Raw genomic sequence first — 56,868 nt, forward strand, 5'->3', positions numbered from 1 at the left:
AGCAAATACAAGGAAACCGCCCGCGGTGGCCTCGCCGTGAACATCATCGAATGCTGATACCTCCCCTCTCCCATTGGGAGAGGGGCCGGGAGTGAAGGCCAGCCCAGTCTCGCTCCCGGCATCCCTCATCCGGCCCAAGGGCCACCTTCTCCCTGGGGGAGAAGGGAACAACCAGATCGGAGCTTATACATGACCACTGAAATCCTCGCCAAAACCCCGCTGCACGCCCTGCACCTCGAACTCGGTGCGCGCATGGTGCCTTTCGCCGGCTACGACATGCCGGTGCAGTACCCGCTCGGCGTGCTCAAGGAGCACCTGCACACCCGCGAGCAGGCCGGCCTGTTCGACGTCTCGCACATGGGCCAGATCATCCTGCGTGGCGAGCATGCTGCCCGGGCCCTGGAAAGTCTGGTGCCGGTCGATATCGTCGACCTGCCAGCGGGTATGCAGCGCTATGCACTGTTCACCAACGCCGAAGGCGGCATCCTCGACGACCTGATGGTGGCCAACGCCGGTGACCATCTGTTCGTGGTGGTCAACGCTGCCTGCAAAGAGCAGGATCTGGTGCACCTCAAGCAACACCTGGAAGGGCAGTGCGAGGTGGAGTCGCTGTTCGAATCCCGCGCGCTGCTGGCCCTGCAAGGGCCGAAGGCCGCCGAGGTACTGGGCCGCCTGGCACCAGAAGTGAAGGCCATGACCTTCATGCAGTTCACCACCTTGGAGTTGCTGGGCGCGCCGTGCTACGTCAGCCGCTCCGGCTACACCGGCGAAGACGGCTATGAGATATCCGTGCCAGTCGAGCAGGCCGAAACCCTCGCCCGCGCGCTGTTGGCCGAGCCGGAAGTGCAGGCCATCGGCCTTGGCGCCCGTGACTCACTGCGCCTGGAAGCCGGCCTGTGCCTCTATGGCCATGACATGAGCACCGCCACCACGCCGATCGAAGCCAGCCTGGGCTGGGCCATCTCCAAGGCGCGCCGCATCGACGGCCTGCGTGCCGGTGGCTTCCCCGGTGCAGAGCGCATCTTTGCGCAGCAGCAGGAGGGCGTCGCCAGCAAGCGCGTTGGCCTGCTGCCCAGCGGACGCGCACCGGTGCGCGAGGGTACCCAGATCGTCAACGCCGAGCAGCAGGTGATCGGCGAAGTCACCAGCGGCGGCTTCGGTCCCAGTCTGGGCGGTCCGCTGGCGATGGGTTACCTGGACAGCCGCTACACCGCGTTGGAGACCGAAATCTTCGCCCTGGTGCGCGGCAAGCCGGTGCCTATGCGCGTGGTCAAGACGCCCTTCGTGCCGCAGCGTTACTACCGCGGCTGATATTCCACCCACGACCCGGTAGGAGCGAGCTTGCTCGCGAAAAGGACTTCGTGCTTGCGATCGCGAGCAAGAACTAGGCGTCCCCCTCGCTCCTACACCCCCAGACAATCCTCTTTCTAGCGGGGCGAGATCATGAGTTCGACACAGACAGGCAAGATCGAAGTGGGCGTCAAACTGCGCGGTGCCGAGAAGGTGGCGCGCATTCCGGTGAAGATCATTCCCACCGAGGATGTACCGCGCAAACCCGACTGGATCCGCGTGGAAATCGCGGCCTCGCCCGAGGTGTCGCGCATCAAGCAACTGCTGCGCAAGCACAAGCTGCACAGCGTCTGCGAAGAAGCCTCCTGCCCGAACCTGGGCGAGTGCTTCTCCGGCGGCACCGCGACCTTCATGATCATGGGCGACATCTGCACCCGTCGCTGCCCCTTTTGCGACGTCGGCCACGGCCGGCCGAAGCCGCTGGATGCGGACGAGCCAAAGAACCTCGCGGTGGCCATCGCCGACCTGCGCCTGAAGTACGTGGTGATCACCTCGGTGGACCGCGACGACCTGCGCGACGGCGGTGCCCAGCACTTCGTCGACTGCCTGCGGGAAATCCGCAAGTTGTCTCCGGGCATCCAGCTGGAGACCCTGGTGCCGGACTATCGCGGGCGCATGGACGTGGCCCTGGCGATCACCGAGCAGGAGCCGCCGGATGTGTTCAACCACAACCTGGAAACCGTGCCGCGCCTGTACAAGGCGGTGCGTCCGGGCTCGGACTTCGAGTGGTCGCTGGACCTCTTGCAGAACTTCAAGCAGCGCGTGCCGCACGTGCCGACCAAGTCCGGGCTGATGCTCGGCCTGGGCGAGACCGACGAGGAGGTGATCGAGGTCATGCAGCGCATGCGCGAGCACGAGATCGACATGCTCACCCTCGGCCAGTACCTGCAGCCGTCGCGCAACCACCTGCCGGTGCAGCGCTTCGTGCATCCGGACACCTTCGCCTGGCTCGCCGAGCAGGGCGCTGAGATGGGCTTCAAGAACGTCGCCGCAGGCCCCTTGGTACGTTCCTCGTACCATGCCGACCAGCAGGCACATGGCGGGAAGATCAGCTGATCTTGCCATCAAAAAGGCGACCGTCGGGTCGCCTTTTGGGTTTTGGATGCTTGCTCAGAGAGTGGGCCTTGCAAACTGAGCAGATGCCGCACCCGTAGGCGCGAGATTGCTCGCGAATGCACCTCGTTAGCCAGCACGGGGTTACCCTGCCCATAGTCCAAAGCCCATCGAGCGCCTGCTCTGCAGTAGATCGAACCGTCAGGCTCCACGGGCCAAATGAAAAGCCCTCCGCGCAGGCCGGCTGCGGGAGGGCGTCTTGCTGTATGACTGGAGCCTATGGATTAGCGGCGTGGCTGCCAAGCAAGGTTGAGCCGGTTTTCTTGGCCCGCTTGGCCAGACGCTTTTCATGGGCGGTTTTCATAGGCTTCTTCTTCGCCTGCTTTTTTGCATCGAGACCTTTGCTCATGATCTTGACCTCCGAGGGTGGGTAGATGGATCAGCGCATCCCTGCTTTGGTGCGCTCAATGGCCATTACCACCTCCTGGGCTGCACGAGCCTGTCGCTGGGGGAAACCGATGAGGAAAGCATAGACTGGAAGCGGCAGCGCGTGGGGCCATGACGGCTTTCCCGATCAAATCCTCGACTGCTTAACACTTCCGACGCAAAGCCGCGTCGGGTGATGACAGCTCCTGGCGGCGGTCGCATCATTCGCTGCTGTTGCTGGCCTTTCCCTCGTGACCGCGCGCAGCCCCGGCAACCGACCCTTCCATCAGCAGAGAATCGCATGCCACCGACGCACACCGAGGATTTCCTGGTCTACGCGGCGCAATCCGTGCCGGGCCGGGTCCGTGAGCACAACGAGGACGCTGTGCTCTGCGCGCCTGGGCTCGGCCTGTGGGCCGTAGCCGATGGCATGGGCGGCCACCAGCGCGGCGAGGTCGCCAGCGCCCTGGCAATCGAAACCTTGCAGCAGGCGACAGCGCAGGGCAGCGAGCTGGAAGTGGCGGTGCAGGCGGCCCATCAGGCAATCCTTGATAGCGCAGCAGCGGGTCAGGATGGTCGCCGAGGGATGGGGTCCACCCTGGTGGCGGTGAAGTTCACAGGGGCGATGTTCGAACTCGCCTGGGTCGGCGACAGCCGCGCCTATCGGGTCGGCGCCGACAGCATCAGTCCGCTGACGCGTGACCACAGCTGGGTGCAAGCCATGGTCGATGCCGGGCAGATGACCCGCGAAGAGGCACGCAGCCACCCCCGGCGGAATGTCATCACCCAGTGCCTCGGCCAGGAACAACAAGCCCTGGAGGTAGGGCTGCTGCGTTCGACGCTGGCGCCGGGCGAATTGCTCCTCTTGTGCAGCGACGGGCTGACGGGCGAACTGGACGACGGGGTGATCCAGCAGCTCTGCGCCAGCGCCGCAACCCTGGACGAACTGGTTGCGCAATTGGTCGAGCAGGCTTGCCAGGCCGGCGGCAGGGACAACATCTCCTGCATCGTGCTGGGCTTGGCCTTGCCGCGGGTGACAGCCGTCGCCAGCCCGCCGCGCAGTTTTCTCAGCAAGCTCCTAAAACCCCTCAGACACTGAATTCCCTGGTTCCCTATGAACGATGATCTGCTTGATATACCCGGCTACACCGTGCACGGCCTGTTGGGCAAGGGCGGCATGGCCGAGGTCTACCTGGCGACGCAGGAGTCCTTGAATCGCAAGGTGGCGATCAAGGTCCTGCAGGAAATGAATGACGAGGCGTTCAGCAAGCGCTTCGTCAAGGAAGGACGCCTCGTCGCCTCGCTGCATCACCCCTCGATCGTCACCATCCACGATATCGGCCGTCTGGACGATGGACGCTACTACCTGGCCATGGAGTACCTCTCCGGGGGCGACCTGGGCCAGTACAAGGGCCAGCGGCTGGAGCCGCAGCGTGCCCTGACCATCGTCGGGCAGATCGCCAGTGCGCTGGTCGTGGTGCACGACAAGGGGCTGGTACACCGGGACATCAAACCGGCCAACATCCTCTTTTGTGACGACGGCACGGCCGTGCTCACCGATTTCGGCATCGCCAAAGAGCTGGAACTGGACAGCGAGCTGACCCAGTTCAACGTCGCCGTCGGCAGCCCGGCCTACAGCAGCCCGGAGCAGACGCAGTGCCAGCCGTTGGATGCGCGCAGCGACATCTACAGCCTGGGCGTCATCCTTCTGGAACTGCTCGGTGGGACGAACCCCTTCCGTGGCGAAAGCTACACCCAGACGCTGATGAACCATGTGCAACTGGAGCCGCCAGCCCTGCCGGAGCACCTCAGCCAATACCAGCACCTGCTGGACCGCATGCTGGCCAAGGACCCGGACGAGCGCTTCGCCGATTGCCGAGTACTGCTAGCGAGCCTGCCTGAGCTGAGCGACACGGAACTGGACCATACGCGCATCATCCCGGCGCTGCCGTTGCAGCGGCCCGCCGGACGGCGCGTCTACAAGGGCGTGCTGTGGGGCCTGCTCGGCGTGCTGCTGGTGACGCTCTCCGCTGGAGGAGGCTATTACGTTGTCCTGCAGATGAAGATCGCCGACTTCCTCGAGCTCGGCGAGCTGCGCCTGGCCGAAGGCCGGCTGGTGGAGCCGGCCCAGGACAACGCCGACTACTTCTTCCGTCAGGCGCTGAAGCTCGACGAAGACAACGCCGAGGCCGAGTCCGGCCTGCAGCGCGTGCTCGCCGCGCGCATCACCAATAGCCTGGCACTGGCCGCGCAGCGCTTCACCGAAGGTCACCTGCTGCAGCCCGAACAGGACAGCGCGGTTTTCCATTACTACCAGGTGCTGGAATGGGCACCGGGCAACGAGCAAGCGTTGGCCGGCCTGCAGCAGGTGGTGCAGCGCTTCATCGACCTCAGTGAAGGCGCCTACCGCCAGCGCGAATTCACCCTGGCCCTGGAGTACATCAAAGGCGGCCTGGTCGTGCAGCCCGACAACGAGACCCTGCTGAAGCTCCAGGCCACCCACGAGCAGCGGGTGCGCAAGGCACAGGCGGCCCGTCGTGCCGTGGCGAAGCGTGCAACCGCTGCCCCCGCGCGCCAAGAGGCAAAGCAGGAGAACCCGATCAAGCGGATGTGGAACAACCTTTTTGGAAACTGAAGTCTGATCGCCAATGGGGCAGGCGGCCGCTGGCCAGGCCTGGCACAACCTTTCCAAGGATACCTACATGCTCAGGATTCATTTTGCCGACAACCGCCACGCGCCCATCTGGCTGGCGGACGAGCGCTTCACCATTGGCCAGGACAGCCGCAACAGCCTGGTGTTGACGGAAGCAGACGTGAGTCCCTTCCATGCGGAAATCCGCCAGGATCATGGCCAGTACTACCTGAGCGATTGTGGTTCTCCGGGCGGCACCTACGTCAACGGCGAGCGTGTCGGGGCGCGCTTCCAGTTGCGCTCGGACGACCGGGTGCGCATCGGCGGCATGGAACTGCTGCTGGTCGACCCGGCGAAGGTCAGGCCCAAGGCCGCGGCGGTTGCGCGCTGGTTCCTGCAGGTGATCAAGGGGGAGCATGAAGGGCAGAAGTACCACGTCACCGGTTCGATGACCTTCGGCCGTTCGGTGAAGTGCGAACTGGTCTTCAGCGACCTGGAATTGTCGCGGCGCCATTGCGAGTTCTTCCTCAAGGACGATGTGCTCGAGGTCAAAGACCTGGCCTCCGCCAATGGCGTCTTCGTCAACCAGCAGAAGGTCAGCACCGCCGTGCTGCAGCCCGGTGACCAGGTGCGCATGGGGTCAGTGACGCTGCTGGTGATCGGTCCCAGGGTGGCGGCACCCCAGGCGGTGGATGAAGACGCCACCGTCTTCATGCGCGCAGTTGACTTGCCTGCGTCGAAACCGCTCGTGTCCACGCCTGCTAATAAGGCTTCGATGGCCAACCCACTGCGGGCTGCCGCAACGCAGAGTCACGCGACGCCGGTAGCCGAGGCGAGGCCATCACCCAACAGGCTGTTGCTGGGTGTGTTGGCTCTGGTGGTTGCCGTAGCCGGCGCGGTGGCGGCGAAAACCATGCTCTGATGCCCTGAAGCAGGACCCGGCACGATACTTGGGTAGCCCTGGCCAGGTGTCAGGCTGAAACCTTGAACACTTCCGCCAGGTGCTGCTCGTAGCGGGTGACGTCCGCTGCGATGGCTGGGCGCTTCATCACGTCCACGCTGAGGAAGGTCGGCAGGGCGGTCATGCCGAGAAACTGGTTGGCCTTGTGGAAGGGGAAGTACACCGCATCCACGCCTTTCCCCTCGAAGAAGTCAGTCGGATCGTCGAAGGCTTGCTGCGGCGCGTTCCAGGTGGCCGAAATCATGTATTGCTTACCGTGCAACAGGCCGCCGCTGCCGTACTTCTGCGATGCATCCGAGCGGGTGCGGCCGTCGTTGGCGTAGAGGCTGCCGTGGCCAGCGGTGAAGACTTCGTCCAGGTATTGCTTCACCGTCCAGGGGGCACCCATCCACCAGCCCGGCATCTGGTAGATCACCGCATCGGCCCAGCGGATCTTCTGGACTTCTTCGGCGATGTCATAGCCAGCGTCGACCTGGGTTTCCTTCACGTCGAAACCTGCCCGGTCGAGGAAGGCAAGAGCCGCTTCGTGCAGGGTGGCGTTATAGCGACCATCGGAGTGGGCGAATTGTTTGCCGCCGTTGATCAGCAGAACCTTTTTCATGGCGAATGCCTCAGCAATTTGGGATGGCGGCAGACTACCGGGCGAGTCGTCACGGAAACACCGGCGGTGGTGCAAATGATATTTGCCTGAAAGTCATGAATGGTTGCCGAGCCTTGCGATAACGTGGTCAATCTCAAAGCCACCATCAGGACTCCGCATCATGAGTACGCCATATGGATTCATCCTCCATGCCCACACCAAGCCGGAAAAAGCCGATGAGTTCGAGGCACTGTTCCGCGCCTATGTCGAGCCAAGCCGGACCGAAGAGGGTTGCATCGAGTACCACATGCTGCGTGATGTGCAGGACCCGACGCTGTTCATTTTCTATGAGGTCTGGCAGTCCCGGGCACATCTGGAAGTCCACTCCGCGCTGCCACATATGCGCCGTTTCCATGAAAACCGCATGGACTACCTGCGGCAGGATTTCGAGATTCACGAGGTCGAGATGCTGAGCCGGTCATCCGCCACGGCTTGAGGCCATTCAGTAGCGTGGACCGTGCGCACCAGACGAGGGCTACGAGTCTGGCGCGCCGTTGATGCGAGCAGCGCACCCTGCGTGGGGTTGCGCTATGGCGTTGATCTCAGCAGCCTGAGGTACTCCGGGCTGTCGGAGACGGTGTTGTGACCCTTGCCACGAATCACCGCCATCGTGGCCACGCCTGGGCTGAACTGGCGGAAGAGCTTTTCCGTGCTCCATCGCGGGATCACCTCGTCGTGTTCCGCCACGATCACTCGCGTGGGAACGTTGATCCCCGGCGCGTAGCGCCATGACTCGAACTTGTCCCGCAGCAACCACCGTACAGGGAAGATGGCGAACTGTTCCCGCGCCAACTCCTCGATGCTGTTATAAGGCGTTACCAGCACCAGCCGCGATACCGGGCGTTGGCTGGCCAGGCGAATCGCGACGCCGCTGCCCAGGCTGCGGCCCACCAGCAGCACCTCGGGATGAAGGGTCTGGACCCGGTCGAACAGTGCGAGGGCGTCCTGCTGGATCGCCTCCTCTGAGGGCGAGCCGGAGCTGCCGCCGAATCCCCGGTAGTGCATCAGGTAGAGGGCGTGGTCAGGAAAGGCCTCGGCGAACGAGGACAGGTTCCAGGACACGTCCTCGGCGTTGCCTCCGAAGTAGATCAGCGCTTTGCGCCCTTCATGCAGTCGGGTCGATACCACGATCTCCACGTCTTCTAACGGCATCTTGAGAACGGTGTCAGGACCTCCTGCGGCGCGGGGCTGCGGGAAGTAGATCAGCGCGCGTTGAAACACGAAGAGTGCCACGCACAGCCCCAGGTAGACGACCGAGATCAATAGCGCAATGGAGGCCAGGGTGCGAGTCATGTCAGTTCAGCGGTTGCTTCATGGGGGGATCTCCGCAGGCGGGGCGTGGCAGTTGATATGCCGACCGTCTACATGGGGGATGGCGGCGGCAATCAGCTCCTCGGACGTGGCCGCATCCAACACCTTAGACCCAGGATTTCCTAAGCTGAAAGTGCAAGCTTGCCTAATTCCGACCTGAGGTGACCCGCATGGAAAGGAAAAAAGGACTCGAGACCTACCGGCGTTTCAAAAGCCGGTTCCCCGATTATTTCAAGGCCGTGGAAGCGTTGGGCGCCACCGTCCACCGCGCCGGGCCGCTGGATGAGCGAACCATCCAGCTCACGCAGCTTGCGGCTGCGGCGGCCATCCGTTCCGAGGGCGCCGTGCACAGCCATGCCCGCCGTGCACTCGAAGCCGGGGCGAGTCTGGAGGATATCCATCACGCTTTGCTCGTCCTCACCAGCACCATCGGTTTTCCGACCGTGATCGCAGCGATGAGCTGGGTCGAGGATGTGGTGGGGCAGAAACAGGAGTAGGCCGGTTGGGTGAAACATCCAACCGGCCTACCGTCAAGGAAGGTGTGGCCTAGATACCAGCCGACAGCCCGAGGTCTATCGCCATGTCCGCCCCGGTAATTGCCCGGGCTCCCGGCTGGCAGAGGAAGAACACCAACTCGGCCACTTCCTCAGGCTGCACGAAGCGGGCGGCGGCGCCTTGCGGAAACTTGGCCAGCAACTCGTTGTAGTAAGCCTTCGGGTCGCCATTGCCATACTGCTCGGCCTGGAACCGCAGCATGGGCGTGGCAATGTCGCCCGGGGAAACCGCATTGCAGCGCACACCCGCGGGCGCGAGGTCCAGCGCCAGCGTCTTGCTCAGTAGGGTCAGGCCACCCTTGCTGGCGCAATAGGCGGCGGCATTACGGTTGCCTTGGCGACCTGCATCGCTGGAGATGTTGACGATGGCACCCTGGGTGACCTTCAGGTGCGGGACGGCAGCGGAGCACATGAAAAAGGCGGCCTTGAGGTTGACCGCCATCACCAGGTCGAAATCCTCCTCGCTGAATTCTTCCACCGGGCCCTCGCGCCAGACGCCAGCGGCGTTGACCAGGGCATCCAGGCGGCCGGTTTCGGCGAGTACGCGGGCCACGACATCGGAGCAGGCCTGGGCGCTGCGAATATCCGCGTGGACATTACTGGCCAGCGGTAGTTCATGGCCGAGTTGCGCCAGACCCTCGGCGTTCTGGTCGGTCACTGTCACCCGCCATTTACCCTGGTGGAAACGTCGAGCCAGCGCGCTGCCCACACCACCGGCCGCGCCGGTAATCAGTACCACGGGTTGAGTCATGGAGCACTCCTCGGAGCATTGAGAAAAAAACAGCCAGGCCGGACAAGGCTTGGCGCAGATCAGAGCGGTGTCACCCACGCCAGGGATGCGTGTGGGCGAAGTGCATTTTGAACGCCATGTTCGATTTATTGTGCATCCTGCGTCTGAGGATCTGTCTTGTCAATTGATGGTTTCGTCGATGGCAGGCATGACGACGGTCGGAGAATTACCGCCCTTCAATCCAGCGGGACGATCGGAGTGGATTCGGCCCCCTCAGGCTCCTGCTGCTGCAGTGTCCACATTTGCGCGTAGCTACCGCCTACCTCCAGCAGTTCCCGGTGGGTACCGCTTTCGATGATGCGCCCGGCGTCGAGCACGATGATCTTGTCGGCGTCCATCACGGTGGAGAGCCGGTGTGCAATCACCAGGGTGGTGCGGCCGACCTGGATGCGATCGAGCGCGTCCTGGATGGCCTTCTCCGACTTGGAGTCCAGTGCGGAAGTGGCCTCGTCGAAGATGAGGATGGCGGGGTTCTTCAACAGGGCGCGGGCGATGGCCACGCGCTGCTTTTCGCCGCCGGACAGCTTGAGCCCGCGTTCGCCCACCTGGGTCGCATAGCCATCCGGCAGGCGCTGGATGAACTCGTGGATGTGTGCGGCGCGGGCTGCGGCCTCCACCTCTTCGCGGCTGGCCACGGGACGACCGTAGCTGATGTTGTAGTAGATGCTGTCGTTGAACAGCACGGTGTCTTGCGGAACGATGCCAATGGCGCCGCGCAACGAGGCCTGGGTTAGCTCGCGCAGGTCCCGGCCGTCGATGCGAATGTGCCCGGCATTCACGTCATAGAAGCGATACAGCAAGCGGGCAAGGGTGGACTTGCCGGACCCCGAGTGGCCGACCACGGCCACGGTACCGCCGGGAGGGATCTCGAAGTCGACGCCGTGAAGGATTTCCCTGCGCGGGTCGTAGCCGAAGTGAACGTTCTCGAAACAGACCCGCGGGCGCGTCGGTACCAGCGGTTTGGCATTCGGGGCATCCTGTACGTCCTGACGTTCATCCAGCAGGCCGAACAGCCGCTCCATGTTGGTCAGTGCCTGCTTCACCTCGCGGTACATCATGCCGAGCATGAACAGCGGCGCGGAGAGTTGCAGCAGATAGGCGTTGACCAGAACCAGGTCGCCAATGGTCAGTTCGCCGCTGACCACGCCAGCAGCGGCGCGCCACATCATGGCGGTCACGCCGATCGACACCACCGTGGCCTGACCGAGGTTGAGCAGGGCCAGGGACTTGGTGGCGTTGACCTTGGCGTTCTCCAGGTGACGCAGGTTTTCGTCGTAGCGCGCGGCCTCGTGGGCCTCGTTGTTGAAGTACTTGACCGTTTCGTAGTTCAGCAGCGAATCCACGGCGCGCTCGTTGGCACGGGTGTCTGCTTCCACGGCAGCGCGGTAGTAACGCGTCCGCCATTCGGTGACGGCGAAGGTCCAGGTGCCATAGGCCAGCAGGGTGCCGAGGGTGATGAAGGCGAAGCCCCAGTCGTAGGCCCAGACCAGCACGGTGGTGACCAGCAGAACTTCCAGCAGGGTCGGGACTATGGTGTAGAGCGTCCAGTCCAGCAGGTCGGAAATGGCGCCACCGCCTCGCTCCACGTCGCGGGCCACGCCGCCTGTGCGCCGGCCGAGGTGGAACTTCAGGCTCAGGCCATGCAGGTGGCGGAACACTTCCAGGGTGATTTGCCGCGAGGCCCGTGCCATGACGCGGGCAAAGACCACCTGGCGCAGCTCGGTGAAGAGGGTGACACCGATCCGTGATGCGCCATAGGCCAGTAGCAGGCCCACCGGCAGCAACAGCAGGCTGGGTTCGACATTCAGCCCATCGACGATCTGCTTGAGGGCCACCGGCACATACAGGTTGGCCAGCTTGGCACAGAGGATGAGGCCGAGGGCCAGCAGGATGCGCCCGATGTAAGGTCGCAAGTAGGGCAGCAACGTGGCGATCACCGCGCTATCGCTGCGCGAACCTGCCCTGCGAGCCACCGGAGCTGCGCCGTCGGCATCTTGTGTGTCATCCGGCTGCGTCACCGGTTTGTCGCTCTGGGCTGTCATTGCGCCAACCTGCCTTTTTCCTGAGGGATTGAGCGACCTTTACCCCGTCGCGCGGGCGGACATGAAGTGTCCGGCAGGACTCGCATATCCGTTAGCGATGGAATCGAATGGCCAGTGCGACCACTGCACACATGGTCACAATCGCGAGCCAGGCATTTGGCCACAACAGCGGCAGACCGAACAGGATCAGGCTGTCGTTGCCGCCGGGCACCAGTACCGCGCCTACCCCCATCAGCAGGCCGCCGCACAGGCAGCGCAGCACCAGGCCGAGGCTGGGACGCTGATGCTGCCAGCGCCCGGCGCTCCACCCGCCATACAAGGCCCCGGCGAACAGCGCCGGGAGCAGCAGACCGCGAAGCCCAAGCACCATGAAATGGCCCGTCGCCAGTTCCGCCAGGATGTCGGTATAGGCCCAGGCGCCTACGCAGACGAACAACAGCAGGAAAGTCATGCCGATGACCAGGGTGGCGAGGTGCGCAGACCAGGCGCGCTGGTCCTGACTCCCCCGGTTGCTGAGCTGGCGCCATAGCAGCCAGGCGATACGAGCCGCCATCACCGCGGCGATCAGCGCTGCGGGAGCATCCAGCAGCCAGGTCGGCAGCTCCACCGGCATGTCCGGTGCGGCTCCCATCCAGCGGGCAATGATCGCAAAGCCCAGCAGGAAGCCGATTGGAGTAGCCAGCCAGGCCCATTGCCCGGAGCCGATCCGCGCCACGACACCAAACGCGCAGCCACCATTGACGAAGGCTCCAAGGCCCAGTAGCGCCCCGCCCACTGCCGCGTGCCAATGCAAAGGACGGCCCATGGGCACCTGCGGCAAGAGGTCGAATGCGCGCAGCAGCACAAACCCGCCCACCACCCACAGCGAGGTTTCCAGCAGGGCGCTCGCTCGGCTCCAGCTGCGCTTCTGGACCAGTTCTTCCATCGCAGCCACCATGCAGGTGCTACCGCGCTGGATGGCGAAGCCCATCAGTAAGGCCAAAGCGAAGCTGGCTGCGAGGATCACGTTGTTGCGCCTCCAAGGTTGGTGAACCCCTTCGAAAGCTTAGCGGTCGTTCGCGTCTCGTCTTCCCTCTCCCGAAACGAGAAAGGGGCTCGATACCAGCCGCGGGATGGGGCGGCGCTCCGCTGAGCGTAGCCATACCCACCGAATAGCCAGCGCAACTACTGGCTGCGCCACAACGGATCATCGCCCATCACCGCAATGGCCCAGTCGATGAAGGCTCGCACCCGCGCCGAGAGGTGGCGGGAGTAGGGGTAGACCAGGCTCATTGGCATGCTCGCAGGACGCCAAGCCGGCAGCACTTCCACGAGCTTGCCGGCTTCGATCGAGAGACGCGCCTCGGCCATCGGCACGGCGACGATGCCAAGGCCGGCCTCGGCCGCGGCGATGTACGCGCCGCCGCTGTTGAAGCGCATGGTGGGCGGCTGGTCGAGGGTGAAGCACTCAGCGCCGTGGGACAGCTCCGGACGCATCTGGCGTCCACTGGCGGGGAACACGAACGCGAGGAAACGATGCTGGGCGAGGTCTTCCGGACTGTACAGCGGCGCCGCTCCGGCGAGGTAGGTGGGGGAGGCGCAGAGGCAGAAGCGCATCTGGCCGATCGGCCGGCAGACCAGGTCTGGGTCGGTGATGACGCCGCCCCGAATTGCACAATCCACGCCTTCCTGCACCAGGTCGACGATGCGCTCGCTGCAGCTGATGTCGAGCTGGATTTGCGGATGGCGGGCGACGAAGTCGGGCAGGGCAGGGATGACCAGGAAACGTCCCACGGGCGAGGGCATCTCCACTTTTACCCGGCCGCGGGCCACGCTATGGCTCTGTGACATGGTCGCTTCCAGCTCATCGATGTCATCGAGCAGGGCGCGGGCGCGCTCGTAGTAGGCACTGCCGTCGGTGGTGGGGGTCACGCGGCGGGTGGTGCGGTGCAGCAGTTTGACGCCAAGTTGCGTCTCCAGCGCCTGGACCTGGCCGGAGACGGTGGTCTTCGCCATTGCCAGGGCATCGGCGGCGCGGGTGAAGCTGCCCAGTTCGACGATACGGCAGAAGGCGCGCATCGCGTCGAGTCGGTCGAAAGCCATGATTGTCCGGTACTTCGTACAATGTTTGCTGGTTTGGCTAATTTATCCTTATCAGGTCGCTCAATACAGTGTCTCCAACCCCGACATGTCGTCGGCACCCCGCCTGGAGATACAGCATGAACACCTCTCGCATCAACTACCGTGAAGTCGCCCCACACACCTTCAAGGCCATGCTCGGCCTGGAGAAAGCCCTTGGCGAAAGCCTGCTGGAGCCCTTGCTGCATGAGCTGGTGAAGATCCGCGCCTCGCAGCTCAATGGCTGCGCCTACTGTGTCGACCTGCACAGCAGCGATTCGCTGAAATCCGGTGATTCCGTGCGCCGGCTGCTGGCCCTCACCACTTGGCAGGAAACCCCCTTCTTCAGTGAGCGCGAGCGTGCTGCATTACTGTGGACCGAAACCCTCACCCTGGTGTCGGAGCGGCATGCGTCCGAGGCGATTTATCGGCAGGTCGCCGGGCATTTCAGCGACCGAGAAATGGCCGAGCTGACCTTTGCCATCGCCACCATCAACGCCTGGAACCGTCTTGGTGTTGGATTCGCCCTGCAGCCGGAGTAACCGCCATGAACAAGTCGATTGCAGCAGTGACCCTATCATTGGCGACCTTCGTGAGTGGGCCGGTACTGGCCCACGGCGGTGCGGGTGACGAAGCCGTCACGCCGGTGGCCGAGGCCCGACTGCCGCAGCAGGCCAGCTCCCACGCCAAGGCCCTGCGTGTGGACTTCGCCCCGGGCGTCACTTCCCGCCCACACACCCACCCCGGCGCCGTGTTCGTGGTGGTGGTCAGCGGCGAGGTGGAGTCTGCCCTGGAGGGTGAAGCGCCGAAGCGTTTCAAGGCGGGCGATGCCTGGTACGAGGCGCCGGAGCAGTTGCACCGTGTCACGCGCAATGTCAGCACCACGCAACCGGCCTCGTTGGTGGCCTGGCTGCTGTCCGATGGCAAGACGCCGTTGGTAAAGCCGATTGCGCAGTGACGGGTTGGGTTGCAGTGCAAGGGTGGATGTCGCTTTTCACATCCACCTGCACACCTCAAGCGACCCTGCAGAGGCCTTCGTACGCTCAAGCATTAGCGGCTATCCAGATTGTGGTAGAGCTCATCTTCCTGGTCGAAGTGCAGGTGCAACAGCGTGTCCAGCCTGATCAGTGTCACCTGGATTTCCTCCTGCGAGATGGCGGTACGGTCGACGGAAAAATCCTTGTGCATCCGTCCAAGCAGCTTCACAAGACGGAAAATCTCCCGATGGGTGTGGCTCAATGCCGCCAGCGGGTCCTCACCTTTCAGGTGCGCGATCAATGAAGGGTAGAGCTCAGCTTCGTCGTTCTGCTCATGGGGCACCAGCTTTTGCTCGAGGAGCGCGACCAGGCCGCCCAGCTCATCACGAGCCTGCTCTGCCGGGTACCGCGCAAAATTGGTAGCCATCAGACTGACCTTCTCCAGCACAGATGCCAGGTCGTCGTGCTCGGCGCCCAGTTGATCGACCCGCGCGCCTTGCATCTTCCCTGATCTTGAGCCGAATCCCGCGCCCAGGGCTCGTAGTGCATTGAAGATCACAGCAACGTCGATGACTTCCTGGAGGATCGCGCCGGATATCGGCGGCAGATAACCCAGTGCCGCAACCAGCATGGCCAGCAGTGAGAGGCCCATCCCGACCAGCACACCCTGCTTGGCGATCGCGCGGGATCGCTTGGCGATATCCAAGGCCTCCGCCACTCGATCAAGGCGATCGACGAGCAGGACAACGCCAGCCGCTTCCGAAGAGGCCGTTGCGCCGCTGGCGCCCAGCGCAATGCCGACGTGAGCGGCAGCCAGGGCAGGGGCGTCGTTGACTCCGTCGCCGACCATCAGCGTCTTGCCTTCGGCGCAGGCACGCTGGACGGCCGCAACTTTCTCCTCTGGCCGCAGCCCGGCCCGGACTTCATCGATGCCCGCAGCCAGGCCGATCATCTGCGCAGTTTCCAGCCGGTCCCCGGTCAGCATCACCACCTTGCGAATGCCCGCCTGCTTAAGGCGACGCAACGCCTGCGGCGACTCGACACGCAACCTGTCGGCGAACAGCACCGCGCCCGCGAGCGTGCCCTGTACCGAGATGAAGCTACCGCCGCAGGCCTGATAATCCATCCGCCTGAGCACCGATGCGGCCCAGGCACCGTCGCGCTGGGCAGGAGCCGTGAATTCCAGGGTGCCGATCATGACCTCACGGCCTTCCACCTGCCCTCGCAGACCGGCACCCGGGCTTTCCTCCACTTGCGTCGGAGTAGCCAGGGACGCGTTGTCGCGGCGGGCAGCGGTGGCGATCGCCGCTGAAATAGGGTGGGGTGAAGCCTGCGCTAGAGAGCCGGCCAGAAACAGCAGTTGTTCCGGGGGCAATTCGCCACAATGCTCGATGCTCTGGACCGTGGCGTGGCCTGTGGTGAGCGTGCCCGTTTTATCCAGGAATAGCAGCTCGGCTCCGGCCAGGGCCTCGAGGGTCGCGCCATCCTTGACCAGAATCCCTCGATGCGCGCAGCGGGAGATGCCGGACATGATTGCGATGGGCACGGCCAGGATCAGCGGGCAGGGTGTGGCCACCACCACCACGGCTAGCGCCCTGATGGGGTCGTTGCTGACCAGCCACGCAAGGCCGGCGATGAGCAGCGTCAGCGGGATCAGGGTCAGCGCGTATTGATCGGCCAGGCGAACGAACGGCGCCCGGGACTGCCGGGCAGCCTCCGCCATCCGGACAATCCCCGCGTAGGTGCTTTGCTCTGCCATTTGGCTGACATCGAGCTCGAAAGGGCTGCCGGCATTGACGCCGCCGCTGCGCAACGCCGCGCCGGCCAGTCGCGTGACGGGAATGGGTTCCCCGGTCAGGGCCGACTCATCCAGGGTGGCGCTCGGACTCATCAGCGTTCCATCGACCGGAACGACCTCACCCATTCGCACCAGGATGTGATTGCCCGGCCGTACCTGGTCGATGGGTGTCTGGACCAGATCGCCGTTTTCCAGTCGCCACGCGAATCTGGGCGCCCGGTTGATCAGACGCTGCAGCTCTCGCTCTGCGCGCTGGGACGTGAAGTATTCGAGAGTCCGCCCCGAGGCCAACATGACAGCGACGACCGACGCCACCAGCGCCTGCCCCAGCCAGAGGGCTCCAGCTATCGATATCAGCGCAATGAGGTCAACGCCTACCTCCCGACGCAGCAGGCGCACGACGATCTCGACCGCCAGCACTGCGGCGACCACCAAGGCACTGCCTGACCAGAGATAGTCCGGGATCGAGGCATGGCCCAGCCAGCGCAACCCCAGCCCTGCAAGGAGAGCGATGATCGTGAAGCCGAGCAAGGCAGGATCGAGCCATCCCTTGGGCATTACGCGTTCCCCATCTGGACCGGATCGAGCGTGTAGCTGATCCTACAAGGCAGCTGTTGTCATTCGAGGATAGTCACCTCCGGAACGTGCTGATCTTCACGATTGCTGCCGGCTTGCTGCCACGGCTTCAGGAGTTGCGATATGCAATGGGCGAAGGGTCAGCGTTGGCCCAGTTCACCCCCCCGGGTCTTTGCGTCTGGAGCCGTATCTGTTGATCTCCCTGAGGTAGTCGCGGGCCACGCCGAAGTAGTACCTCTTCCAGTAGGGGCGCAGTTGCTGCCTGAGACGCCAGGTGCCGTAAGCCCCAGATGAAAGGAAAGTGAGAAGCCACATCCACGTATGACTGGATAACCAGACGGAGAGGGCAATGATCGCTGCTACGATCCACTGGTCGCGCAGTGTCAGCCACTCGCCAGCAATCCCGCGTCTCCTCATGAAGCGAAGCATCCACCTGTAAACCGCCAGGAACGATCCGCCAAGCAAAACGAATATCGAACCCCAAATAATGCTGCCTGGCGGGGGGCTCAGAAAGAAGGCGATTCCGAAGCAGACCAGGACTATGCCCGCTGTGAATGCTCCATAAAGCCCATCCCATTTGCGGTCGATGTCCTGGGCCAATTGCCTTTTGATTTCCGTTTTGTGGATTTCGCGATAACGAGGGTTCATCTCGTTGTCCTCCTTGATAGCGATGCTCCTGCTCGCAGACCTCGAAACGATTTGATGATGCTTCAGACCCGCTCAAGAAAAGCCATGATCTCGGCATTGACGACGTCTGGATGGGTGACTGGGCCCATGTGGCCGAGTCCTTCGAATTCAACAAGCTCGACTCGGGGCAGCGTTGCGGTCAGCAGTCTTGCGACGCCGAGCGATGACTGCGGCGAGCGATTGCCGACCATGAACAGCACCGGGACCTCCAGCGAGCGAAAGGTTTGCAATGGCGTCGGCTCGTTGAGCAACGCATGGGCCCACCCCCGCACGTTGGCCACCGCCTTGGCGATCGGGGCCTTGCGTTCCTCAGGCGTGCGCTGCCAGGCGCCAGGTTCCATCCAATAGTCGATGAAGCGTTCAGCCGCCGCATCCGGGTCATTGCAATCGAGGGCCCGTCCGGCAGCTGCTACCGTATGGCGGATTCCGTCCGCCTCGTTGGGAGGGGGTGTTTCTGCGTCGAGCAGTGCGAACAGCGTGGGTTCGTAAAGGACGATGGCGCGCACCCGGGCTGGGTTCTGCAAGGCCGCGATCAGCGCAACGGCGGCGCCATAAGAGTGACCGACCAGCACCAACGGCTCGCCCGCCATGGCCAGGACAGGCTCGGCGAGCGCGGCCTCGTCGCTCAGGGTTACCACCCGGTCAGAGGGCCAGGCAGGACCCCTGCCTGCGCCGAGTGAGTCAGGTGCAAACACATGGAACTTCGACGCCAGAGAGTCCGCGAGCCCTCGCCATTGCGCCGAACTGCTCGCATTGGCATGGAAACACACGACGCCGGGCCCATTGCCGGATTCCCGATAGTACGGGATAAATGGCTCCACGCCAGCCTCCACATCCGAAGTTGCAAGCCCGTCGCTGAGCAAATACCGCCCTCCGCCCAGCGTTTCCACGCCGGCTCTTGGAGTAGCGTAGACGCGGGCTAACCCAGTTGGTCGATCATCACCGCGTTGGTGTAGATCAGGCTGCCATCGCTCGCTCGATGCCCGACCAAGTGGAACTGGCCGCGTTGGTCGTCGGCACTCAAGTAGACGCGCAATTGGCAATCGGCCAACGGGCCGCATTCATCAGGAGTAATCAACTCCATGGTGCTCATGTCGACGTCGATCATCGCCTCTGGCTCGTGGGTTTCCTGCAGGCGCTCTTCGGCCTCTTCCAGACGTAGATGGTCGGCCTCGTTGACCCGGAAATGGATGTCGCCCATGGGCGTGGATTTCTGGGCATCGCTGGTTTTGCACCAGCCTTTGATGGTCAAGGTATTCATGGCGGAACCTCCAGACGAAGCTGCTCGGATGCTGTCGCGCCTCCTACGCAATTTTAGACAATACGCGAGCGTCTTCCGTGCCTCTTGGAATGCAAGTGGCCGAAGTCCGATGAAGTGTCTTGCATGGCTCGACAGTGCAACCTGTCGGGGCTGAAATGGTGCCAGGGGGCGGGTGCTATACTCCGTTCGAGCGCAATAAACGTGCAATGTGCCTGTTGTTGCGGGAAAAAAATAATGATCGAGAACAACACGCAGCGAAATTGGAGGGGAAGCAGCAGCACAATAAAGTAGCAGGAGGTGGGCGATGAACCGGCATTATTACATCAGCAATGATCTTGATGAGCTGGAAAGCGTTGAGAGTGAATTGGAAGCCCGTGGTATCGATACCGAACAGATTCATGTACTCAGCGACAAGGATGCCGAGGTAGAGAAACATCATCTTCACGATGTCAATTCGTTCATGAAGCAGGACGTCGTCCATTCCGGCGAGATCGGCGCCCTCATTGGCGTGCCTTTGGCAATAGCGATTCTTGGCGGTGCCTACCTGGCAGGGTGGACCGAGTCAGCGGCAGGCTGGATGCCCTTCATCTTCCTGGCCATTATCGTGCTGGGCTTCAGCATCTGGGAGGGTGGATTCTTTGGAATCCAGGTACCCAATGCTCACTTCCGTAACCTCAAGGAAAAGCTCCACGAAGGCGAGCATGTGCTCTTTGTCGATGTCGAGCCTGGCCAGGAAACGGAACTGGATCGAGTCATCAACCATCACCCCAACCTGAAACTTGCAGGTACCGGCGTAGCAGCTCCCCACTGGATAGTGGCCTGGCTGCACAGTTGGCATCAGTTCAAGCGCACGATCTAGTGCGTTTACCTGCTCAGTGGCTGTCGAGCGGCTATTGCCCGAGGAAGAGCGCCCGGGTGAAGAGTACATAGTCCGCTTCGGCAGCCATTAGCCCGACCAATACCAGCAGGCACAATGGCGGCACGAGAATGGCGTACACCAGCGCCAATCGCTCCCATGCCATGTGCATGAAGATCGAGACGATCAACCCCGCTTTCAACAGCATCAGCACGATGATCAGCGACCACCTGAGATAACCCTGGAAGTGGTAGTAGTCGACCAGGTACGACAGGGTGCTGAGCACGAACAACAGCCCCCAGATCTTCAGGTACAAGCCGATGGGATGTTGCTGACCTTGTGCGTGCGCCATAGTCGGTGCTCCTCTTGAGCCTCACCACAAGTAGAAGAAGGCGAAGATGAAGACCCACACCAGATCCACGAAGTGCCAGTAAAGCCCGGCGATCTCGACGATCTGGTAGTTTCCCTTCCTCTCGTAATCACCCCGCAGCACCTTCAGCGCCACGGTGCAGAGGTAGATGACACCGACTGACACGTGCAGACCGTGGAAGCCGGTGATCATGAAGAAGGTGGCACCGAACTGTGGAGCGCCCATGGGATTGCCCCAGGGGCGCACCCCTTCGGCGATCAGCTTGCTCCATTCGAATGCCTGCATGCTGACGAAGGTCGCGCCAAAGGCGGCAGTGGTCAGCATGAGCGCGGCGCTTTTCACGCGATCACGGCGATAGGCGAAGTTGACGGCCATGGCCATGGTGCCGCTGCTGCTGATCAGGACAAAGGTCATGATGGCGATCAGGATCAGCGGGATATCGTTGCCGGCGATGTTCAGGGCGAACACTTCGCTGGGGTTGGGCCAGGGCTCGGTTGCGGCAATGCGCACCGACATGTAGCCGGTCAGGAAGCAGGTGAAGATGAAGGTGTCGCTGAGCAGGAAGATCCACATCATCGCCTTGCCCCAAGGCACCTGCTTGAAGGCATCCCGATCCGAGGACCAGTCATTGGCAATGCCTGGCCATCCCGCCAGTTGATTGTCAGAAGTGGCAGGCGCGGGTTCTCGGGGCGCGTGGGACGGTTCCATGGTTCACCTCAACCCGCAGAATGCCGCGATGGCTTGATAGGTTTCGGGCGTGCTGGTCAGTAGGGCGAAGAGAACGACCCAGAGGGCAAGCAGGTAGTGCCAGTAGGTCGCGCACAGCTCTATGCCTGAGCCAAGCTTCTCCAACGGGGTGCGGCGCAGGAGCCTGATGACCGTCCAGCCCCAGGCGACCAGGCCACCCAGCAGGTGAAGCCCGTGCAACCCGGTCAGCAGGTAGAAGAAGCTGTTGGCCGGATTGCTGGAAACCGGGTAACCCCACGCGATGAATTGCTGCCAGACCCAGAGTTGGCCCGCCAGGAAAGCCATGGCGAAGACGCCGCCTAGTGCAAAGCCGAGCAGCGTGCTGCCGTCATCGTTTCGCCGGGCGGCCACTCGTGCCCATTGCAGGCTGATGCTGCCGCAAGCGAGCAGTAGCGTGTTCAGCCAGAGTATCCATGGATGGGCGAGGGGCGCCAACGGGGCCGTCAGCGGCTGCCAGTCCGACACCTGCGAGCGCGCGATGAAGGCGATCAGGAAGAGGAAGAACAGCGAGGTCACCACGGCCAGGAACACGCGCAGACCCACCTTGGCGGTGTTTCGGCGATCAAAAGGAGGGGCCTCGATTCCCGTAGGGTCGCTGCTCCAGCCCCCGGAGCCAGAGCCATTGGTGCCTTTCAACAGCTGTCTGCTCATGGCTTGTCGCCCTCCGCGTCGGCCGTAGTGGAGCGCTTCTGCATGGCTTCCAGTTCTTCGGCGGAGACCGTCTGCGGGACGTAGTCCTGTTCGACTCCCGGCATGCTGTAGTCGTAAGCCCAGCGGTGCACCACCGGCAACCTGGCGCCCCAGTTGCCATGTACCGGCGGCGTATTCGGCGTTTGCCATTCCAGGCTGGTGGCGTGCCAGGGGTTGCCACCTGCGGGCTTGCCCTTGAAGGTGCTCCAGAAGAGGTTGAAGAGGAACAGCAGCTGGGAGACCCCGACCAGCAGGGCGGCGACAGTGATGAATGCATTCAGATCCTGGGCCGACTGCGGGATGAACTCATAGTCCGGATAGGCGTAATAGCGGCGCGGCATGCCAAGGAAACCCAGGTAGTGCATCGGGAAGTAGATGGCATAGGTGCCGAGGAAGGTGATCCAGAAATGCAGCTTGCCCAGGGTGTCGTTCATCAGTCGCCCGGTGATCTTCGGGAACCAGTGATAGATCGAACCGAACACGACCAGGATCGGCGCCACGCCCATGACCATATGGAAGTGGGCGACGACGAAGTAGGTATCGGAAAGGGGGATGTCGACGATCACGTTGCCGAGGAACAGTCCCGTCAGCCCGCCGACCAGGAAAGTGACGATGAAGGCCAGGGCAAAGAGCATCGGAACAGTCAGGTGGATATCGCCGTGCCACAAGGTCAGGGTCCAGTTGTAGACCTTCAGCGCGGTTGGTACCGCGATGATCAGGGTAGTGACGGCAAAGAAGAAACCGAAGTAGGGGTTCATCCCACTGACGTACATGTGGTGTGCCCAGACCACGAAGCTCAGCACGCCGATGGCGACGATGGCCCAGACCATCATGCGGTAACCGAAGATGTTCTTGCGCGCGTGGGTGCTGATCAGGTCCGAGACCAGTCCGAAAGCGGGCAGGGCGACGATGTAGACCTCCGGGTGGCCGAAGAACCAGAACAGGTGCTGGAACAGGATCGGGCTCCCACCCTGATGCTCGAGCGCCTGCCCCATGGAGATGATCGCCGGCATGAAGAAACTGGTGCCCAGCAGCTTATCGAACAGCATCATGACGGCGCTGACGAACAGGGCAGGGAAGGCCAGCAGCGCCAGGATCGAGGCCATGACGATGCCCCATACGGACAGCGGCATGCGGAACAGCGTCATACCGTGGGTGCGCGCCTGCAGCACCGTGGTCACGTAGTTCAGGCCGCCCATGGTGGCGGCGACGATGAAGATCGCCAGCGACACCAGCATCAGCACGATGCCCCATTCGGTCCCCGGTGTGCCCGGGGTGATGGCCTGGGGCGGGTAGAGCGTCCAGCCGGCACCGGAGGGGCCGCCTGGCACGAAGAAGCTCGCCAGCAGGACCAGCACCGATAGCAGGTAGAACCAGTAACTCAACATGTTGACGTAGGGAAAGACCATGTCCCGGGCGCCAACCATCAGCGGAATCAGGTAGTTGCCGAAGCCGCCCAGGAACAGGGCCGTCAACAGGTAGATGACCATGATCATCCCGTGCATGGTCATGGCCTGGTAATAAGCGCTGGCGTCCATGAATTCCAGGCTGCCGGGGAAGCCGATCTGCATGCGCATAAGGCCCGACAACACAAGGGCGACAAGGCCCACGGCGATAGCCGTCAAGGCATATTGAATGGCGATGACCTTGTGATCCTGGCTCCAGATATAGCGGGTCAGGAAGCTCTTGGGTTCGTGCAGTACATCTGCTTCAGCCTGTTCCACATACGCCATGAGGACATCCTCCAGGGAGGTTGCAGAGTCGTATCGGCTCCTTAAGGCGACTGGCTCGGGGCTCCCTTGCCGGGATCAGCGTCGTTTGGGGTTCTGGACCGAATGTACGCAATCAGCGCATTCAGCTCCTCGTCGTCCAGGGTGTAGGCGGGCATCACCGGAGCAAACCCCTTCACGATCATGGCTGCCGGCTCGATGACCGATTGTTTCAGATACGCCTCGTCGACCTTCACCTGCTTGCCATCGGCCAGGGTTTCCGTCCGGCCGTACAGTCCGTACCAACTGGGGCCGACACCCGTGGCACCGTCGACGCTGTGGCAGGCCAGGCAGCCATGCTTCTCGGCCAGCTGCTGACCCTTGACCGAAGGCGTGTCATTGCTGCGCAGTGCGTCCAGTTCCTTGCGTCCGGCCTCGCTCAACGACTTGACGAAGGCCACTACGGCGCCCAGCTCATCCTGGCTGAAAGTATAGGGCACCATCACCGGGGGAAACCCCTGGACCAGGCGGGCCTTCGGATCGAGGATCGACTCGGCCAGGTAGGCGTCGTCGACCTTGACGCTGCTGCCATCGGCCAGCTGCTCGGTGCGGCCGTACAGGTCTTTCCAGCCTGGGCCGAGGCTGGTGCTGCCATCCTGGCTATGACAGGCGCTGCAGCCGTGGCTTTCCACCAATTGGCGGCCTTTCTCCAGCAGGCTTTCTTGGCTGGGGCGTGCGGCCGCCTGCAACGTCTGGGCAAAGGTTTGCTGGCCGGCGAGCCACCGGTCGAAGGCTTCCGGCTGCTCGACCACCAGATGGCCGCGCATATTGAAGTGCCCCACGCCACAGAACTCGGCACACAGTATTTCGTACTTCCCGGGCTGGGTCGGCGTGAACCAGAAGTGGGACACCATGCCCGGGACCATATCCATCTTTCCGCGAATCTGCGGGATGTAGAAGTTGTGCAGGACATCCTTGGAGCGCAGCAGCACCTTGATCGGTTGATTGAGCGGAAGTCGAACTTCGTTGCTGCGGATGAGGACATCGTCCTGCCCGGTGGGGTCATCGCGGTCGAGCCCCAAGGGGTTGGCGCTATCGACCCAGTTCACACCGGCGCGGCCGAGCTTTCCGTCCTGCCCGGCAAAGCGGAATGCCCATTGCCATTGCTGGGCGATCACTTCGAGTTGATAGGCGTCCTTCGGGACCTGGACGAAATCCTTATAGACCACCAGTCCCGGGGCCAGCATGCCCATGATGCCCAGGGAGGTCACGACGATCAGCCAGAACTCCAGTCGCTTGTTTTCCGGCTGGTAGGCCGCCCTGAGCCCTTCCCGGTGACGGAACCGAATCACGGCCACGGCCATGAAAACGGTAACGGCGATGAAAAAGATGCCGGTAATGACCAGCGTAATGAGCAGGGTAGTGTCGATCGAGCCCCAATTGGATGCAGCCGGGGTCAGATGCCAGGGAGCCAGCAGGTGAAACAGGACTGATGCAACGACTAGCAGCATCAAGATGATTGCGATCGCCATGTTCTCTTCATCCTGTGGCGCTTGCTAGCTGACCATGAAGATGTAGCGACACCCGATAACATCGGCTGACTGTCCGTCAGCCTCCCGAACGACTTGGCAATATTCCCTGTCTATCAAGGGCGAAAACCATGGCAATTATAGTCCATGGAAAATTGGGTGTTCCCCGTGGGCTGGCAGCGCAATGCCCGGCCATTGGCAGGGCATCGCGCAAGACTCATTCGGCCCAGGGTTTAAGGATGATTTTTCCGGAGGTCTTGCGTGACCCCGGCAGCCGGTGAACCGAGGCGGGCTGCGTGAATGTTTGCGTGATCAAACGACCGGAATGATCGGCAGTCGCAGGTCCTGGCCTCCGGCCAGTTGCTGTGCCATCTCACCCGCCTGCTCATGGGGCACACCAAGCGACACTGCGCTGGCGGTGCTGAGCCGGTCGAACTGCTCCTCGGTCAGTGCTACGTCCAGCGCGCCGAGGGTGGCGTCGAACTGCTCGCGGGTACGCGAACCCAGGATCGGAATCATCGCAGTGCTGGAGCGGCGGGCGTTGTGCAGCAGCCAGGCAATGGCGACCTGGGTTGCTGTCGTGCCTTGTTCGGCCGCCACGGCGAGGAGGGCGTCGAGGATGGCAGTTTCACGCGCGCTCTTCTCGCCATGGACCAGCATGCCGAGCTTGGTGGCACGGGTGTCATCGGTGCTGGTGCGGTACTTACCGGTGAGGAACCCACCGCCGAGGGGCGACCACTGGGTGACCGCCAGCCCCAGGGCTTCGGCCATCGGCAGCAGCTCCCGGTCAGCGGTTCGCTCGGCCAGGCTGTATTCCAGCTGGATCCCCGCCAGAGGTGCCCAGCCCCGTACGTCTGCCAGGAGATCGGCGCGTGCGATACGCCATGCCGGGAAGTTGGAGAGCCCGGCGTAATGAATCTTGCCGGCGCTGACCAGGTCATCGAAGCCACGAAGGATTTCGTCCATCGGTGTAGCGCCGTCGGTAATGTGCGCCCAGAGCAGGTCAATGCGATCCGTGTTCAGACGCTTGAGGCTTTCCTCGACGGCACGAACCATGTTCTTGCGGCTGTTGCCCGTCCGTGAAAGACCGGCAGCAGGTGTCGTGCCCATGGTGTACTTGGTTGCGATCACGAAGTCATCACGCTGCGCAGCGATGAACTCGCCAAGAAGGACTTCCGACTGGCCCGCCTGGTAGCCATTGGCGGTATCGAAGAAGTTGCCACCGGCCTCGACGTACCCGTCGAAAATCCTCTTGGCTTCTTCCCGTTCTGCGCCGTGGCCCCAGCCGGTACCGAAGTTACCCGTACCCAAGGCCAGCTCGGAAACGCGAAGGCCGGTCCGGCGGCCAAATGTGGTGTAGCGCATGTTGTTCTCCTGCCTGGGTGGCTTTTGATATTTCGGTCATCATATATGAATTTCCAGACTTCGTCGCTGAATCTAGTCCATCGCAGGAATCGAGAAATGCTATTGGTCGTGAAGACATTCGGCGCAGCGTTTGTCGGGCCGCCAGGCCGACTGGCGGCTGCGCACCGACTGCCCGGATTCGCCAGTCAGCTCCTGATACACCCCAGGCGCGGTATCGCCCTCGGTACTGATCAGCAGGACGCGCGAGCCGGCATTCAGCCCGACCTGCTCGGCCAGTCGGGGATCGCGGCATAGCGCGGAAAGTCCTGCCAGTCCGGCTGCGCCGGACTCGCCCGAGACGATCGGTATGTCTCGCTCGCTGCCTGCCGCCAGGGTGCGCATCGCCGCCACGGCGTCGGAATCGTCGACGGTCATGAACCAATCCACTCCGGGTTGCAGGAACCTCCAGGCCAGGGGCGAGGTTTCACCGCAGGCCAGGCCCGCCATCACCGAGTCCACCGAGCTGGTCGCGTTCGCTGCCTCGCCCCGTAGCGCGCTCTGGTACAGGCAGTCAGCTTGCTGCGGCTCGACCACGATAAAGGTCGGGCGGCCCGATCGGTCAATTTCCCAGAAATAGCTGGCGATGCCAGCCGCCAGCCCGCCGACCCCTCCTTGCAGGAATACGTGCGTGAAGGCCCCATTGCCGGCCTGCTCGACGATCTCGGCAGCGATGATGCCGTAGCCCTGCATCACATCGCACGGGATGATTTCGTAGCCGTCATAGGAGGTGTCGGAGACCACCTGCCAGCCGTTTTCAGCGGCCAGGCGGGCCGCTTCGGTGACCGATGCATCGTAGTTACCGGAGATCCGCACGATCTTGGCGCCGTAGCCCGCGATGGCCTGCTCGCGCTCCTGACTGACGTGGGCATGCAGCACGATCACGCAGCGACAGCCGACGCTCTGTGCAGCTGCTGCCAGGGCGCGGCCGTGGTTGCCGTCGGTGGCGCTGATCACCGTGAAGTTGTCCAACTGGCTTTCATAATCACCGGCCAGCAGCCGCTGAGCGTCGAAGCTCAGGCTCGGGAACAGTCGCAGGATCAGACGTACCAGGGCGATCGGTGCGCCGAGTGCCTTGAAGCTGCCCAGGGGCGAGCGCATCGACTCATCCTTGACGCTCAACCCGCCAAGGCCCAGTCGGCTGGCCAGGTCGGGGAGGCTCCAGAGGGGCGTTGCGCTGGGGCGGAGCATCTTCCAGCTCGACAGCCAGACGCGGCTTTCGCCAGCCTTGTGCACATTCATGATCTGCTGCAGATCTGCAGGGTAGGGGGAGAAGGTGGCTTGCGGGTTGCGGGTCAGCATCGGATGCTCCAGGTTCGCGGCAAATAATGAAGGTGAGCGCCTGGCCTCCTTCCCACAGACGGGAGAGGGGCTGATCGATTCAGCGGGTCACGTCGAGACGCTGCAGCACCACGTCCTGCAGCACCTCGGCTCCCTTGATCAACTGGTCGTCGTCCGTGTGTTCGCGGGGGTTATGGCTGATCCCGTCTTGGCTAGGCACAAAGATCATGGCCGCCGGCGCAATGCGGGCGATCATCTGGGCATCGTGGCCGGCCCCGGACGTGATGCGACGGTGAGTAAGCCCCAGGCGGCTGGCCGAAGTTTCGATTTCGTCGGCCAGTTGCGCGTCGAAGGTCACCGGTTCGAAGCGCGCCAGCTGCTCGCTGTGGATGCCCACGCCTTCCGCTTCGGCGGTGCGGACCAGGAAGTCCGCCAGACGCTGCTCGGCGGCCTGCAAGCGCCCTTCGTCCGGGTCGCGCAGGTCCACGGTGAAGGTTGCCTTGCGCGGAATCACATTGATCACATTGGGCTCGAAACGCATGCAGCCAACGGTGGCCAGAGTGCTGCCGCCGGAGTCTTCGGCGATCTCGCGCAGGTGATGAACCACGGCACTGGCGACCCAGCCAGCGTCATGCCGCAGCCTCGTCGGAGTAGTGCCGGCATGGTTCGCGCTGCCCTGGATGGTGATCTGCTGCCAGGAAATGCCCTGAAGGTTCTCCACAACGCCAATCAGCGTGTTCTCCGCTGCCAGAATCGGGCCCTGCTCGATATGCAGTTCCAGGTACTCGTGCGGCACGATCGAGCCCGGCTCCAGGTCCCCGGCGTAGCCAATGCGAGCCAGCTCTTCGCCCAGGCGGCTGGCGTCAGTGCCGATGCTGGCCAGCGCCGCCTCCAGCGTCAGACCGCCAGCGTGGACCAGTGAACCCATCATGTCCGGCTGATAGCGCACACCTTCTTCGTTGGTGAAGGCGGCGATGCACAGCGAGCGCGTCGGTATGAGCCTGGCTGCGCGAAAAGCGCGGATCACGGCCAGGCCAGCGAGCACGCCATAGCAACCATCCAGCGCACCGGCGTTGGTCACTGTGTCAATATGGGACCCCAGCATCAGCGGCGCTTGCGAGCCGTCATCGCTGGGCGAGCGCAGGATGCCGAAGATATTGCCGATGCGGTCGATTCGTACCTCCAGATCCAGCTCGCGCATCCAGCGGCACACCAGGTCGCGGCCGGCTTTTTCGTCATCGGTCAGTGCGATGCGCGTGCGGCCACCTAACTCCTGATCCAGGCCGATCTCGCCCAATTCACGGAGCTGGGTCAGGAGCTTTGCCCCATCCAGTTTCAGCTCGGGCTCGTGCATGCTGCTTTCTCCTCGGTTCAGGTGTCGCTGCGTCTGAAGTGAAATGTTATTGCTTGGGTTGTGCCTTTCATGCTCGCTTTTGCGAAATACTCCGCACTTTGATTTCTAATTTATGGGTGTTTGATCAATAGAATTTCAGGAGCTGCCATGAGTCTCGATGCCTACGACCTCAAGCTGCTGGCCGAAGTCCAGCGGGATGCCGACTTGCAGCAGAGCGAGCTGGGAGAGCGGGTGAGCCTTTCACCTGCTGCAGTCAACCGCCGCCTCAAACGTCTCAGCGCCGAGGGTGTGATCAGGAAGCGAGTCGCCCTGGTCGACCCGGCAGCGTTGGGCCACCCACTGACCATCATTGCCGAGGTGGAGGTGGAAAGTGAGCGCATCGACCTGCTGGACGCCATGAAGCGTAGCTTCGCGGCGTGCCCCCAGGTGCAGCAGTGCTACTACGTCGCCGGTGAGTGGGACTTCGTGCTGGTGCTGAGCGTGACCAGCATGGAGCAGTACACCGAGCTGACCCGGCAACTGTTCTTCGAGAACAACAACGTCAAACGCTTCAAGACGCTGGTCTCCATGGGCAACGTCAAGGTTGGACTGGAAGTGCCGACGGGAGCGGTGGCTGATGGATGAACCGGGGCCCGCTCCCGGGCGATGCGTCAGGCTTCGATTCGTACGTCGCTCGCGGGGGTGATGACCGCCCGATGGCCGAAGCTCGTCATGTTCCCCAAGGTGATGTTGTGATGGGCGGTAATCTGCGCAGCAGTCAGGACGCCGTTGTCCACGGTCGAATGCGCGTCCCCTGCGAGCACCACGTCATATCCCAGTGCCAGTGCGCGCCGGACGGTCGTGTCTACACAGAAGTCGCTCTGCAAGCCGCACATCACAAGCCTGGTGATGTCACGCTCCTTTAGCAATTGGCTCAACTCGGTCCGGTGGAAGGAGTCTGGAGTCGTCTTGCGAACTCGAATGTCCTCCGGCTGCACATTCAGCCCTTCGGCGAGCTGCCAACCATCCGTGGCGAACTGAAAAGGCCCGTCGACTTCTTCATGCTGGATCAGAAGGACTGGCGCGCCAGCGTTGCGTGCTTTTTCGCTAAGCGCATTGATTCGCTCGATGACCCGGTCGATATCGAAGGCTACTTCTTCCCCGGTGCAAAGTGCTTGCTGGACGTCGATGATCAGGAGTGCAGTGGTCATGGCGCGTTTCCTTGGAGTTGACCTGGGGGGTAAGGAATGTGGGGGCGGAAGCAGCTGGTTCCGGATTACGTTTGCGCACTCGAATTGAAGGCGCCCAGGCCCTACCTTTTACCCTGTGCGGGTGCCGCTATGAGTCAGCATTTGCCTTGCTTTCGCGACGCATATCCATCCAGCGGACGATCTCCTCGTTGAAGCCGGGGGGAGCCTTGCGACCGACCCGTCGCACCAGGTCGAGGACCGTTTGCTGGGCCAGCGCTTCTTCCATTCGTTTCTGCGCCGTCTGCATGACCGCGTGAATCGCGCAGGTGCCGCTCAGAGCCCAGTCCGGAGGCGAGCCATCGAAGACGGCGCACCGCCCCCTGATGTCGCGACACTCGAAAATTGCCTTCTGCCCGTCGATGGCCCGAACAATATCTAGCACCGTGATCTCATCGGCCGGCCTTGCCAGCTTGAAGCCTCCACGCACGCCTTCGGTGGCGACCACCAGATTCGCTTTCGCCAGTCTGGTGAACACCTTGGCCAGCAGCTCCTGAGGCACTCCCTGCAGTTCGGCCAGGGCGCGGACGCTGGACTCGCGGCTGTCTCCCTTCTCATCCGCCAGGTAGAGGAGGCAGTGGATGCCGTATTCAACCCCTGCGCTATAAAGAGCCATCTTTAACTCCGACAATATTGGTCGCACTATTCTGCGGCTTATCCAGGGCTGTCACAAGCTTTTTACCCCGGCGAGCGGTTGTATGTTGCCGCCGATGCGGCACTTTTCCTCTGCTTAATTCCTGTATTTGCTGAGATTCAGTGCTGCTCCGGAGTCTCGCTGGAGAAATGATGGCGACGAGCGGCGGCTGGAGCAAGGGAAAAAGCTTGCTCCTATTAACTACGATCAATATAGTCGTAGTTACGAAATGGGCGATGACGCAAAACCAGCACTGCTGACAAGCCTGCCTATCCCGTACCGTTCGACTCGATGCCTGTGCGTATTCGTTTGGAACACGATTCCTTTCCCAATCTGGAGACAAGCATGAAACAACGCATTCTGATCGTCGGCGCTGGCTTTGGTGGCATGTGGAGCGCGCTGAGCGCGGCTCGACTGCTCGACCTGCACGGTCACACGGATACCGAGGTGGTAGTGCTGGCACCCCAGGCCGAGTTGCGCATTCGCCCGCGCTTCTATGAGGCAGACGTGCATAAGATGAGCGCGCCACTCGGTGAACTTTTCGAAGCTGTCGGAGTGCGATTCGTCAAAGGCGTGGCCGAGCGGATCGACGTGGCAGGCAAGAAAGTCGAGTACCGCGATGAGCAGGGGGTGGCCGGCGAACTGGTCTATGACCGGCTCGTCCTGGCCAGTGGCAGTAAAGTCCTCCGCCCGAGCCTGGCAGGTGTCGAGCATGCCTTCGACGTCGATCAGATCGAAGAAGCCGTGCGCCTGGAGCAACACATCAAATCCCTGAGCCAGCTGCCGGCGTCGAGCGCCCGCAATACCGTGGTCGTCGCGGGTGGTGGTTTCACCGGGATCGAGACCGCCACCGAAATGCCGGCCCGCCTGCGTTCCGCCTTGGGCGCGGATGCCGACATCCGCGTGATCGTCGTGGATCGTGGCAGCGAGATCGGCGCCGCCCTGGGCGATGGCCCGCGTCCGCTCATTGCGGAGGCTTCGGCAGAGTTGGGCGTCGAGTGGAGGCTGAATAGCATGGTGGCGTCGGTCGATGCTGGCGGTGTCACCCTGGCGGATGGCCAACGCATCGAGGCCAAGACGGTAATCTGGACCGTAGGCGTGCGCGCCAGCTCGTTGACCGAACAGGTTCCGGCAGAGCGTGACCGCTTCGGCCGCCTGCATGTGGATCGCAACCTCCAGGTGCTCGGCCACGCCGATGTGTTCGCCACTGGCGATGTCGCCTACGCCGCGACCGATGACGAGGGCAACTACGCGCTGATGACCTGCCAGCACGCAATCGCCCTGGGCCGCTCGGCCGGCAACAACGTGGCCGCCAGCCTGCTCGGCGTCGAGCCAATCCCCTACAGCCAGCCCAAGTATGTGACCTGCCTGGACCTGGGTGGCTGGGGCGCGGTCTTTACCGAGGGCTGGGATCGCCAGATCAAGTTCGTGCGGGAGGCCGGCAAGCAGCTCAAGACCCAGATCAACAGCATCTGGATCTACCCGCCGGCGGCAAAACGTGCCGAAGCGCTGGCGGCGGCGGATCCGCTGATCCCCGTGGTCGCGTGATCAAGCGCTCATAGCGTTGTCCTGAAGCCTGATGCCCCGAAGGTCACTGACCTTCGGGGCTTTTTTCATCCATAGAATGTTTTTTGTGGGGCGAATGAATGGGCTCTGCCCCTACTCAGTATTGCAACTGGATGCATCTCTTGTAGGAGCGAGCTTGCTCGCGAAAAGGTCCGGTTCGTGGGCAAGAGTTCGGCGCCCCCCTTGTAAGTCGTTACACAACCGGCTTCATACCGTGGCGTTGAACGCCTCGTGATAGCTCACGTCACCCACCGGCCAGGTCTCGCTGAAGGAAACCGCCTGGAAATATTCGGCGGGTACGCCGGGCAGAACCAGCTCAGGCCGTGCGACAAAGCCGAATCGCTGGTAGAACGCTGGATCGCCAAGCAGCACGCAGCCGGCAGCACCACGACGTTGCAGGTCAGCCAGGGCCGCCTCCATCAGCAGCGTGCCGATGCCCTCGCCCTGGCGCGCAGGCAGTACGGAGATTGGGCCAAGGCCGAACCAGTTGGTTGCGCCAGAGGAGATCGAAACCGGTGACAAGGCCACATGGCCGACGATCTGGTCGTCATCCGCCGCCACCAGCGATATTGACAGTTGCCCGGCACGGCGTAGCGCGTTGACGATGAACTGCTCGGTATGGTTCGTATGCGGCGCATGCTCGAATGCGGCGGCGGTCAGATGCTCGATGGCTGCGCAGTCGGCAGGTGATTCAGTGCGAATGACCAGGGGCATGGGAGGCTCGAAATGCTTGAAAGGTTTGCCATGGTGCCCGACTCATGTGCCGAGTGGGAGCTGATGAAGAGGCGCCCGGGCAAACCCCACACTTCCGGTTCGCTTCAACCGGGGCGAAGACAAGTAGAATCACGCCATTGAAGGTTTTTCAAGGTTGCTGCGGTGGATCTACATCTGGGTTTCGTCCTGACCCGACACTGGCGCGATACGTCCGCCGGCGCGGAAGTCGAGTTCTGGCTGGCGACCGATGAAGGCTCCCGGCGAATTCGTATACCGCTCCAGACCTCGGTTGCCTTCATTCCGGCGGAACAACGCGAACGCGCCGAGACGCTGCTGCGCGGCGAGCGTGACGTCGAACTGCGCCCGTTGGGATTGTGTGACTTTCGCCATCGCCCCGTGGTTGGTCTGTACTGCCAGCAACACCGCCAGTTGATGCGCCTCGACAAGCTGCTGCGGGGCGCGGGTGTGGACGTGTACGAGGCCGACATCCGTCCGCCAGAACGTTACCTGATGGAGCGTTTCATCACGGCGCCGGTGCTGTTCGGCGGTACGCCAGACGGCAGCGGCGTGCTGCTCGACGCGCAGATGAAGCCCGCGCCGGACTATCGCCCGGCGTTGAAGCTGGTCTCCCTCGACATCGAGACCAATGCCCATGGCGATTTGTACTCCATCGCCCTCGAAGGCTGTGGTCAGCGCCAGGTCTACATGCTCGGCCCGGCGAACGGGCAGGGCGATGCGCTCGAATTCCGCCTGGAGTACTGCGACAGCCGTGGCCAGCTGGTTGAACGGCTGAACGAATGGCTGGCCCGCCATGATCCTGATGCGATCATTGGCTGGAACCTGGTGCAGTTCGACCTGCGCGTGTTACGCGACCATGCCCAGCGCCTGAAGGTACCCTTGCGGCTTGGGCGCGGTGGCGATGAGATGGGCTGGCGCGAGCACGGCAGTCGCAACAACCACTACTTCGCGGACGCCGCCGGAAGGCTGATCATCGATGGCATCGAGGCACTTCGCTCAGCCACCTGGAGCTTCCCCTCGTTCAGCCTGGAGAACGTCGCGCAGACCCTTCTTGGCGAAGGCAAGTCCATCGACAACCCTTACCAGCGCATGGACGAAATCGACCGCATGTTTGCCGAGGACAAGCCCGCCCTGGCGCGCTACAACCTCAAGGACTGCGAGCTGGTGACGCGCATCTTCGAGAAGACCGAGCTGCTGACCTTCCTGCTTGAGCGCGCCACTGTCACCGGCCTGCCCGCGGATCGCAGCGGCGGCTCGGTGGCAGCCTTCACTCACCTCTACATGCCGCTGATGCACCGCCAGGGCTTCGTCGCGCCCAACCTTGGCGAGCGGATGCCGGAGGCGAGCCCCGGCGGCTTCGTGATGGACTCGCGGCCCGGTCTCTACGAGTCGGTGCTGGTGCTGGATTACAAAAGCCTCTATCCGTCGATCATCCGCACCTTCCTGATCGACCCGATAGGGCTGGTGGAAGGCCTCAAACATCCTGACGACACCGACTCGGTACCAGGCTTTCGTGGGGCGCGCTTCTCGCGCACCAGGCATTGCCTGCCGGCCATCGCGGCGCGCGTGTGGGAGGGCCGCGATGTAGCCAAGCGCGAGCACAACAAGCCGCTCTCGCAGGCGCTCAAAATCATCATGAACGCCTTCTACGGTGTGCTCGGTTCCAGCGGCTGTCGCTTCTTCGACCCACGCCTGGCCTCGTCCATCACCATGCGCGGCCACGAGATCATGCGCCGCACGCGAGAGCTGATCGAGGCCGAGGGCTATGCGGTGATCTACGGCGACACCGACTCCACCTTCGTCTGGCTCCGCCGCGCCCACGCGGAAGAGGACGCAACGCGCATCGGCCGGGCGCTGGTTCAGCGGGTCAACCAGTGGTGGCGTGAATACCTGCAGGATGAGTTCGGCCTGGAAAGTGCGTTGGAGCTCCAGTTCGAAACGCATTACCGGCGCTTCCTGATGCCGACCATCCGAGGGGCGGAGGAGGGTAGCAAGAAGCGCTACGCCGGCTTGGTCGGGCGTGCGGACGGCAGCGAGCAGATGGTCTTCAAGGGGCTGGAGACCGTGCGCACCGACTGGTCACCGCTGGCCCAGCAGTTCCAGCAGGAGCTTTACCAGCGCATCTTCAACCAGCAGCCCTTCGAGAACTACGTGCGTGAATACGTGCGCCGTACCCTGGCGGGCGAACTGGACGACCTGCTGGTGTATCGCAAGCGCTTGCGCCGTCGACTGGACGACTACCTGCGCAACGTGCCGCCGCACGTACGCGCGGCGCGCATCGCCGATGACTACAACGCCCGCCAGGGGCGGCCGCTCCAGTACCAGAGCGGTGGATGGATCAGCTATGTGATCACCACAGCCGGTCCGGAGCCTTTGGAAACCCGGCGCGCGCCCATCGACTACGACCACTACGTGACCCGCCAGCTGCAACCAGTGGCGGATGCGATTCTGCCCTTCGTGCAGGCAGACTTCAGCCGCTTGATCGATGGACAGCTCGGCCTTTTCTGAATCGGTTGCTCGCCAGTCAGCAAGCTTTAGCCCGGACCTCAGCCCGGGTCTGGGTAGGAGCCTCGGATTGAGGTCAGTCCTCTGCGCTTCCAGACGGGCCGCAGGGCTTCAACCGATCAGCAGGAGCGGTTCCTGCATTGGCGTAGGGGCTTGTCGAATGGCCGTGTGGGCAGGCGGTACGCTCACGGATCGTGTCCCAACATGCGGCCCAAAGAAAGCAGACATCGAACCCTGTCGCTCTGATAGGAAAGACGGGGTGAGACCCGTAGCCAAACATTCCTGTGGCAGACGCTTGCCTTGCTAGCCACTTACCGATTTCCAGACCCGGCACGCCGTTGAAACTACGTGCGGCCGGTCTGTGCTGTGATCACTGTATGCAAATTTTGAGTTCACTCTGTGTCTGACACTGTCATTTGATCCGATCTAGCATCGTTTCCCTTACCAAGGTGCTTGCTATGAATGAGATTCCCGGCGGTATTGATTTTTCAGGGTTGGCGGCGCGTCGGTTGGTTCCGAATGACCTCGAACTCATCTGTGTACAGCGCGAGACGATGTTCCTGGAAGCGGGAGGAGAGCTATCGGCACTGCGATTGATGACCGAGCATTTCCGGCCCTGGTTGCGCGAGCGTTTGCTCGATGGGCGCTACTACGGTTTCGCGCTGATGGAGGGTCAGCAGGCGGTGGCTGCGATAGGCTTGATGAGCATCGACTGGCCGCCCCATCCTTCTCATCCGACCCTGGATCAGCGCGGCTATGTGCTCAATGTGTACGTCGAACCCAGCTACCGGCGCCGGGGGCTAGCTTCTGCTCTGATGAAGTTGGCCGAAGCTGAGTTTGCCCATCGTGGGCTGAATTTCGCGGTGCTGCATGCGACGACGAGCGGCAAACCCGTCTATGAAGGACTGGGCTGGGTGGCTACCACCGAGATGGCAAAGATCGTCCAGTGATCGATCACCATTGGTGGTCCCCAGTTTCGTAGGCCTATACAAATGCCTGCTCTCGGTCAATTGCCGACGATAGGTACCCCTTGCTCTCGGGCTGAGACAGCAAATTCTGGATCGCTTGCTCCGACCTGGGCCGAGAGCGGGCCAATCTGACCGGCGAAGACTCGGCGTAATGCAGGCGGTGGACCTCGAATGGGGGCTTGGGTGGGATGCATGGGCCCAAGCGGCGGCCGCCATCTCAATTGCCCAGGCCGGTGCCCGGTCGCTATGGGACCGTTCGTGGCGGGGAGTAGGGCAGGTCTGCGATGGGGTATCGCCAAGGTTTGATCGAGGCGAATTGGCATGGGTTCAATGAAATGTAATTATATTACATTTCATGAAGTGCTCTCTATGACCTTATCCCCCTCGACCCGCCTCCATTCGATCGATGCCCTGCGTGGCCTGGTCATTCTGTTCATGCTGCTGGATCACGTCAGAGAGACCTTTTACCTGCACCTGCAGGTATTAGACCCCATGGACGTCCTGCAGACTGATCCCGCTCTGTTTGCCAGTCGGACGTTTGCGCATCTCTGTGCACCCGTGTTCATTCTCCTGACCGGCTTATCGGCCTTCCTCTACGGCGAGAGGCAGGCCGAGCGCGGCACGGTTTCCAGCTTTCTCTTCAAGCGCGGGCTGTTTCTGGTCATGCTGGAGATCACCCTGGTGAACTTCGCCTGGACTTTCCAACTACCGCCCAGTGTGATCTATCTGCAGGTGATCTGGGCCATCGGCTTGAGCATGCTGGCACTCTCTGCGCTGATCTGGCTGCCGCGAGCGTTTCTGATCGCCCTGGCGCTCCTGCTCATTGGCGGGCACAACCTGCTCGATGGCGTGCATTTCTCCGCGGCGTCCTGGTTTCACATTCCATGGGCAGTGCTGCATGACCGCGGCTGGATCGAGGTGTCCGAGGGGCTGCGCCTACGCACCTCCTATCCGGTGCTGCCCTGGATCGGTGTGATTGCGTTGGGCTATGCCATCGGCCCCTGGTTCGCCCGAGCGAGCGATGCTGACCGGCGTTACCGTTGGCTGCTCACGTCAGGCGCCTCTGCGCTAGTTGCGTTCCTGGTGTTGCGCCTGTTCAACGGCTATGGCGAGAAGCCTTGGTTCACTGGGGAAACCGTCGTCCAGACGCTGATGAGCTTCTTGAACGTCACCAAGTACCCGCCATCCCTGCTATTCCTGGCGCTGACGCTGGGGGTGGGCATGCTGCTGCTGGTGGTTCTCGAGCGTCGCGGCGATGGCCAACTGGTCCGATGGCTGGCGGGGTTCGGCGCTGCTCCGATGTTCTTCTACCTGCTCCACCTCTATGTGTTGAAGGCGCTCTACGTGGCCTGCCTGGCAACCTGGGGCCCCAACCACGGGCAGTACTTCGGGTTCGACTCGGTTTCGGCATTGTGGCTGACGACGGTGCTACTGGCGGTGGGACTCTATCTGCCGGTGTGTTGGTTTGCCCGGTTGAAGGCGCGCCGCCGAGACATGACCTGGCTGAAATACTTCTAGAGAAATCCGGCAGATCCAACCTGCTGTAGCGGATCCCGGCACGGGCAAGAAAAGGCTGGAGGATCAGTGATGACGCTCCAGTACTCGATCCGGCGCGATTGGCCCCGAGATCACGTTCGCCGGCCGGTCACTCGGGCAACCCGGCCAGCCGCAGTCCATCGGCGAACCGCGCGAGATCCTCGGGCCGTTGGATTGGCAGCCAGTCCTTCAGGTTGGAGACGCGTAAAGCTGGATCCAATTCGTGTAGGCGCTGCATCGCCTGCTTCGCTTTGTCCATTTGTCCGGTGAGCGCATGACTGGCCGCCACCAGGGCAACCGGAACCAGGAGGCTGGGCAGGTTGCCCAGAGCCTTTTCCGCCCAGGTCGAAGCGGCGTCGAAGCGCCCGGCGAAGAAGTGCGCGAGCGCCATCCCGATCTGCATCCGGAACATTTCCGGATCTAGCGGACTCAAGCGAGTGGCGTGCGTCAGGTTTTCAATCGCGGCGTCTGTTTCACCGCGAAGTGCGCGCAGGATACCGCCGAGGTACCAGGCGGGGGCGAGGTTGGGATTGAGCAGGCGTGCCCTGTCGAGGAGGGCAATTCCACCATCGACATCGCCGGCGAGATGGCCAAGTGCATGCCCGCCTCGCGTCAGCGCCACCGCATCATCTCGGCCGAGCTCCACCGCCAAACGTGCGAGTCGTACGCCCTCGGTGATCTCGCGCGTCCGATCGGTCATCCAGCCATTCACCTTGCGCCAGAAATGGCACCAGGCCGCCATGCCATAGGCCGATGCAAACTCCGGATCGAGCTCGACGGCCTTGTAGAACAGCGGCAGTGCCTCCTCGATGGCTTCGCGGGTGCCGCTGTGCAGTTTTGCCATCCCACGCAGGTAATAGTCATAGGCGTCCAGGCTTTCGGTCGGTTTGCGTTTGGCACGTTCGATTTCCGCCCGTTCGAGCTGCGGCGCGATAGCGCCGACGACGCTTTCGGTAATTTGATCCTGCAGCCCGAAGATGTCGTGGAGCATCCCTTCGAAGCGCTCCGCCCAGATATGCATCCCGGTCGTCGCGTCGATGAGCTGCCCGGTGATGCGTACCTTGTTCCCGGACTTGCGCACGCTACCTTCGAGCACGTAGCGCACACCGAGTTCCTGTCCGACGCCTTTGACGTCCACCGTCCGGCCTTTGTAGGTAAAACTCGAATTGCGCGCGATGACGAACAGCCAACGGATACGCGACAGGGCGGCGATGATGTCCTCGACCATGCCGTCGGCGAAATAGTCCTGATCTGGATCGCCGCTCAGGTTGTGGAAGGGCAAGACGGTAATGGAGGGCTTGTCCGGCAGCACGAGCGCGGCTGGAGGCGTTTGCGTCGAGTCAACGGCCGCGCGCTCGCCGGTGCCTGGCCAGTCCGGTTGTCGCGTTTCGTCGCGCTCGTCGACTTTGATCTGGCCGACGAAGCGGTAACCCTTGCGGGCGACCGTGCGCACCAGGCGCTGCTCTTCACCGGTATCGCCGATTGCCTTGCGCACCGCGTTGATGTGGCTGGTGACGGTCGATTCCGAGACGATCCGGCCGCCCCATACCGCCTGGAGCAGGTCATCCTTGCTGACGACGCGATCGCGGTTGCTGACAAGCTGCAGCAATAGATCGAAGACCTGCGGCCCGACGGCCACGACTTGCCCGCGCAAGGTCAGTTCCCGGCGCTCCTGATCGAGCACGTAGTCTTCAAAGGCGAATTGCAAGGTGAGTATCCCCGAGTCGAGCGCCCTCGACTCCGTGTCCGAGTTGGCGATTAGTAGGTGCTATCGATATTACGGCAGCGCCTGAGTCGCCGCATTGCCCACGGCAAGGAATGCCCGTCTGCCAACGGTGCCTTTGGACGAAAAAACAAGCATGGCCGGAGGCAAACTCAAGGACGCCACAAGGACTTCCCCCACATGCGCAGGCACTCTTTCTCTAGATCGACAGCAAATGGTTGCCGTCGGAATGCGGAGAGAAACCATGAAGATCGTCGTCATCGGAGGCACTGGCCTCATCGGATCGAAACTTGTGAAGAACCTCCGCGAGCGCGGCCACGACGTGCTCGCAGCCTCTCCCAATACGGGCGTGAACAGCATCACCCGCGTGGGCCTGGCCGAAGCGATGGATGGTGCAGAGATCGTCGTCGACGTGGCGAATGCGCCCTCGTGGGAGGACAAGGCCGTCCTCGAATTTTTCGAAACGTCGGGCCGTAACCTGCTGGCTGCGGAAGCGGCCGCTGGCGTCCGCCATCACGTTGCCTTGTCGATAGTCGGTAGCGAACGGCTTCCCGAGAACGGCTATTTCCGGGCCAAAGTCGCGCAGGAAAACCTCATCAAGGCGTCCGGCATTCCTTACACCATCGTGCGTGCCACGCAGTTTTTCGAGTTTGTCGGCGGCATCGCGCAGTCGGCCACCGTTGGCGAGGAGATTTGCCTGTCGCCGGCGCTGATCCAGCCGATAGCGTCCGAGGACGTGGTGGCGGCACTCGCCGATCTCACACTGGCAATACCGGTCAATGGCACGGTCGAAATCGCCGGTCCCGAGGCCATGCCACTTGACGAGCTGGTCAGGCGCTTTCTGAGGGCAACTCAAGACACGCGCAAGGTCGTGCCGGACGTGCACGCGCGCTACTTCGGCGCCTTGCTCGACGATCAATCGTTGACCCCCGGCAAGAACCCGCGCCTGGGCGTAATCCACTTCGAGGACTGGCTTGGCCAGTCAACAGCGCAAGCGGGGCGCTGAGGCGCCCAAGGACAAACCAGCAAAGCGTCGACCTGCTCCCGGGCCGCGCCTCCACGAAACATATCGACCAAGGAGAGTTGCCATGCTCACTCGCTATCTCTTATCCGCTGTCTTCGCAGCGCTCTCGATCACCACAGCTTCGGCCGGTGACCCGCCCCCAGGCAAGGTGACGGTCGTATTCGATCGCCCCCTTCCGAACGTCCCTGGCAAGAGCATGAAGGGGGTGCTTGTCGAGTACGCGCCGGGCGCCGCGTCGCCGGCCCACATGCATCCGCGCTCTGCCTTCATCTATGCAACGGTCCTTGAGGGTGCGGTCCGCAGCAGCGTCAACGGCACCCCGGAGAGGGTCTACAAGGTCGGCGAAAACTTCGTCGAAGAGCCTGGCTCCTTTCACGGCGTAAGTGCGAACGCCAGTGATACGGAACCTGCACGCCTCTTGGCCGTGTTCGTCCTCGACAGCAACGAAAAGGAACTCGTCACGCCCGCCAAGAAATAGTTGATCTACGCGCTGGTCGACGCTCGGCAGCCCAGGCGACTTCCGCCTGGGCTGCCGGGGTCATTGGCATTGAACAGGACACGAGAAATGAAATCGCTCAGGGGCAAGATCGCCATCGCCACCGGCGCAAGCTCAGAGAACGGTGTCGTAGTGGTGCGGCAAAACAAGAGAAAGATGATCGGCTTGCTGCTGTGTGTAGGCGCAGTCGTGGTTGTGGCTGCCGGGGGGGCCATGGCTCTGTCGAGCGGCGAGGTCTCGACCGACAACGCCTATGTGCGCGGAGACGTCACCTCGCTCGCCGCCAAGGTTGCCGGCTACGTCACGGTGGTGGAGGTGGAGGACAATCAAACCGTCCGGGCGGGCGACGTCCTGTTCCGCATCGATGACCGGGACTATCGCGCACGGCTTGCGCAAGCCGTGGCCAATGTCAGCGCTGCCCAGGCTCGCCTGACCCATGTCGATGCCCAGACCCAGCTTCAGCGGGCCCTGATTCGACAGGCGCAAGCCCAAAGACGTTCGGCCGCAGCCGAGATGAATCTGGCGACCAAGACCCATGATCGTAGCCGCAAACTTATCGTCAGCAACGCGGTCAGCCAAGCCCTGGTCGATGAAACCGGCACGGCACGATCCAGAGCCGAGGCGGTCGTATCGGCAGCATCGGCATCGGTGGAGGCGCAACAGCAACACATTTCTGTCCTGGTGGCCCAGCGAGAAGCTGCCGTTGCTGCTGTGACACAGGCACAAGCCGCCCGCGATCTGGCCCAGATCGATCTCGACAGCACCGTGGTACGCGCGCCTATCGATGGCGTTATCGGTAACCGCCAGGTTCGCATCGGCCGGTTCGTTACGCCGGGCGCTTCCTTGCTCGATATCGTGCCGGTCAATGATGTGTGGGTCGTGGCGAACTTCAAGGAAACCCAGCTCGAACATATCCGCCCCGGTCAGAGCGCGCGCATCACGGTCGACGGCTACCCCGACGGGGCACTTGAAGGTGTGGTCGACAGCTTTGCTCCGGGTAGTGGGTCGGCGTTCAGCTTGCTCCCCACGGATAACGCGACCGGGAACTTCGTGCGTGTCGTGCAGCGCGTTCCGGTAAAGATCCGGCTTGCCCACAATCCTTTACCAGGGCGCATCGTTCCTGGCCTGTCTGCGCGTGTCGAGGTTGCGCAAGGGGGCGGCTCATGAACACGATTGCCACCGCCATGCCGAGCACCGGCAGAGCAACGACCGGCGTCCTTCTCATTGCGGGCATCGTGCTTGCCGCACTGACAGAAGCGATCGCCAGCACAGTTCTGTCTCTCGGACGCAGCGACATCATCGGCGACATCTATGCAACACCTGATGAGTTTGCCTGGTTGGATATCGGCTACACCGCGTTCAAGCTGATCGGGTTCATGACCGCCCCTTGGTTGATGAGCCGCTTCTATCCGCGGCATGTAATCATCGGCTCGACCCTGGTGATGGGCCTGGCGTGCGCTATTGCCGCCATCAGCGCACGGCTGGACCTGCTGGTCGCACTTCGCATTGTTCAGGGCTTCGCCGGCGGCACCCTGCTGGTCGGGGGCCAAGTGGTCATATTTCGCGCCTATCAGCGCGCCCATCAACCCATCCATCAGGCCCTGTTTGCCATGGGGGCCGTTGTTGCGCCTGCGACGATCGCCCCGGCTCTCCAAGGATGGTTGATCGACAGCCAATCCTGGACATGGATTTTCTTCAGCGTTGTTCCGATTGCATTGGCGGCTACCGGACTTCTGCTGATTGCAGACGGTCCAATGCCCATCAAGACCCGGCCCAGTCCGTTTGACTGGATTGGTTTTTCGCTGATCGCTGCCACCCTTTTCTGTTTCACCTATGTTCTCAGCCAGGGCAGTCGATGGGACTGGTTCGAGGAGCCTCACATCCTGTGGCTGAGCGTGATCGGTACAGCCGCCCTGCTGGCATTTCTCGGCCAGCAAGTGTTAGCCAAAGGCCAAGGTATGCTCGACTTCAACCTGTTCAAATCGAGTGATTTTTCCTTCGCCTTTATCGTCAGTTTTGTCGCCGGTGCAGCCTTGTTCGGCAGCGCGTTCCTGATTCTGGCGTTCGCCCTGTCCGTCCTCGCGTTCACGCCTACCGATGCCGGCCAGCTCCTGTTGCCCAGTGGCGCTTTCTTTATCGGTGCGCTCCTCCTTGCTGCCTTTCTCATGCAGGTCCGCCGCGTTCCGCCGTTTGCCACTGTGCCCTTTGGAATCCTGATGATCATGGTGGCGATGTGGATGCTGTCCGGTTCGACCAGCGAAAGCGGCGCCGACGACATGATGGCGGCCATCTTGCTGCGCGGCTTGGGGCTTGGCTTTCTGTTTCTATCGATCACGCTGATCGCTTTCAGCAACCTCAACAGCCGAAATCTCGCCTGTGGAATCGGCCTCTTCAACACCGGTCGCCAGTTGGGTGGCCTGATGGGGGTTGCAGGACTTCAGACACTGATCGACCACAACGTCGTCACCAATGTCGTGGTTCTCGGCACTAATGTCACCGCAGGGGGGACCTCGGTCATCGAGCGGTTGACGACCACGACAGCCATGCTGACGGTGAAAGGGATGGATGCAGCGACCGCTAGCCGGGCAGCGACGAGCCTGCTGGGCCGGCTCGTGTCAGGTCAGTCCAGTGTGATTGCCTTCGACACCGCGTTCAACGCAGTTGCCCTGCTTTTTGTAGCCGCCGCCCCCGTGCTGGTCGGCATCAAGATCGGATTCTCGAAATACGCGAAAGTGCGCGCTGCGCGAGCCGTAGCGTGAGACAGCCCACGCCAACCAGCACTGGATCGGATTCTCCCTACGCGTCCTTCAGGTCACGAGCCCGTAGCACGGCACGGCCGGATGGGCACGATTGCGTGCGGTCACGAAAGGTACGAAGCCGCGGCCAGCGCTCCAGCCAACCGGTCGGCCTGGGGACGGCAGCCAGGTCGTCGAGCATTGGCGTCAAGAGTGCATCTGCAATGCTTTAGCGATCGCCGCAGATAAAGGAACGTTCACCCAACTGTGTATTCCAGAGCTGTTGACGCCCAATTCCAGTGATTGTGACCCATCGGCGCTGGAGGCTCTGACCCACCCAATACAGTGAATGTGATCCACCGCACTGATGATTCTGACCCTGCCCCAGGGCTTTCGGACTTTTCCTATTTACTTGCGACACACCATCCGCAGAGCCTTGGACTAGGTGCCTTGCTCAACACCAGTCTGCTGGTGAGTCGGTGCCTCCATCGTCAATGGAAAGGTGCGCCCTACCCGCGTGGGGCGACTTGTAGAGAGGGAATTCAGTGGCTATCGGATATTTCATTCGTCGCGGCGACAAGACCACCTGTGGTGGCGTTGTGCTGGAAGCAGATCATCGCGTCATGATGTTCGGCATTGCGCATGCTCGCCAGGGGGATCGGGTTTCCTGCGGCAAGGATGGAAAGGTCTACCGGATCATAGGCGGAGTCTCGTTCATCCACAGCCACGGATCTCCGGTGGCGGGCACCCTCGATAGCCTCAGCGGCTGCCCGTGCAGGGCCAGGCTGCTGCCCTCGTTGTTCAGCGCTACCTATCAGTCGGATCGCGGTGAAGCCAAAGCCGCGACAACCATCTCTTCGCCCGCCGTTGCTGCGGTACCGCTTGCCGCACCGCCCTTGAGGACTTCTCCCAAGCCGGCCGCGCACAATCTGCTGGAAGAGGAGGAAGAAGAGGAGGAGCTGGAGGAGGCCGGCATCGTGCTGCGCCTGGGGCTGTTCTTCGACGGCACCGGCAACAACCAGGCCAATAGTGCCGCAACGGCTGGATGCTATGCGGTCAACTTGGGGATGTCGGCAGAGGTCGGCGAGGACATTCGCCAATACTGTGCCGCCTACGGCTATGACGGCCAGGGCGGCACGCCGGACAACAGCTACGGCAACGATGTCAGCAACGTCGCGCGCCTCTATGGCCTCTATCCGGACGACACGCTCGTACAACTGCCACCAGAGGCTGAAGAGGCTTATCTCAAGGTTTATCTCGAAGGCATCGGCACCCGCAGCGGCCTGGGTGACTCTGTTTACAGCCAGGGCAGCGGTCGGGGAGAGACCGGCGTGGTGGCGCGGGTCGAACAGATGCCAGCAGTAGCTCTGAAGCAATTACGGTTGCTACGAGATGCTAACCCCAGCCTCAAGATCCGTCGGATCGAGATCGATTTGTTCGGCTTTAGCCGGGGCGCGGCGGCGGCGCGGCACTGTGCCAATGACCTGCTCAAGGGGCCGAACAGCGTGCTGGCCCGGTCGCTGCCCGCCGGCTCGCCCTTCTTGGTGTCCGGGTTCACCTGGCACCATCGCAGCGACTTTGTCCTCAACTTCATTGGGCTGTTCGACACCGTGGCCGGCATCGTCGCGCTGGGCGAGGGCGATTTCAGCCCGCACAATGCCGACAACCCCGGGCTCCAGTTGCGGCTTGCCCCCGGCATGGCCCGCCAGGTGGTCCAGTTGGTGGCCGGGGATGAGTACCGCCACAACTTCTCCCTGACCCAGGCCGAGCAGGACATCGTACTCCCAGGCTGCCATTCGGACATCGGCGGCGGCTACCTGCCCCTGATGCGGGAGAAGCTGCTGTTGAGCAAGCCGGACAGCAGTGTCGAACTCGACCTGCTCGCCAACGAGCGCAGTACCGCCTTTTCTCGCACCAAACTGCGCTTCAATCAGGAGGCGCGTCACTGGCTGGCCTATGTGCCGCCCGAGGGGCTCGATATCGTCACCTGGGCGGTACCCGCCCAGCACCGAGCGCGGGACACCCTGGCCGAAAAGCGCGTGTACGCCGCCATCGCCAGCGAGCGTGAGGTGCGCGGCGAACTGTCGCTGGTATACCTGCGCATCATGCGGGAGCTGGCGGTGCGCGCTGGGGTGGCATATAGAGCAGTGCCGAACACTCAGGCTTTCGCCTTGCCCGCCGAGCTGCAACCTATCGCTGCCAAACTCCAGACCTTTGCCCTGCGCGAAGCGTTCTCGCCGCTGACCGCTGAGGAAGCCGCCCTGCTGCGCCGCCGCTACATCCATCTCTCGGCCCACTGGAATGCCGCCAAAGGCTGGAACAACAGCGCGCTGGATGTCGTCTTCATTAACCGCCCGGCTGCGGGCATGCAGCGCAAGGAGCATCCCAATGACTAAGTTCCGAGCCGCAGTGTGGTTGGGGCTGCTGCTATGGCTGGCTGGCTGTGCCAACGGTGCCCATCGGCTGCCGTATGATTCGTGGCGACTGGGCTTCGGCACCCCAAATTATATGGAGGTATGGATCGAGACCGCCGACGCGGTGGACGTGCAGGATCGCGTGTTTCGCCGCGCCATGAGCGGGATTGCCTCGACCCAGAGTCCGAAAAACCTCAAAAGCGATCCTCGCGGTTGGCCGGAGAGGCCAGGGGCCGGCGCGGGTAAGCAGGTACTGGGGGCCGACCTGCCACGGCTGATTTATGTGCGCTGGCAGTCGCTGGCCGAGCCGCAGACCTACGGGGCCTATCTCGTTATTCCCGAGGCCACCCGGCAGGCGATGCTGAAGGGAGAAAAGGCATTCTGCCAAGCCGACGCCAAGTGGATCACTGGCTATCGCGATGTGCTGACGGTTGGACTCGCGCCTGGAGGCATCGCCAGGGTCTGGCTCATGGGGGCTTGTCTGTCTGCTATCGACGTGGCGCGGGTGCAGGGTACTGTCGTGAGGGAAGGCCCGGATGGAGGCCAGAGCGGCGGCCAATATGCCTTGCCATTGGAGCCGGAGTCCAAAGCCTATATCGAGAAGTTCGGGATTCCCTATGGTTCCTGGTGAGCCCATACCCCTATGGGCTCAGTTGCTGGCCCGATCCAAAAGTAATGATTGATCGCTCATCAATCCTATAGCGAGCGCAATCGTGAGCTGCGCCCGCTGGTTGGATCAAGCGCCCGAGATGATGCGAATCCGCCGCCAAACGGCCGAGCACCCGTTCAGCACGCTGAAGTCCTGGATGGGCGCCGCCCACTTCCTCACGAGAACGCTCGACCGGGTGAGTACCGAGATGAGCCTGCATGTGCTCGCCTACAATCTCAAGCGCGTATTGAGCTTGCTAGGTAGCGTGATGGCCGCGATGAAGGCCTGAGGCTTGCTTTAGGAGTCCTGTTCCCTCTCAACAGGCGCGCCGAAGCCGGAAGTGTTCATAACAACCAGAATCACAAATTGCGCCTGATTGCGTCTCCCACGGCCTCTTGGTACTAAGAAAATCACTCAGCAGTCGATCGCTATCGCTTGGTGGGTTTTTACACGGTCTGGGCCTATAGAGGCCGGAGCAGAAGAATAAATCTGCCCCATTATTTCTAAATCGGTGTCCGGAATCAGTAGACCACTACAAGCCAATGCTTTCGCCTGGTCGTCAACGAGCACACTCGTTACAACGATCTTCATGGTTCTCTCCTCCATCTTGATGGGGGCGTCCAACCCTCGAGCATGTTGGGAGCACTTTCGGCGAGCGTAATACTCGAAAGGCTGGGCTAACACCTGCCGCTTGTTCGGGAGTGAAAACGGTCCCAGATTGTTACTATCGCGTTGATAGCAGCAACTCCCGTGGTTCAGAGCGGCCTGGTCGTGAAGGCAGCATTGAGTTGAGAAGCAGCGAAGGTAGTTGGATCAGCGATAGCAATGCTTTCGTCAGGAGGAGCCATGTCTCCAGCGGACTACGACAGGCTTGATGGGGTCGCACTTGCCTCCATGCTACGCGGCGGAGAAATCTCTCCGTTCGAACTGATGAGCATCGCTGTGAAGCTCGCTCAGGAGAGGGCGATGCCTTTGAATGCGCTGTGCTCCCAGCGCTTTGAAGAATCCCTGAAGATCGCAAAGACGGCGCATTTGACCGGGCCATTTGGAGCCCTGCCTTTTCTGCTCAAGGACTCTGGCCTTCCATCCAGGCATTTGCCTGCATCGTTGGGATCGCGGCTATTCCGCGATACGCCATTCACCTTTGATGGCACCCTGGTGGAGCGGTTCGAGGCCGCCGGCTTTCTCAGTTTCGCCAGGACGACGGTTCCCGAGCTCTGCATGGCGCCCACGACTGAAGCAGTCGTGTACGGCGGCCCAACGCTGAATCCCTGGGATCCGACCCGATCCCCTGGCGGTTCCAGCGGCGGCGCGGCGGTAGCCGTCGCGTTGGGCGTCGTACCCATTGCGCATGGAAGCGACGGCGGCGGATCCATCCGTATCCCGGCGTCTTGCTGCGGTGTATTCGGCTTGAAGCCATCACGTGGACTTCTGCCGATGGGCCCCGCACGCGGGGAGGGCTGGGGAGGCCTCGCCACGGACGGCGTGATTACCCGGACGGTCAGGGATACGGCCGCCGTTCTCGATGCGATCAAGGGCCCTGATCCCGGGGCGCCGTACGCGGCGCCGCCAACTCCAGCCTCGTACCTGGCGAGTCTGGATAGACCTTTCGATCGACCGCTCCGCGTGGCCAAATGGGTGTCGGCGTGGAACGATATCAACGTCGACCCTGACTGTCTGGCTGCCGTGGATAGGGCTGAACAATTACTGGTTCAGAACGACCACGAGGTCGTCGAGGTCAACCCGCCTGAAATCGATTTCGAGGGGTTTGTAGACTCACTTATCAACGTGATTGCTGCCAATGCGGTCATTTCCGTCGATACCGTAGTCAAAAGTCAGCGGATTGATCATTGGGGCAGACTTCTGGAGCCTGCAATCCTGGATGCCTACCAATACGGCAAGGCACTTCGCGCTACGGATTACATTGCAGCGATTGCGCGCTTTCATCAGATATCGCGTGTGATGGAACAGTACATGCTCGGCTTTGACCTGGTGTTGACTCCAACGCTCACGCAACTCCCCGTCAAGTTGGGAACCCTGTCGATGAACGAGGACTTCAGAACGTTCAGGCTGAAGGCGGCGAGGTTCACGATGTTCCTGGCGATCATCAATGCCTCCGGCCAGCCGGCAGCCAACGTACCGCTGTACTGGAATGAGCAGGGAATTCCAGTCGGCATTCAGCTGATCGGGCGCTTCGGTGATGAGGACACGATTCTCAGGGCTAGCGCTGCATTGGAGAGAACATCATCCTGGTTCAGGCGGTACGCGCAGTTGATTACTGACGATTGACGAGTTCCACTGTCTGCTTCTGGCAGCCGAAAGCGGACATCGTGGTGCACTAGATATAAAAAGCCGCCAGTGTGGCAGCGGCGAGGTCTCAGGCTTTTGGCCTTCGACCAAGTCACATCTGTCTGGGGTTTCCCGGCACGTGGGCATTTCGACGCCGGGAGGGACCGCAAATCGCAATCACGATCTGCGGGTGCGAACAGCGTCGGCACAATCAGCCCGACACAAAATTGGTAAGCGACGCTGCTCGTACTCTTTGGGCGAGGGACAGCGGCTCTTGCACCTGCATTTCGATTTCATCGTCAGCGCTGCGACCTCATCGGGCTTGTGGCGAGATCACGAGGACATTGTCGAGGCCATCGCTGCGCGAGACGCGGATGCCGCCGAGAATGCAGCGCACGAGCACACCATGCTGTTCCAGCGCCGCTTCCTCGACTTTATGCAGCAGAACCTGACGGCCCAGATGCGGATTTCGTAGGGCTATGGGATCCGGGTTCTCACGCCAAGGCAGGGACTGGGTTATCTCAACTGTCTCGAGCAGATGTAAGTTGTGTTTGCCCAGATCAATGCCTACCTGTGCGTCTGGATTCATGGCGATGGTCTCCAAGATACAAGGCCCTGCGAGAGCGTAGCCTTGGGCGTGGGCAGGGGGGACCGCCCATTACGTTGGCATCGACCTTGCTGTGATTTGATGGATGCAGACTCAGCAGGGGCGGCCCATGAAGCGTTTATCCGCAGAGAGCATCGAGGCCAAAGCATGTTGCTTCCCGAGAGCCTGGATGACTACGTCGCGGACACCAATCCGGTGCGAGTGGTCGATGTGTTCGTCGACGAATTCGACCTTGGTCGGCTGGGTCTCGGCGGAATGGTCCCCGCCGAAACTGGTCGCCCCGCTAACCACCTCGCCGTTCTGTTGAAAATTTGCATCTACGGCCACCTCAATTGGATCCAGTCCAGCCGTCGCATCGAACGCCAGGCGCCATGCAACATCGAGTTGATGTGGCTGGACGCCCACTCACGGTTGACTCTGGTTCGCACCTTAAGTCAGGGAGTCGATATGCCGAAGTGAGTGGGAGTCCATGAACGGACGTAGCTGCCTCCCTTCTTGCTTAAGTGAACATGCTGCAGAAGCTTATTCACGCCATCGCTTGAGTAGCATCTCGATAAAGAGCTCTGCGGTGCTCGACAGCGGTTCGCCATCCCGACGCACCAGACCGATAGTGCGCTCAATGTGAGGCGGAGGTAGGTCCCGGGAGCAGAGGTTTTCATGCTCGGCATCGGGCATTGCCATACGCGGCAAAATTGCTACACCAAGACCGCATTCGACCAGACCAAGTGAGGTGGACAGATGCTGCACTTCATAAAAGCCGTTGAGACGAATTCCGTGGCCGGATAGGGCGCTGTCAAGCAACATGCGGTTGCCGCTGTCCCGGCTGACAGTGATGAGTCGCACTCCCTGCAAATCTTGCCAACTCACTTCAGGCAGCGCGGCGAGAGGATGGTCGCTGCGCATGGCAAGCACGAAAGGGTCACGAAGGAGCGGCGTGAAGCTCACGTCCGGATGCTGGGCGCTGATCATGTTGATGCCAAAGTCGGCGTCACCGCTTACCACCCGCTCAAGGCCTTCATTGGCGCTGACGTCAAGGATTCGGATCCGTATGCCTGGATACGCCTCATTGAAGACTCGAATCACGCTGGGCAGGAAGTAGAACGCCGCAGTCGGGATGCACGCGATGGTGACCGTACCTTTTTGATGGGTCTTGAGTTCTCGGATGCCCTGGAGGGAAGACTCGTAGTCTTCCAACATGCGCCGGGCGCGGGGCAGGTATTCCTTGCCTACTTCGGTTAGCCAGGTGCGTCGGGTGGTGCGCTCAAGCAGTTTGGCGCCAAGGGTTTCTTCCAGTTTCTGAAGCCGGCGGGAGAGCGCAGGCTGTGACAAATGGAGTGCCTGGGCGGCTTCCTGAAAGGACTGGGATTCAGCAACTCGTACAAAGGTTGCGAGGTCCAGAAATTCTATTCTATGCATGGAAATACTCGCTTGGCGTTGATTTGCGCATTAATGCTTGGATTCTATCAGTCGGACATGATATTTGCATTTGAAGCATTAAAAGGGTGCTGACAAGCTGTAGCCATCGTTGGATCGGTCACGGGTTAGACCAAAATGATGAACAGCATCCCCTGCATGATTATGCGTGGCGGCACCTCACGCGGCCCCTTCATTCACATGGCCGATCTGCCTGAATCGCAGGAAGCACGAGCCCAGGTACTACTCGATCTCATGGGTTCCGGCCATCCTCTTCAGGTCGATGGCATTGGCGGTGGTAACTCCCTCACCAGCAAGGTGGCCATCGTTGGCCGCTCCGATCGCCCTGATGCGGACGTGGACTACCTCTTCGCGCAAGTAGACGTAACCGAGCGCCGCGTCGATTTCTCTCCAAACTGCGGCAACATGCTCTCTGCCGTTGGCCCGTTCGCGATCGAGACCAGTCTGGTCGCGGCGACCTACGGGGAGACCCGGGTGCGGGTGTTCAATATCAACACTCAGCGCATCATCGAGTGCTTCGTACCGACTCCGCGGGGCCGAGTGGAATACGAGGGTGACACCTGTATCAGTGGAGTACCCGGTTCTGCAGCGGGTATCCGCCTGAGCTTTCTTGATGTCGCCGGAGCCAAGACTGGTGCGCTGCTGCCTACTGGCCAAGCCGTTGAGCAGATTGAAGGTGTTGAAGTTACTTGCCTGGATGCCGCTACTCCCACGGTGATTATTCGTGCCAGCGACCTCGGTGTTGATGGGCATGCCGAACCGGCTCTGCTGGATGCCAACAGCACCATGCTGGAGCGCCTGGAGCGCATCCGCTGCGAAGCTGGTCGCCGCATGGGCATGGGAGATGTCAGTCAGTCCGTGTTGCCCAAACCGATTCTGCTGTCACCGGCCGTCAATGGTGAGGCGACGGTTTGCGCCCGTTACTTCGTGCCGCAGCGCTGCCATAAGGCACTGGCGGTTACCGGCGCCATTGCTCTCGGAGCAGCGGTGAATGTCCCCGGCAGCGTAGCCCAGCGCATTGTCCAGGAAAGCGGCCGTCTGGAAGCCGGAGGCACTCTGGAGTCGATCCGAATCGAGCATCCATCCGGTCATCTGGACCTGCGGGTTGAGTTGCGAAATGGCAACCCGATGGACATCGCGCGAGTTTCGCTAATAAGGACCGCCCGCAAGATCATGGATGGCCGCCTCTACTACCGCATGCCTGAAGCAATCCACTGAACGCATTCAACTGACACGCGTCTCGTAACGCCCCGACAACAATCACAAGACGGGTAACTGATATGAAACTTCTGATCCCACTCTGCTTGCATCACCGCTGCGCCGCTACCGGCCACCTACGCTCGTCGTGAGGTTGGGCGGGGCGCTTGCACGCCCTGGCGATTAGCGGCTTCATGTGCGGCGGCTCGTACGCCCAAATGGAGCTGGAACCCATAATTACAAGAGTCCAACGCCATGCTTTCTCTGCTCGGTTTGTCCATGGTGGTCGTGTTCACCTATCTGATCATGACCAAACGCCTGTCCCCGGTAGTGGCCCTGACAGTGGTGCCCATCGTCTTCGCCCTGATCGGCGGCTTCGCGCCGGAGCTCGGCAAGATGATGCTCGACGGCCTGAAGACGGTGGCGCCCTCGGCAGCGCTTTTGCTTTTCGCCATCCTGTTCTTCGGCATCATGATCGACTCCGGGCTGTTCGACCCGTTGATCCGCCGCATCCTGCAGACCGTCAACGGTAATCCGGTGAAGATCGCCATGGGCACCGCCGTGCTGTCGCTGCTGGTGGCCCTCGACGGTGACGGTACCACCACCTACATGATCACCGTGGCCGCCATGCTGCCGCTATACAAGCGCATCGGTATGAACCCGCTGATCCTCGCCTGCATATCCATGCTGTCGCTGAGCATCATGAGCGGCATGAGCCCCTGGGGCGGTCCGGCCACCCGTGCAATCGCCGTACTCGGGCTGGACGCCAGCGAGTACTTCATTCCGATGCTCCCGACTATGGCGGGCGGGGCTCTTTGGGTGGTGTTCACCGCCTACATTCTGGGGCGAAAAGAACTGAAACGGATCGGCAACACCCACCTGAAAACCGGCGGTGACGACTGCTACATCAAGGCCATCCTGGCCGATAACCCGAACAAGCGACCGAAGCTGATCTGGCTGAACCTGCTGCTGGTAATCGCGGTAATGGTCGCTCTGGTGGCAGGGCTGATGAACGCGGCGGTGCTGTTCATGCTCGGCTTCGTCGTGGCCTTGATGATCAACTACCCGCAGCTGGACCTTCAGAAGGAACGGATCCTCGCCCACTCGGGCAACGCCATGACCGTGGTGCTGCTGGTGTTCGCCGCCGGGGTATTCGCCGGCATATTCTCCGGCACCAAGATGGTGGATTCCCTGGCCAACTCCCTGGTAGAGATGATCCCGACCTCATGGGGCAGCTTTTTCCCGCTGGTGGTGGCCATCACCAGCATGCCGCTGACCTTCGTGCTGTCCAATGACGCCTACTACTTCGGCATGGTACCCATCCTCGCCCAGGCGGCCGCCGCCTACGGTATCGACCCGGTAGAAATCGCCCGTGCGTCCATCCTTGGCCAACCGGTGCACCTGATGAGCCCGCTGGTGGCCTCCACCCTGCTGCTTGTGGGAATGGTCGATCGCGATATCGGTGACTTCCAGCGCTTCACCTACAAGTGGGCGATCCTGACTTCCCTGGTCATCACCGTGCTGGCCCTCCTGACCGGCGCCATCAGCCTGTTCGCTTGACTTCGTAGCCCGTCACTCGGGCGCCCCCTGACCAACTTCTGCTGCGGGCCACCTGAATGGCCTGCGGGCCGGGTTCGCCCGGAAAGACTTAGAGGTGAAGATCATGTCCGCATTAGCGCGCCACTTGCCCGGCGCATCCTTGGCCTGTCTGGCCGCCTGCATTGCTCCTGATGTTGGGGCCGCAGGGTTCTTCGACGACAGCAAGGCAACATTGCAATTGCGCAACATCTACTTCAACGACGACTTCAAGGACGAGTCGGGCATGTCCGCTCGCGCTGCCGCCAGCGCACAGTCCAAGCGCGAGGAATGGGCACAAGGGTTCCTGCTCGATGCTCAATCCGGCTACACCGAAGGGAAGGTGGGATTTGGCCTCGATGCGTTGGGATTGCTTGGCGTGAAACTGGACTCCGGCCGCGGCCGAGCTGGTACCAACCTGCTGCCCGTGCATGGCGACGGCCGTGCCGCCGACGATTTTTCCAGCTTGGGACTCACCGCCAAAGCGCGCTTCTCCGGTACCACACTCAAGCACGGCACGCATCAGCCCAAGCTGCCGGTTCTGGTCCGCAACGATGCGCGCCTGCTGCCGCAGACCTTCGAAGGCACCCAGGTCACCAGCACCGAAATTGCCGACCTTAGCCTCACCGGTGGTTACTTCGATGAATTCCGCATGCGCGATTCCAGTGGCAACCATTCGATCACTGCCGATGGTTACGCAGGCGACGACGGTGAGGGGTTCTGGTTTGCCGGTGCCGACTACAAAGCTCGCAGGACGCTGACGCTCAGTTACTACTACGGCGAGCTGGAGGAGTTTTACCAACAGCACTATGTCGGTTTGGTGCACAGCCTTGCGCTCGGTGCAGGCACCTTGCTCAGCGACTTGCGCTACTTCCACAGCCAGGATGCGGGAGAGGCGCGCAATGGCGAACTGGACAACGACATGTACAGCGGACTGCTGACCTACACCCGGAAGGGCCATGCTGTGAGCGCAGGCTACCAGCAACTGAATGGCGAAGGCGGCCTCCCATTCGTCAACGGCGCCACGGTGTACAGCTTTAGCAACGCCGGTGTTGGCAAGTTCGTCGAGGAGGACGAGCGCACCTGGATGCTCGGTTACGCGTACGACTTTGCGGCCATCGGGGCGCCCGGACTGACTGCTGGCGTTCGCTATTTCAAAGGCCAGGATGGCACGACCGAACTGCGTGGCAGCGAAGTGAACGCCCACGAGTGGGAGCGGGATATTGATCTTGCCTACGTGGTGCAGCAGGGGGCTCTCAAGGGGCTTGGTGTGAAGCTGCGCAACATCGCCTATCGCTCCAGCTACAGCCGGGGCCGCGACAACAATCGCCTGTATTTCACCTACGACATCGTGCTCTGGTAGGTCCCGAATGCGGGTTTACCAGCCCGAAGTGGCGCTTAGAAGAGCGGGCGCCGCGCCCGTGTGCTCACAAGGCGCGCGGGCCCTTCTTTCTCAAACCACGCTTTCCGACCTGCCGTCTCGACTAACCGTCGCGCCAGCAGAGGTTCCGGAGCCGGGGGCTTTGCCCCTGGCATTTTTTTATCGATAGCGGAGACACGGACTTATGGAGTGGCTGAGTGACCCAGTTTTCTGGATGGCGCTGATGCAGATTATCGCCATCGACATCTTGCTGGGTGGTGATAATGCCGTGGTCATCGCACTGGCCTGTCGGCACCTGCCCGAGGAACAACGACGCCAGGCCATCGTCGGTGGCGTGGCAGGGGCGATCTTGTTGCGCATCGCATTGCTGTTCTTCGCCATGCAACTGCTGGCCCTGCCGTACCTGAAGCTGGTGGGGGCGGCGCTGTTGCTGTGGATCGGCATCAAGCTGTTGTTGCCTGAACCGGAGGAAGCCCATGAGGTGAAGGCCGGGGCGAGCTTTCTTGCGGCGATCAAGACCATCATCGTCGCTGATGCAGTGATGAGTCTGGACAACGTGCTTGCCGTGGCCGGCGCCGCGGGCGGCAACCTGTTCCTGGTCAGTCTGGGTGTGCTGATCAGCATCCCCATAATCGTCTGGGGCAGCCAACTGGTGCTCAAGCTGATGGATCGTTTCCCGCAGGTTGTACCGCTGGGTGGTGGCTTACTGGGCTGGATTGCCGGAGGTATGGCTGTAACCGACATCGCCGTGGCGAGCTGGGTTTCGAACGATGTCTGGTCGAAGCACCTGGCTGCAGCTTGTGGCGCTGCCCTGGTGATGGGCGTAGGTCTATTGCTGCGTGCGCGAACATCAGCGCTGGCCAATTAGTCAGACGGCGCGCCTGCTGGATCTCGGTGCTAGCCAGGTATGGAGTGGGATCCAAGCTGCAGTAGTGCTAGCAATCCGGCTACCATCCTGCCCTCTACCCATCGCCGAGGTCCTGTATGGAACTGCGTCAGCTGCGTTACTACCTCAGTGTACTGGAACATGGCAGTCTGGGACGCGCAGCGCTGGAATTGGGGATTGGCACCTCGGCCCTGAGCCA

53 protein-coding genes and 2 pseudogenes (1 of these 55 only partly in view) are annotated in these 56,868 nt (G+C 62.0%); 30 read left to right on the forward strand and 25 right to left on the reverse strand.

The window, feature by feature from the left end:
• Window positions 1-189 precede the first annotated feature (189 nt).
• Window positions 190-1,311, forward strand: coding sequence for a glycine cleavage system aminomethyltransferase GcvT (gene gcvT, locus J7302_RS12625; RefSeq protein ID WP_215374810.1), 1,122 nt, complete (start codon window positions 190-192; stop codon window positions 1,309-1,311).
• 132 nt (window positions 1,312-1,443) lie between these two features.
• Window positions 1,444-2,406, forward strand: coding sequence for a lipoyl synthase (gene lipA / locus J7302_RS12630; protein WP_215374813.1), 963 nt, complete (start codon window positions 1,444-1,446; stop codon window positions 2,404-2,406).
• Window positions 2,407-2,680: 274 nt separating this feature from the next.
• Here lipA and J7302_RS26835 read toward each other — a convergent pair whose 3' ends face one another.
• Window positions 2,681-2,812: a hypothetical protein gene (locus tag J7302_RS26835; RefSeq protein ID WP_285899543.1), complete on the reverse strand. Its 132-nt coding sequence runs from the start codon at window positions 2,810-2,812 to the stop codon at window positions 2,681-2,683.
• A 318-nt stretch (window positions 2,813-3,130) separates the two neighbouring features.
• Here J7302_RS26835 and J7302_RS12635 point away from each other — a divergent pair, with 318 nt between their 5' ends.
• The 3 genes from J7302_RS12635 (at window position 3,131) to J7302_RS12645 (ending at window position 6,383) form a co-directional block, all read left to right on the forward strand.
• A complete protein-coding gene (locus tag J7302_RS12635) occupies window positions 3,131-3,928 on the forward strand; it encodes a PP2C family protein-serine/threonine phosphatase (protein ID WP_215374816.1) in 798 nt (265 codons plus the stop codon).
• 15 nt (window positions 3,929-3,943) lie between these two features.
• Entirely contained in the window at window positions 3,944-5,464 is a 1,521-nt protein-coding gene (locus J7302_RS12640) for a serine/threonine-protein kinase (RefSeq protein WP_215374819.1), read from the forward strand.
• 67 nt (window positions 5,465-5,531) lie between these two features.
• Complete coding sequence (locus J7302_RS12645; RefSeq protein ID WP_215374822.1) at window positions 5,532-6,383, forward strand: FHA domain-containing protein; 852 nt, start codon at window positions 5,532-5,534, stop codon at window positions 6,381-6,383.
• 49 nt (window positions 6,384-6,432) lie between these two features.
• On the opposite strand, the gene J7302_RS12650 is transcribed toward J7302_RS12645, so the two are convergent.
• Window positions 6,433-7,023, reverse strand: a complete 591-nt coding sequence (locus tag J7302_RS12650) for an NAD(P)H-dependent oxidoreductase (protein ID WP_215374825.1) — start codon at window positions 7,021-7,023, stop codon at window positions 6,433-6,435.
• Window positions 7,024-7,183: 160 nt separating this feature from the next.
• Between J7302_RS12650 and J7302_RS12655 the strand changes: the two genes are divergently transcribed.
• Window positions 7,184-7,498 carry a putative quinol monooxygenase gene (locus tag J7302_RS12655; RefSeq protein WP_215374828.1) on the forward strand — a complete coding sequence of 105 codons (315 nt, stop codon included), beginning with the start codon at window positions 7,184-7,186 and terminating at the stop codon, window positions 7,496-7,498.
• 92 nt (window positions 7,499-7,590) lie between these two features.
• On the opposite strand, the gene J7302_RS12660 is transcribed toward J7302_RS12655, so the two are convergent.
• Window positions 7,591-8,355 (reverse strand): alpha/beta hydrolase, encoded by a 765-nt coding sequence (locus tag J7302_RS12660; protein WP_215374832.1) that lies wholly within the window; start codon window positions 8,353-8,355, stop codon window positions 7,591-7,593.
• A 188-nt stretch (window positions 8,356-8,543) separates the two neighbouring features.
• Between J7302_RS12660 and J7302_RS12665 the strand changes: the two genes are divergently transcribed.
• Window positions 8,544-8,870 carry a carboxymuconolactone decarboxylase family protein gene (locus J7302_RS12665; protein WP_215374835.1) on the forward strand — a complete coding sequence of 109 codons (327 nt, stop codon included), beginning with the start codon at window positions 8,544-8,546 and terminating at the stop codon, window positions 8,868-8,870.
• 49 nt (window positions 8,871-8,919) lie between these two features.
• Here the strand turns inward: J7302_RS12665 and J7302_RS12670 are convergent, their stop codons facing one another.
• From J7302_RS12670 to J7302_RS12685, 4 genes are all read right to left on the reverse strand, one after another.
• Window positions 8,920-9,678: an SDR family NAD(P)-dependent oxidoreductase gene (locus J7302_RS12670; protein WP_215374839.1), complete on the reverse strand. Its 759-nt coding sequence runs from the start codon at window positions 9,676-9,678 to the stop codon at window positions 8,920-8,922.
• Window positions 9,679-9,893: 215 nt separating this feature from the next.
• Window positions 9,894-11,759 (reverse strand): ABCB family ABC transporter ATP-binding protein/permease, encoded by a 1,866-nt coding sequence (locus J7302_RS12675; RefSeq protein ID WP_215374842.1) that lies wholly within the window; start codon window positions 11,757-11,759, stop codon window positions 9,894-9,896.
• Window positions 11,760-11,850: 91 nt separating this feature from the next.
• Window positions 11,851-12,765: a YeeE/YedE thiosulfate transporter family protein gene (locus J7302_RS12680; RefSeq protein ID WP_215374845.1), complete on the reverse strand. Its 915-nt coding sequence runs from the start codon at window positions 12,763-12,765 to the stop codon at window positions 11,851-11,853.
• Between the two features lie 158 nt (window positions 12,766-12,923).
• The gene (locus J7302_RS12685; protein ID WP_215374848.1) at window positions 12,924-13,841 is read right to left on the reverse strand and encodes a LysR family transcriptional regulator; all 918 of its coding nucleotides are present in this window, start codon (window positions 13,839-13,841) and stop codon (window positions 12,924-12,926) included.
• A 116-nt stretch (window positions 13,842-13,957) separates the two neighbouring features.
• Here J7302_RS12685 and J7302_RS12690 point away from each other — a divergent pair, with 116 nt between their 5' ends.
• The gene (locus tag J7302_RS12690; RefSeq protein ID WP_215374851.1) at window positions 13,958-14,398 is read left to right on the forward strand and encodes a carboxymuconolactone decarboxylase family protein; all 441 of its coding nucleotides are present in this window, start codon (window positions 13,958-13,960) and stop codon (window positions 14,396-14,398) included.
• A gap of 5 nt (window positions 14,399-14,403) precedes the next feature.
• Entirely contained in the window at window positions 14,404-14,814 is a 411-nt protein-coding gene (locus J7302_RS12695) for a cupin domain-containing protein (RefSeq protein WP_215374854.1), read from the forward strand.
• A 92-nt stretch (window positions 14,815-14,906) separates the two neighbouring features.
• Here J7302_RS12695 and J7302_RS12700 read toward each other — a convergent pair whose 3' ends face one another.
• From J7302_RS12700 to J7302_RS12715, 4 genes are all read right to left on the reverse strand, one after another.
• Window positions 14,907-17,189, reverse strand: coding sequence for a heavy metal translocating P-type ATPase (locus tag J7302_RS12700; RefSeq protein ID WP_215374857.1), 2,283 nt, complete (start codon window positions 17,187-17,189; stop codon window positions 14,907-14,909).
• Between the two features lie 174 nt (window positions 17,190-17,363).
• Window positions 17,364-17,855: a hypothetical protein gene (locus tag J7302_RS12705; RefSeq protein ID WP_215374860.1), complete on the reverse strand. Its 492-nt coding sequence runs from the start codon at window positions 17,853-17,855 to the stop codon at window positions 17,364-17,366.
• A 62-nt stretch (window positions 17,856-17,917) separates the two neighbouring features.
• Window positions 17,918-18,784 (reverse strand): alpha/beta fold hydrolase, encoded by an 867-nt coding sequence (locus tag J7302_RS12710; RefSeq protein WP_349814446.1) that lies wholly within the window; start codon window positions 18,782-18,784, stop codon window positions 17,918-17,920.
• A 29-nt stretch (window positions 18,785-18,813) separates the two neighbouring features.
• Window positions 18,814-19,155 (reverse strand): hypothetical protein, encoded by a 342-nt coding sequence (locus tag J7302_RS12715; RefSeq protein WP_215374863.1) that lies wholly within the window; start codon window positions 19,153-19,155, stop codon window positions 18,814-18,816.
• Between the two features lie 304 nt (window positions 19,156-19,459).
• Between J7302_RS12715 and J7302_RS12720 the strand changes: the two genes are divergently transcribed.
• Window positions 19,460-20,014 (forward strand): magnesium transporter, encoded by a 555-nt coding sequence (locus tag J7302_RS12720; protein WP_215374866.1) that lies wholly within the window; start codon window positions 19,460-19,462, stop codon window positions 20,012-20,014.
• Window positions 20,015-20,045: 31 nt separating this feature from the next.
• On the opposite strand, the gene J7302_RS12725 is transcribed toward J7302_RS12720, so the two are convergent.
• The 8 genes from J7302_RS12725 to J7302_RS12760 form a co-directional block, all read right to left on the reverse strand.
• On the reverse strand, window positions 20,046-20,363 hold the full coding sequence (locus J7302_RS12725) for a cytochrome C oxidase subunit IV family protein (protein WP_215374869.1): 318 nt from the start codon (window positions 20,361-20,363) through the stop codon (window positions 20,046-20,048).
• 21 nt (window positions 20,364-20,384) lie between these two features.
• On the reverse strand, window positions 20,385-21,089 hold the full coding sequence (locus J7302_RS12730; protein WP_215374872.1) for a heme-copper oxidase subunit III family protein: 705 nt from the start codon (window positions 21,087-21,089) through the stop codon (window positions 20,385-20,387).
• Between the two features lie 3 nt (window positions 21,090-21,092).
• The gene (locus J7302_RS12735) at window positions 21,093-21,779 is read right to left on the reverse strand and encodes a cytochrome c oxidase subunit 3 (RefSeq protein WP_215374875.1); all 687 of its coding nucleotides are present in this window, start codon (window positions 21,777-21,779) and stop codon (window positions 21,093-21,095) included.
• Entirely contained in the window at window positions 21,776-23,551 is a 1,776-nt protein-coding gene (locus J7302_RS12740; protein WP_215374878.1) for a cytochrome c oxidase subunit I, read from the reverse strand. Before J7302_RS12740 ends, J7302_RS12735 begins: the two co-directional genes overlap by 4 nt.
• Before the next feature lie 41 nt (window positions 23,552-23,592).
• Window positions 23,593-25,059, reverse strand: coding sequence for a cytochrome c oxidase subunit II (locus tag J7302_RS12745; protein WP_215374881.1), 1,467 nt, complete (start codon window positions 25,057-25,059; stop codon window positions 23,593-23,595).
• Between the two features lie 309 nt (window positions 25,060-25,368).
• Complete coding sequence (locus tag J7302_RS12750) at window positions 25,369-26,421, reverse strand: aldo/keto reductase (protein WP_215374884.1); 1,053 nt, start codon at window positions 26,419-26,421, stop codon at window positions 25,369-25,371.
• A gap of 99 nt (window positions 26,422-26,520) precedes the next feature.
• Complete coding sequence (locus J7302_RS12755; RefSeq protein WP_215374887.1) at window positions 26,521-27,759, reverse strand: diaminopropionate ammonia-lyase; 1,239 nt, start codon at window positions 27,757-27,759, stop codon at window positions 26,521-26,523.
• A gap of 79 nt (window positions 27,760-27,838) precedes the next feature.
• Entirely contained in the window at window positions 27,839-29,092 is a 1,254-nt protein-coding gene (locus tag J7302_RS12760; RefSeq protein ID WP_215374890.1) for a Zn-dependent hydrolase, read from the reverse strand.
• A 147-nt stretch (window positions 29,093-29,239) separates the two neighbouring features.
• Here J7302_RS12760 and J7302_RS12765 point away from each other — a divergent pair, with 147 nt between their 5' ends.
• Window positions 29,240-29,716 carry an Lrp/AsnC family transcriptional regulator gene (locus J7302_RS12765; protein WP_215374893.1) on the forward strand — a complete coding sequence of 159 codons (477 nt, stop codon included), beginning with the start codon at window positions 29,240-29,242 and terminating at the stop codon, window positions 29,714-29,716.
• A 26-nt stretch (window positions 29,717-29,742) separates the two neighbouring features.
• Here J7302_RS12765 and J7302_RS12770 read toward each other — a convergent pair whose 3' ends face one another.
• Window positions 29,743-30,282: a cysteine hydrolase family protein gene (locus tag J7302_RS12770; RefSeq protein ID WP_215374896.1), complete on the reverse strand. Its 540-nt coding sequence runs from the start codon at window positions 30,280-30,282 to the stop codon at window positions 29,743-29,745.
• A 127-nt stretch (window positions 30,283-30,409) separates the two neighbouring features.
• Entirely contained in the window at window positions 30,410-30,934 is a 525-nt protein-coding gene (locus J7302_RS12775) for an RrF2 family transcriptional regulator (protein WP_215374899.1), read from the reverse strand.
• 363 nt (window positions 30,935-31,297) lie between these two features.
• Here J7302_RS12775 and J7302_RS12780 point away from each other — a divergent pair, with 363 nt between their 5' ends.
• Entirely contained in the window at window positions 31,298-32,500 is a 1,203-nt protein-coding gene (locus J7302_RS12780) for an NAD(P)/FAD-dependent oxidoreductase (protein WP_215374904.1), read from the forward strand.
• A gap of 225 nt (window positions 32,501-32,725) precedes the next feature.
• On the opposite strand, the gene J7302_RS12785 is transcribed toward J7302_RS12780, so the two are convergent.
• Complete coding sequence (locus J7302_RS12785) at window positions 32,726-33,232, reverse strand: GNAT family N-acetyltransferase (protein ID WP_215374907.1); 507 nt, start codon at window positions 33,230-33,232, stop codon at window positions 32,726-32,728.
• 162 nt (window positions 33,233-33,394) lie between these two features.
• Between J7302_RS12785 and J7302_RS12790 the strand changes: the two genes are divergently transcribed.
• The 3 genes from J7302_RS12790 (at window position 33,395) to J7302_RS12800 (ending at window position 38,241) form a co-directional block, all read left to right on the forward strand.
• Window positions 33,395-35,758, forward strand: coding sequence for a DNA polymerase II (locus J7302_RS12790; protein ID WP_215374910.1), 2,364 nt, complete (start codon window positions 33,395-33,397; stop codon window positions 35,756-35,758).
• Window positions 35,759-36,213: 455 nt separating this feature from the next.
• Window positions 36,214-36,705, forward strand: coding sequence for a GNAT family N-acetyltransferase (locus J7302_RS12795; protein WP_215374913.1), 492 nt, complete (start codon window positions 36,214-36,216; stop codon window positions 36,703-36,705).
• Between the two features lie 387 nt (window positions 36,706-37,092).
• Window positions 37,093-38,241: a DUF1624 domain-containing protein gene (locus J7302_RS12800; RefSeq protein WP_215374916.1), complete on the forward strand. Its 1,149-nt coding sequence runs from the start codon at window positions 37,093-37,095 to the stop codon at window positions 38,239-38,241.
• A 127-nt stretch (window positions 38,242-38,368) separates the two neighbouring features.
• On the opposite strand, the gene J7302_RS12805 is transcribed toward J7302_RS12800, so the two are convergent.
• Window positions 38,369-39,967 (reverse strand): winged helix-turn-helix domain-containing protein, encoded by a 1,599-nt coding sequence (locus J7302_RS12805; RefSeq protein ID WP_215374919.1) that lies wholly within the window; start codon window positions 39,965-39,967, stop codon window positions 38,369-38,371.
• 259 nt (window positions 39,968-40,226) lie between these two features.
• Between J7302_RS12805 and J7302_RS12810 the strand changes: the two genes are divergently transcribed.
• From J7302_RS12810 to J7302_RS12840, 7 genes and pseudogenes are all read left to right on the forward strand, one after another.
• Entirely contained in the window at window positions 40,227-40,988 is a 762-nt protein-coding gene (locus J7302_RS12810) for an SDR family oxidoreductase (protein ID WP_215374924.1), read from the forward strand.
• A gap of 82 nt (window positions 40,989-41,070) precedes the next feature.
• Window positions 41,071-41,484, forward strand: a complete 414-nt coding sequence (locus J7302_RS12815) for a cupin domain-containing protein (RefSeq protein ID WP_215374927.1) — start codon at window positions 41,071-41,073, stop codon at window positions 41,482-41,484.
• An 87-nt stretch (window positions 41,485-41,571) separates the two neighbouring features.
• On the forward strand, window positions 41,572-42,669 hold the full coding sequence (locus tag J7302_RS12820) for an HlyD family secretion protein (protein WP_215374931.1): 1,098 nt from the start codon (window positions 41,572-41,574) through the stop codon (window positions 42,667-42,669).
• Window positions 42,666-44,261 carry an MFS transporter gene (locus tag J7302_RS12825; RefSeq protein WP_215374934.1) on the forward strand — a complete coding sequence of 532 codons (1,596 nt, stop codon included), beginning with the start codon at window positions 42,666-42,668 and terminating at the stop codon, window positions 44,259-44,261. The genes J7302_RS12820 and J7302_RS12825 overlap by 4 nt, the downstream gene beginning before the upstream one ends.
• 521 nt (window positions 44,262-44,782) lie before the next feature.
• On the forward strand, window positions 44,783-46,633 hold the full coding sequence (locus tag J7302_RS12830; RefSeq protein ID WP_215374937.1) for a PAAR domain-containing protein: 1,851 nt from the start codon (window positions 44,783-44,785) through the stop codon (window positions 46,631-46,633).
• Entirely contained in the window at window positions 46,626-47,282 is a 657-nt protein-coding gene (locus tag J7302_RS12835; RefSeq protein ID WP_215374941.1) for a DUF2931 family protein, read from the forward strand. The genes J7302_RS12830 and J7302_RS12835 overlap by 8 nt, the downstream gene beginning before the upstream one ends.
• 100 nt (window positions 47,283-47,382) lie before the next feature.
• A pseudogene (locus J7302_RS12840) lies at window positions 47,383-47,589 on the forward strand (transposase); the annotation flags it as partial.
• Between the two features lie 125 nt (window positions 47,590-47,714).
• On the opposite strand, the gene J7302_RS12845 reads toward J7302_RS12840, so the two are convergent.
• Window positions 47,715-47,891 carry a hypothetical protein gene (locus J7302_RS12845; protein ID WP_215374944.1) on the reverse strand — a complete coding sequence of 59 codons (177 nt, stop codon included), beginning with the start codon at window positions 47,889-47,891 and terminating at the stop codon, window positions 47,715-47,717.
• A gap of 255 nt (window positions 47,892-48,146) precedes the next feature.
• Here J7302_RS12845 and J7302_RS12850 point away from each other — a divergent pair, with 255 nt between their 5' ends.
• The 3 genes and pseudogenes from J7302_RS12850 to J7302_RS12860 all read left to right on the forward strand — a co-directional run.
• Entirely contained in the window at window positions 48,147-49,589 is a 1,443-nt protein-coding gene (locus J7302_RS12850; RefSeq protein WP_215374948.1) for an amidase, read from the forward strand.
• 190 nt (window positions 49,590-49,779) lie between these two features.
• The gene (locus J7302_RS26960) at window positions 49,780-50,064 is read left to right on the forward strand and encodes an FCD domain-containing protein (protein ID WP_349814448.1); all 285 of its coding nucleotides are present in this window, start codon (window positions 49,780-49,782) and stop codon (window positions 50,062-50,064) included.
• Window positions 50,065-50,277: 213 nt separating this feature from the next.
• Window positions 50,278-50,592, forward strand: a pseudogene (locus tag J7302_RS12860) (transposase); the annotation flags it as partial.
• 126 nt (window positions 50,593-50,718) lie between these two features.
• On the opposite strand, the gene J7302_RS12865 reads toward J7302_RS12860, so the two are convergent.
• The gene (locus J7302_RS12865) at window positions 50,719-51,612 is read right to left on the reverse strand and encodes a LysR family transcriptional regulator (RefSeq protein WP_215374952.1); all 894 of its coding nucleotides are present in this window, start codon (window positions 51,610-51,612) and stop codon (window positions 50,719-50,721) included.
• A gap of 138 nt (window positions 51,613-51,750) precedes the next feature.
• Here J7302_RS12865 and J7302_RS12870 point away from each other — a divergent pair, with 138 nt between their 5' ends.
• The 5 genes from J7302_RS12870 to J7302_RS12890 all read left to right on the forward strand — a co-directional run.
• A complete protein-coding gene (locus J7302_RS12870) occupies window positions 51,751-52,848 on the forward strand; it encodes a 4-oxalomesaconate tautomerase (RefSeq protein WP_215374955.1) in 1,098 nt (365 codons plus the stop codon).
• A 234-nt stretch (window positions 52,849-53,082) separates the two neighbouring features.
• Window positions 53,083-54,387 (forward strand): CitMHS family transporter, encoded by a 1,305-nt coding sequence (locus J7302_RS12875; RefSeq protein WP_215374958.1) that lies wholly within the window; start codon window positions 53,083-53,085, stop codon window positions 54,385-54,387.
• Between the two features lie 103 nt (window positions 54,388-54,490).
• Complete coding sequence (locus J7302_RS12880; protein WP_215374961.1) at window positions 54,491-55,765, forward strand: OprD family porin; 1,275 nt, start codon at window positions 54,491-54,493, stop codon at window positions 55,763-55,765.
• A 202-nt stretch (window positions 55,766-55,967) separates the two neighbouring features.
• The gene (locus J7302_RS12885; protein ID WP_215374964.1) at window positions 55,968-56,651 is read left to right on the forward strand and encodes a TerC family protein; all 684 of its coding nucleotides are present in this window, start codon (window positions 55,968-55,970) and stop codon (window positions 56,649-56,651) included.
• Between the two features lie 116 nt (window positions 56,652-56,767).
• Window positions 56,768-56,868: the beginning of a LysR family transcriptional regulator gene (locus J7302_RS12890; RefSeq protein ID WP_215374967.1), read on the forward strand. 826 nt of this gene lie beyond the right edge of the window; the window shows 101 of its 927 coding nt (coding positions 1-101); the start codon lies at window positions 56,768-56,770; its stop codon lies beyond the right edge, outside the window.

The sequence above is a fragment of the Metapseudomonas boanensis genome, assembly GCF_018704125.1.
GTDB lineage: Bacteria > Pseudomonadota > Gammaproteobacteria > Pseudomonadales > Pseudomonadaceae > Metapseudomonas > Metapseudomonas boanensis.

Coding starts and splice junctions, on each gene's coding strand:
- gcvT (WP_215374810.1), top strand. CDS start 190: ATGACCACTGAAATCCTCGCCAAAACCCCGCTGCACGCCCTGCACCTC.
- lipA (WP_215374813.1), top strand. CDS start 1,444: ATGAGTTCGACACAGACAGGCAAGATCGAAGTGGGCGTCAAACTGCGC.
- J7302_RS26835 (WP_285899543.1), bottom strand. CDS start 2,812: ATGAGCAAAGGTCTCGATGCAAAAAAGCAGGCGAAGAAGAAGCCTATG.
- J7302_RS12635 (WP_215374816.1), top strand. CDS start 3,131: ATGCCACCGACGCACACCGAGGATTTCCTGGTCTACGCGGCGCAATCC.
- J7302_RS12640 (WP_215374819.1), top strand. CDS start 3,944: ATGAACGATGATCTGCTTGATATACCCGGCTACACCGTGCACGGCCTG.
- J7302_RS12645 (WP_215374822.1), top strand. CDS start 5,532: ATGCTCAGGATTCATTTTGCCGACAACCGCCACGCGCCCATCTGGCTG.
- J7302_RS12650 (WP_215374825.1), bottom strand. CDS start 7,023: ATGAAAAAGGTTCTGCTGATCAACGGCGGCAAACAATTCGCCCACTCC.
- J7302_RS12655 (WP_215374828.1), top strand. CDS start 7,184: ATGAGTACGCCATATGGATTCATCCTCCATGCCCACACCAAGCCGGAA.
- J7302_RS12660 (WP_215374832.1), bottom strand. CDS start 8,355: ATGACTCGCACCCTGGCCTCCATTGCGCTATTGATCTCGGTCGTCTAC.
- J7302_RS12665 (WP_215374835.1), top strand. CDS start 8,544: ATGGAAAGGAAAAAAGGACTCGAGACCTACCGGCGTTTCAAAAGCCGG.
- J7302_RS12670 (WP_215374839.1), bottom strand. CDS start 9,678: ATGACTCAACCCGTGGTACTGATTACCGGCGCGGCCGGTGGTGTGGGC.
- J7302_RS12675 (WP_215374842.1), bottom strand. CDS start 11,759: ATGACAGCCCAGAGCGACAAACCGGTGACGCAGCCGGATGACACACAA.
- J7302_RS12685 (WP_215374848.1), bottom strand. CDS start 13,841: ATGGCTTTCGACCGACTCGACGCGATGCGCGCCTTCTGCCGTATCGTC.
- J7302_RS12690 (WP_215374851.1), top strand. CDS start 13,958: ATGAACACCTCTCGCATCAACTACCGTGAAGTCGCCCCACACACCTTC.
- J7302_RS12695 (WP_215374854.1), top strand. CDS start 14,404: ATGAACAAGTCGATTGCAGCAGTGACCCTATCATTGGCGACCTTCGTG.
- J7302_RS12700 (WP_215374857.1), bottom strand. CDS start 17,189: ATGCCCAAGGGATGGCTCGATCCTGCCTTGCTCGGCTTCACGATCATC.
- J7302_RS12705 (WP_215374860.1), bottom strand. CDS start 17,855: ATGAACCCTCGTTATCGCGAAATCCACAAAACGGAAATCAAAAGGCAA.
- J7302_RS12715 (WP_215374863.1), bottom strand. CDS start 19,155: ATGAATACCTTGACCATCAAAGGCTGGTGCAAAACCAGCGATGCCCAG.
- J7302_RS12720 (WP_215374866.1), top strand. CDS start 19,460: ATGAACCGGCATTATTACATCAGCAATGATCTTGATGAGCTGGAAAGC.
- J7302_RS12725 (WP_215374869.1), bottom strand. CDS start 20,363: ATGGCGCACGCACAAGGTCAGCAACATCCCATCGGCTTGTACCTGAAG.
- J7302_RS12730 (WP_215374872.1), bottom strand. CDS start 21,089: ATGGAACCGTCCCACGCGCCCCGAGAACCCGCGCCTGCCACTTCTGAC.
- J7302_RS12735 (WP_215374875.1), bottom strand. CDS start 21,779: ATGAGCAGACAGCTGTTGAAAGGCACCAATGGCTCTGGCTCCGGGGGC.
- J7302_RS12740 (WP_215374878.1), bottom strand. CDS start 23,551: ATGGCGTATGTGGAACAGGCTGAAGCAGATGTACTGCACGAACCCAAG.
- J7302_RS12745 (WP_215374881.1), bottom strand. CDS start 25,059: ATGGCGATCGCAATCATCTTGATGCTGCTAGTCGTTGCATCAGTCCTG.
- J7302_RS12750 (WP_215374884.1), bottom strand. CDS start 26,421: ATGCGCTACACCACATTTGGCCGCCGGACCGGCCTTCGCGTTTCCGAG.
- J7302_RS12755 (WP_215374887.1), bottom strand. CDS start 27,759: ATGCTGACCCGCAACCCGCAAGCCACCTTCTCCCCCTACCCTGCAGAT.
- J7302_RS12760 (WP_215374890.1), bottom strand. CDS start 29,092: ATGCACGAGCCCGAGCTGAAACTGGATGGGGCAAAGCTCCTGACCCAG.
- J7302_RS12765 (WP_215374893.1), top strand. CDS start 29,240: ATGAGTCTCGATGCCTACGACCTCAAGCTGCTGGCCGAAGTCCAGCGG.
- J7302_RS12770 (WP_215374896.1), bottom strand. CDS start 30,282: ATGACCACTGCACTCCTGATCATCGACGTCCAGCAAGCACTTTGCACC.
- J7302_RS12775 (WP_215374899.1), bottom strand. CDS start 30,934: ATGGCTCTTTATAGCGCAGGGGTTGAATACGGCATCCACTGCCTCCTC.
- J7302_RS12780 (WP_215374904.1), top strand. CDS start 31,298: ATGAAACAACGCATTCTGATCGTCGGCGCTGGCTTTGGTGGCATGTGG.
- J7302_RS12785 (WP_215374907.1), bottom strand. CDS start 33,232: ATGCCCCTGGTCATTCGCACTGAATCACCTGCCGACTGCGCAGCCATC.
- J7302_RS12795 (WP_215374913.1), top strand. CDS start 36,214: ATGAATGAGATTCCCGGCGGTATTGATTTTTCAGGGTTGGCGGCGCGT.
- J7302_RS12800 (WP_215374916.1), top strand. CDS start 37,093: ATGACCTTATCCCCCTCGACCCGCCTCCATTCGATCGATGCCCTGCGT.
- J7302_RS12810 (WP_215374924.1), top strand. CDS start 40,227: ATGAAGATCGTCGTCATCGGAGGCACTGGCCTCATCGGATCGAAACTT.
- J7302_RS12815 (WP_215374927.1), top strand. CDS start 41,071: ATGCTCACTCGCTATCTCTTATCCGCTGTCTTCGCAGCGCTCTCGATC.
- J7302_RS12820 (WP_215374931.1), top strand. CDS start 41,572: ATGAAATCGCTCAGGGGCAAGATCGCCATCGCCACCGGCGCAAGCTCA.
- J7302_RS12825 (WP_215374934.1), top strand. CDS start 42,666: ATGAACACGATTGCCACCGCCATGCCGAGCACCGGCAGAGCAACGACC.
- J7302_RS12835 (WP_215374941.1), top strand. CDS start 46,626: ATGACTAAGTTCCGAGCCGCAGTGTGGTTGGGGCTGCTGCTATGGCTG.
- J7302_RS12845 (WP_215374944.1), bottom strand. CDS start 47,891: ATGAAGATCGTTGTAACGAGTGTGCTCGTTGACGACCAGGCGAAAGCA.
- J7302_RS12850 (WP_215374948.1), top strand. CDS start 48,147: ATGTCTCCAGCGGACTACGACAGGCTTGATGGGGTCGCACTTGCCTCC.
- J7302_RS12865 (WP_215374952.1), bottom strand. CDS start 51,612: ATGCATAGAATAGAATTTCTGGACCTCGCAACCTTTGTACGAGTTGCT.
- J7302_RS12870 (WP_215374955.1), top strand. CDS start 51,751: ATGAACAGCATCCCCTGCATGATTATGCGTGGCGGCACCTCACGCGGC.
- J7302_RS12875 (WP_215374958.1), top strand. CDS start 53,083: ATGCTTTCTCTGCTCGGTTTGTCCATGGTGGTCGTGTTCACCTATCTG.
- J7302_RS12880 (WP_215374961.1), top strand. CDS start 54,491: ATGTCCGCATTAGCGCGCCACTTGCCCGGCGCATCCTTGGCCTGTCTG.
- J7302_RS12885 (WP_215374964.1), top strand. CDS start 55,968: ATGGAGTGGCTGAGTGACCCAGTTTTCTGGATGGCGCTGATGCAGATT.